This is a genomic window from Neorhizobium petrolearium (genome assembly GCF_017873175.1).
Taxonomy (GTDB): Bacteria; Pseudomonadota; Alphaproteobacteria; order Rhizobiales; family Rhizobiaceae; genus Neorhizobium; species Neorhizobium petrolearium.
In genome coordinates, this window is the sequence record NZ_JAGGJW010000013.1 from 1 (window position 1) to 57,671 (window position 57,671).

At 60.3% G+C, this 57,671-nt stretch carries 49 protein-coding genes, 1 tRNA gene and 5 pseudogenes (1 of these 55 running past the window's edge); 25 read left to right on the plus strand and 30 right to left on the minus strand.

The features are described from left to right. The first annotated feature begins 120 nt into the window (after positions 1 to 120). Together J2046_RS33945 and J2046_RS23205 are read left to right on the plus strand one after the other, a co-directional pair. The gene (locus J2046_RS33945) at positions 121 to 420 is read left to right on the plus strand and encodes a hypothetical protein (protein WP_325169782.1); all 300 of its coding nucleotides are present in this window, start codon (positions 121 to 123) and stop codon (positions 418 to 420) included. A 386-nt stretch (positions 421 to 806) separates the two neighbouring features. Further along, positions 807 to 1,937, plus strand: coding sequence for an alpha/beta hydrolase (locus J2046_RS23205; protein ID WP_210055950.1), 1,131 nt, complete (start codon positions 807 to 809; stop codon positions 1,935 to 1,937). 267 nt (positions 1,938 to 2,204) lie between these two features. On the opposite strand, the gene J2046_RS23210 is transcribed toward J2046_RS23205, so the two are convergent. The 5 genes from J2046_RS23210 to J2046_RS23230 all read right to left on the minus strand — a co-directional run bounded on the left by J2046_RS23210 (position 2,205) and on the right by J2046_RS23230 (position 6,132). Beyond that, positions 2,205 to 2,495 (minus strand): hypothetical protein, encoded by a 291-nt coding sequence (locus J2046_RS23210; protein ID WP_210055951.1) that lies wholly within the window; start codon positions 2,493 to 2,495, stop codon positions 2,205 to 2,207. A 120-nt stretch (positions 2,496 to 2,615) separates the two neighbouring features. After that, positions 2,616 to 3,452, minus strand: a complete 837-nt coding sequence (locus J2046_RS23215) for an alpha/beta fold hydrolase (RefSeq protein ID WP_233470230.1) — start codon at positions 3,450 to 3,452, stop codon at positions 2,616 to 2,618. Positions 3,453 to 4,124: 672 nt separating this feature from the next. After that, entirely contained in the window at positions 4,125 to 4,466 is a 342-nt protein-coding gene (locus J2046_RS23220; RefSeq protein ID WP_210055955.1) for a putative quinol monooxygenase, read from the minus strand. Between the two features lie 36 nt (positions 4,467 to 4,502). Next, the gene (locus J2046_RS23225) at positions 4,503 to 5,132 is read right to left on the minus strand and encodes a hydrolase (RefSeq protein WP_210055956.1); all 630 of its coding nucleotides are present in this window, start codon (positions 5,130 to 5,132) and stop codon (positions 4,503 to 4,505) included. Positions 5,133 to 5,262: 130 nt separating this feature from the next. Further along, the gene (locus tag J2046_RS23230; RefSeq protein WP_151615519.1) at positions 5,263 to 6,132 is read right to left on the minus strand and encodes a pirin family protein; all 870 of its coding nucleotides are present in this window, start codon (positions 6,130 to 6,132) and stop codon (positions 5,263 to 5,265) included. Between the two features lie 110 nt (positions 6,133 to 6,242). Here J2046_RS23230 and J2046_RS23235 point away from each other — a divergent pair, with 110 nt between their 5' ends. Beyond that, positions 6,243 to 7,193 carry a LysR substrate-binding domain-containing protein gene (locus J2046_RS23235; RefSeq protein WP_151615520.1) on the plus strand — a complete coding sequence of 317 codons (951 nt, stop codon included), beginning with the start codon at positions 6,243 to 6,245 and terminating at the stop codon, positions 7,191 to 7,193. 57 nt (positions 7,194 to 7,250) lie between these two features. Here the strand turns inward: J2046_RS23235 and J2046_RS23240 are convergent, their stop codons facing one another. After that, the gene (locus J2046_RS23240) at positions 7,251 to 7,385 is read right to left on the minus strand and encodes a hypothetical protein (protein WP_235916949.1); all 135 of its coding nucleotides are present in this window, start codon (positions 7,383 to 7,385) and stop codon (positions 7,251 to 7,253) included. 74 nt (positions 7,386 to 7,459) lie between these two features. After that, positions 7,460 to 7,600, minus strand: a complete 141-nt coding sequence (locus tag J2046_RS23245; protein WP_192799920.1) for a hypothetical protein — start codon at positions 7,598 to 7,600, stop codon at positions 7,460 to 7,462. A gap of 53 nt (positions 7,601 to 7,653) precedes the next feature. Between J2046_RS23245 and J2046_RS23250 the strand changes: the two are divergent. Continuing rightward, positions 7,654 to 7,930: pseudogene (locus tag J2046_RS23250) on the plus strand (hypothetical protein); the annotation flags it as partial. A gap of 127 nt (positions 7,931 to 8,057) precedes the next feature. Here J2046_RS23250 and J2046_RS23255 read toward each other — a convergent pair. Together J2046_RS23255 and J2046_RS23260 are read right to left on the minus strand one after the other, a co-directional pair. Further along, positions 8,058 to 9,626, minus strand: coding sequence for an MFS transporter (locus J2046_RS23255; protein WP_151615521.1), 1,569 nt, complete (start codon positions 9,624 to 9,626; stop codon positions 8,058 to 8,060). A gap of 6 nt (positions 9,627 to 9,632) precedes the next feature. Further along, positions 9,633 to 10,784, minus strand: a complete 1,152-nt coding sequence (locus J2046_RS23260; protein WP_151615522.1) for an HlyD family secretion protein — start codon at positions 10,782 to 10,784, stop codon at positions 9,633 to 9,635. 168 nt (positions 10,785 to 10,952) lie between these two features. On the opposite strand from J2046_RS23260, the gene J2046_RS23265 reads away from it, so the two are divergent. Beyond that, the gene (locus J2046_RS23265; RefSeq protein WP_151615523.1) at positions 10,953 to 11,927 is read left to right on the plus strand and encodes a LysR family transcriptional regulator; all 975 of its coding nucleotides are present in this window, start codon (positions 10,953 to 10,955) and stop codon (positions 11,925 to 11,927) included. 376 nt (positions 11,928 to 12,303) lie between these two features. After that, positions 12,304 to 12,513, plus strand: a pseudogene (locus J2046_RS23270) (integrase core domain-containing protein); the annotation flags it as partial. 170 nt (positions 12,514 to 12,683) lie between these two features. On the opposite strand, the gene J2046_RS23275 reads toward J2046_RS23270, so the two are convergent. Beyond that, a complete protein-coding gene (locus tag J2046_RS23275; protein ID WP_210055957.1) occupies positions 12,684 to 13,547 on the minus strand; it encodes a LysR family transcriptional regulator in 864 nt (287 codons plus the stop codon). Between the two features lie 102 nt (positions 13,548 to 13,649). On the opposite strand from J2046_RS23275, the gene J2046_RS23280 reads away from it, so the two are divergent. After that, complete coding sequence (locus J2046_RS23280) at positions 13,650 to 14,651, plus strand: zinc-dependent alcohol dehydrogenase family protein (RefSeq protein ID WP_210055958.1); 1,002 nt, start codon at positions 13,650 to 13,652, stop codon at positions 14,649 to 14,651. A gap of 368 nt (positions 14,652 to 15,019) precedes the next feature. On the opposite strand, the gene J2046_RS23285 is transcribed toward J2046_RS23280, so the two are convergent. Further along, positions 15,020 to 16,018: a LacI family DNA-binding transcriptional regulator gene (locus J2046_RS23285; protein ID WP_210055959.1), complete on the minus strand. Its 999-nt coding sequence runs from the start codon at positions 16,016 to 16,018 to the stop codon at positions 15,020 to 15,022. Between the two features lie 182 nt (positions 16,019 to 16,200). On the opposite strand from J2046_RS23285, the gene J2046_RS23290 reads away from it, so the two are divergent. Genes J2046_RS23290 through J2046_RS23315 form a run of 6 tightly spaced genes read left to right on the plus strand, consistent with a single transcriptional unit; the run spans position 16,201 to position 23,889 of the window. After that, complete coding sequence (locus J2046_RS23290; RefSeq protein ID WP_210055960.1) at positions 16,201 to 18,048, plus strand: glycoside hydrolase family 2 protein; 1,848 nt, start codon at positions 16,201 to 16,203, stop codon at positions 18,046 to 18,048. Positions 18,049 to 18,076: 28 nt separating this feature from the next. Next, positions 18,077 to 19,024, plus strand: a complete 948-nt coding sequence (locus J2046_RS23295; protein ID WP_210055962.1) for a carbohydrate ABC transporter permease — start codon at positions 18,077 to 18,079, stop codon at positions 19,022 to 19,024. 5 nt (positions 19,025 to 19,029) lie between these two features. Beyond that, a complete protein-coding gene (locus tag J2046_RS23300) occupies positions 19,030 to 19,890 on the plus strand; it encodes a carbohydrate ABC transporter permease (RefSeq protein WP_210055963.1) in 861 nt (286 codons plus the stop codon). 53 nt (positions 19,891 to 19,943) lie between these two features. Then, a complete protein-coding gene (locus J2046_RS23305) occupies positions 19,944 to 21,236 on the plus strand; it encodes an ABC transporter substrate-binding protein (RefSeq protein WP_210055966.1) in 1,293 nt (430 codons plus the stop codon). Between the two features lie 53 nt (positions 21,237 to 21,289). Then, positions 21,290 to 22,783 carry a sulfatase family protein gene (locus J2046_RS23310; protein ID WP_210055968.1) on the plus strand — a complete coding sequence of 498 codons (1,494 nt, stop codon included), beginning with the start codon at positions 21,290 to 21,292 and terminating at the stop codon, positions 22,781 to 22,783. After that, entirely contained in the window at positions 22,780 to 23,889 is a 1,110-nt protein-coding gene (locus J2046_RS23315; RefSeq protein ID WP_210055970.1) for an ABC transporter ATP-binding protein, read from the plus strand. The genes J2046_RS23310 and J2046_RS23315 overlap by 4 nt, the downstream gene beginning before the upstream one ends. Positions 23,890 to 24,008: 119 nt before the next feature. Here the strand turns inward: J2046_RS23315 and J2046_RS23320 are convergent, their stop codons facing one another. Both J2046_RS23320 and J2046_RS23325 read right to left on the minus strand, forming a co-directional pair. After that, the gene (locus J2046_RS23320) at positions 24,009 to 24,227 is read right to left on the minus strand and encodes a tautomerase family protein (protein ID WP_210055972.1); all 219 of its coding nucleotides are present in this window, start codon (positions 24,225 to 24,227) and stop codon (positions 24,009 to 24,011) included. Between the two features lie 25 nt (positions 24,228 to 24,252). After that, a pseudogene (locus J2046_RS23325) lies at positions 24,253 to 24,928 on the minus strand (SDR family oxidoreductase). Positions 24,929 to 25,028: 100 nt separating this feature from the next. Here J2046_RS23325 and J2046_RS23330 point away from each other — a divergent pair. Further along, the gene (locus J2046_RS23330) at positions 25,029 to 25,922 is read left to right on the plus strand and encodes a LysR family transcriptional regulator (RefSeq protein WP_210055974.1); all 894 of its coding nucleotides are present in this window, start codon (positions 25,029 to 25,031) and stop codon (positions 25,920 to 25,922) included. 12 nt (positions 25,923 to 25,934) lie between these two features. Here the strand turns inward: J2046_RS23330 and J2046_RS23335 are convergent, their stop codons facing one another. The 6 genes and pseudogenes from J2046_RS23335 to J2046_RS34365 form a co-directional block, all read right to left on the minus strand. Then, positions 25,935 to 26,390 (minus strand): MaoC family dehydratase, encoded by a 456-nt coding sequence (locus J2046_RS23335; protein ID WP_210055976.1) that lies wholly within the window; start codon positions 26,388 to 26,390, stop codon positions 25,935 to 25,937. Between the two features lie 13 nt (positions 26,391 to 26,403). Beyond that, positions 26,404 to 28,053, minus strand: coding sequence for a long-chain-fatty-acid--CoA ligase (locus J2046_RS23340; protein ID WP_210055978.1), 1,650 nt, complete (start codon positions 28,051 to 28,053; stop codon positions 26,404 to 26,406). A gap of 130 nt (positions 28,054 to 28,183) precedes the next feature. Then, the gene (locus tag J2046_RS23345; RefSeq protein WP_210055980.1) at positions 28,184 to 29,944 is read right to left on the minus strand and encodes an acyl-CoA dehydrogenase C-terminal domain-containing protein; all 1,761 of its coding nucleotides are present in this window, start codon (positions 29,942 to 29,944) and stop codon (positions 28,184 to 28,186) included. A 24-nt stretch (positions 29,945 to 29,968) separates the two neighbouring features. Continuing rightward, positions 29,969 to 32,266, minus strand: a complete 2,298-nt coding sequence (locus J2046_RS23350) for a 3-hydroxyacyl-CoA dehydrogenase/enoyl-CoA hydratase family protein (protein WP_210055982.1) — start codon at positions 32,264 to 32,266, stop codon at positions 29,969 to 29,971. Positions 32,267 to 32,268: 2 nt separating this feature from the next. Continuing rightward, positions 32,269 to 33,390, minus strand: coding sequence for a thiolase family protein (locus tag J2046_RS23355; protein ID WP_210055983.1), 1,122 nt, complete (start codon positions 33,388 to 33,390; stop codon positions 32,269 to 32,271). A 29-nt stretch (positions 33,391 to 33,419) separates the two neighbouring features. Next, positions 33,420 to 33,547 (minus strand): annotated as a pseudogene (locus J2046_RS34365) (4Fe-4S dicluster domain-containing protein); the annotation flags it as partial. A 247-nt stretch (positions 33,548 to 33,794) separates the two neighbouring features. On the opposite strand from J2046_RS34365, the gene J2046_RS23365 reads away from it, so the two are divergent. Beyond that, entirely contained in the window at positions 33,795 to 34,421 is a 627-nt protein-coding gene (locus J2046_RS23365; protein WP_233470231.1) for a TetR/AcrR family transcriptional regulator, read from the plus strand. 303 nt (positions 34,422 to 34,724) lie between these two features. Here the strand turns inward: J2046_RS23365 and J2046_RS23370 are convergent, their stop codons facing one another. The 3 genes from J2046_RS23370 to J2046_RS23380 all read right to left on the minus strand — a co-directional run bounded on the left by J2046_RS23370 (position 34,725) and on the right by J2046_RS23380 (position 37,680). Next, positions 34,725 to 35,603 (minus strand): DUF3313 domain-containing protein, encoded by an 879-nt coding sequence (locus J2046_RS23370; protein ID WP_411828546.1) that lies wholly within the window; start codon positions 35,601 to 35,603, stop codon positions 34,725 to 34,727. 68 nt (positions 35,604 to 35,671) lie between these two features. Then, a complete protein-coding gene (locus tag J2046_RS23375) occupies positions 35,672 to 37,009 on the minus strand; it encodes a sensor histidine kinase (RefSeq protein ID WP_210055984.1) in 1,338 nt (445 codons plus the stop codon). Further along, the gene (locus tag J2046_RS23380) at positions 37,009 to 37,680 is read right to left on the minus strand and encodes a response regulator transcription factor (RefSeq protein ID WP_210055985.1); all 672 of its coding nucleotides are present in this window, start codon (positions 37,678 to 37,680) and stop codon (positions 37,009 to 37,011) included. The genes J2046_RS23375 and J2046_RS23380 overlap by 1 nt, the downstream gene beginning before the upstream one ends. 541 nt (positions 37,681 to 38,221) lie before the next feature. On the opposite strand from J2046_RS23380, the gene fdnG reads away from it, so the two are divergent. From fdnG to J2046_RS23425, 9 genes and pseudogenes are all read left to right on the plus strand, one after another. Further along, entirely contained in the window at positions 38,222 to 41,311 is a 3,090-nt protein-coding gene (gene fdnG / locus J2046_RS23385) for a formate dehydrogenase-N subunit alpha (protein WP_210055986.1), read from the plus strand. Continuing rightward, positions 41,308 to 42,279 carry a formate dehydrogenase subunit beta gene (gene fdxH, locus J2046_RS23390; RefSeq protein WP_325169779.1) on the plus strand — a complete coding sequence of 324 codons (972 nt, stop codon included), beginning with the start codon at positions 41,308 to 41,310 and terminating at the stop codon, positions 42,277 to 42,279. The genes fdnG and fdxH overlap by 4 nt, the downstream gene beginning before the upstream one ends. After that, positions 42,279 to 42,965, plus strand: coding sequence for a formate dehydrogenase subunit gamma (locus J2046_RS23395; RefSeq protein WP_210055987.1), 687 nt, complete (start codon positions 42,279 to 42,281; stop codon positions 42,963 to 42,965). Before fdxH ends, J2046_RS23395 begins: the two co-directional genes overlap by 1 nt. 90 nt (positions 42,966 to 43,055) lie before the next feature. Next, on the plus strand, positions 43,056 to 43,976 hold the full coding sequence (gene fdhE, locus J2046_RS23400) for a formate dehydrogenase accessory protein FdhE (protein ID WP_210055988.1): 921 nt from the start codon (positions 43,056 to 43,058) through the stop codon (positions 43,974 to 43,976). 4 nt (positions 43,977 to 43,980) lie between these two features. Next, entirely contained in the window at positions 43,981 to 45,381 is a 1,401-nt protein-coding gene (selA, locus tag J2046_RS23405) for an L-seryl-tRNA(Sec) selenium transferase (RefSeq protein ID WP_210055989.1), read from the plus strand. Then, positions 45,368 to 46,162, plus strand: a complete 795-nt coding sequence (locus J2046_RS23410; protein ID WP_210055990.1) for a tetratricopeptide repeat protein — start codon at positions 45,368 to 45,370, stop codon at positions 46,160 to 46,162. Before selA ends, J2046_RS23410 begins: the two co-directional genes overlap by 14 nt. Beyond that, positions 46,159 to 48,033 (plus strand): annotated as a pseudogene (gene selB, locus J2046_RS23415) (selenocysteine-specific translation elongation factor); the annotation flags it as partial. The gene J2046_RS23410 and the pseudogene selB, both read left to right, overlap by 4 nt. 66 nt (positions 48,034 to 48,099) lie before the next feature. Further along, positions 48,100 to 48,195 (plus strand) — tRNA-Sec (locus tag J2046_RS23420). Positions 48,196 to 48,209: 14 nt separating this feature from the next. After that, positions 48,210 to 48,593 carry a hypothetical protein gene (locus J2046_RS23425; RefSeq protein WP_210055993.1) on the plus strand — a complete coding sequence of 128 codons (384 nt, stop codon included), beginning with the start codon at positions 48,210 to 48,212 and terminating at the stop codon, positions 48,591 to 48,593. A gap of 46 nt (positions 48,594 to 48,639) precedes the next feature. Here J2046_RS23425 and J2046_RS23430 read toward each other — a convergent pair whose 3' ends face one another. The 8 genes from J2046_RS23430 to J2046_RS23465 form a co-directional block, all read right to left on the minus strand. After that, complete coding sequence (locus J2046_RS23430) at positions 48,640 to 49,710, minus strand: transglutaminase-like domain-containing protein (RefSeq protein ID WP_210055995.1); 1,071 nt, start codon at positions 49,708 to 49,710, stop codon at positions 48,640 to 48,642. A 113-nt stretch (positions 49,711 to 49,823) separates the two neighbouring features. Then, a complete protein-coding gene (locus tag J2046_RS23435) occupies positions 49,824 to 50,168 on the minus strand; it encodes a hypothetical protein (RefSeq protein WP_210055997.1) in 345 nt (114 codons plus the stop codon). A gap of 65 nt (positions 50,169 to 50,233) precedes the next feature. After that, on the minus strand, positions 50,234 to 51,283 hold the full coding sequence (selD, locus tag J2046_RS23440) for a selenide, water dikinase SelD (protein ID WP_210055999.1): 1,050 nt from the start codon (positions 51,281 to 51,283) through the stop codon (positions 50,234 to 50,236). A gap of 286 nt (positions 51,284 to 51,569) precedes the next feature. Next, the gene (locus tag J2046_RS23445) at positions 51,570 to 52,712 is read right to left on the minus strand and encodes an OpgC family protein (RefSeq protein ID WP_210056000.1); all 1,143 of its coding nucleotides are present in this window, start codon (positions 52,710 to 52,712) and stop codon (positions 51,570 to 51,572) included. Further along, positions 52,696 to 54,333 (minus strand): thiamine pyrophosphate-binding protein, encoded by a 1,638-nt coding sequence (locus J2046_RS23450; protein ID WP_210056002.1) that lies wholly within the window; start codon positions 54,331 to 54,333, stop codon positions 52,696 to 52,698. The genes J2046_RS23445 and J2046_RS23450 overlap by 17 nt, the downstream gene beginning before the upstream one ends. Before the next feature lie 65 nt (positions 54,334 to 54,398). After that, positions 54,399 to 55,202 (minus strand): CE1 family esterase, encoded by an 804-nt coding sequence (locus tag J2046_RS23455; protein WP_210056004.1) that lies wholly within the window; start codon positions 55,200 to 55,202, stop codon positions 54,399 to 54,401. Between the two features lie 47 nt (positions 55,203 to 55,249). Continuing rightward, entirely contained in the window at positions 55,250 to 55,732 is a 483-nt protein-coding gene (locus J2046_RS23460) for a hypothetical protein (RefSeq protein ID WP_210056006.1), read from the minus strand. A 29-nt stretch (positions 55,733 to 55,761) separates the two neighbouring features. After that, positions 55,762 to 57,090 carry a tetratricopeptide repeat protein gene (locus tag J2046_RS23465; protein WP_210056008.1) on the minus strand — a complete coding sequence of 443 codons (1,329 nt, stop codon included), beginning with the start codon at positions 57,088 to 57,090 and terminating at the stop codon, positions 55,762 to 55,764. A 251-nt stretch (positions 57,091 to 57,341) separates the two neighbouring features. Here J2046_RS23465 and J2046_RS23470 point away from each other — a divergent pair, with 251 nt between their 5' ends. After that, positions 57,342 to 57,671, plus strand: the 5' portion of a protein-coding gene (locus J2046_RS23470; protein WP_210056010.1) for a hypothetical protein. The gene runs 168 nt beyond the window's last position; only the first 330 of its 498 coding nucleotides appear in the window; the start codon lies at positions 57,342 to 57,344; its stop codon lies beyond the right edge, outside the window.

Genomic DNA, 57,671 nt, shown 5'->3' on the forward strand with positions numbered 1-57,671 from the left:
CCGCTCATCAGCCTGCCAGCCGCAAGCTGACACTCATCCGGCCATCCGGGATGAGCCGTGGTCGTCTAAGCTACACCACGTCATGGGACACGATCTGATCTTACCCCGGCTGAACGCCAAATCGCTGTCGTCAACAGCCGTGCGGACAGGATGTTGGCTGCTGCCGTTTCGGCGGCTTTGGAAAAGGCGATCGAACAGGCTGCCCATGACCTGCGAGCAATCGGCCAGGAGGACGCCACGCCGGTTCTGCAATATTTTGCAAGCGTCGTTCATCAGCAAATGTATTGTTTGATGTGTGGTGCGGATCCGGACACTTTTCAAGGAGGCGATCCGGATATCGCCTACCACGTTATCCGCAACAGCCAGAATATTGCTAAACACTATTGGTCGGCAGACATCGAGCCTTATCCAGCCAAGTGAAAATAGTATTATTGTGCGCCGGCATTCGCGATCTCAACGAGGCTTTGCAAATCGTCGACCCTCTCCCTCGCGTTCCTCATTGCAGGACACAGTTTCGCGCGCGGCGAGACTACAGTGACGCCCGATCGAACGTTAGAAGAGGGCTATATGCATGGGGTTGCTGCACTTCGCACGAACTACCGATGACCTCAGTAGAAAGATTGAAAATGGCGTTCCGCGATGATCTGAAGTCACTTCTTCGGCGAAGTCGGCGAGATCTTTCAATTATTACCTGGGGCTGCGTGACCGGAAATCAGTCTACGATCGGGGTGTTAGAAGCAAGCTGTTCCGCGCGATGGGGAGCGGAGGGGATGGCGATCAGGCGGCGACAGCAATCCGGGCGATACATGGCAGCCATACTGATCACGGCGCTGGCACTTGCATTGTGCGCCTGCGCCGCGCGGCCCGGCTCATCCGTCCTCACTCCGGTGGCTGCCGTCGAGGGCGCGAAGCAGGTTACCATCTTCGTGGCGAGTACGCGGGCAACCGATCCGAGTACACCAACCTTCCTGACCGACCGGTTTACGGCCACAACTGCCTATGTTCGCTTTGTCGTCTCCATTCCCCCGACCCACCGACCGACCGAGATCGAATGGCCGACGGATGTGCCGGACCCGACCCGGCACTTCGCGATCATTTCGTCCGAGCGCCTCGATGAAAGGCGGTTCTTTGCGGAAGTCGGGGGCACTGCCGCCCGCGGAGAAGGGCTCGGCCGCGACGTCGCCATCTTTGTCCACGGCTTCAACAGCAACTTTCCGGAATCGCTGTTCCGCACGGCTCAACTCACCGCCGACGTCCAGGTCGCGCAGTCAGCAGTGCTGTTCTCATGGCCTTCGAAAGCAGCGATCACCGGGTATCTCGCAGACAAAGACGCGGTGACACTCTCGCGCGATGCGCTTGCCCGGGTGGTCGAGCGGGTCGCTGGCGACCGCCATGTCCGGGGGATGAAACTTTACGCTCACAGCATGGGGGCTTGGCTAACTATGGAGTCTGTCCGGCAAATCCGGATTGCCAAAGACGAGCGCACCCTCGGCAAGCTCATCGACCTCACGCTCGCTGCGCCAGATATAGACGCGGAAGTCTTTCTTCAACAACTCCGGGTCGTAGGCCGCCTGCGCTCTCCCGTCACCGTTCTGGTCTCCAGGAAGGATCAGGCGCTGTCGGTATCCAGATTTATCGCCGGAGGGCAATTCCGTGCCGGCGCAGCCAACATCGATGATCCCCAAGTTCTCGTCGAAGCGCGGAATTCAAACCTCCGCGTGATCGACATAACCAATCTGGCCACACAGGCGGGAGCCGGCCACGATGGTTTCGCGGCCTTCGCCTCCATCTATGGCCGCCTCCCGCAGAGCTCAGACGGAAGGGTTGCTTCCGACATCGGTCCGGGTGTCTACGAGCTTGATGTCGCTAACAAGTTCGAAACGCTCGACGCCCGACTGGTCCAACGGGTCGCAGATACAAAGACCATCGAGCGCTAGCACTTCGCAGTTACGCGACTGTACGAAATAGTCCGCTATGGTTGCTGGTAGGAAGTGATTTTAGAAGGGCATACAACGGTGATAATGATCGGTACTTAAGAAGAAACCCTAGCCCACACTCACGCTATGGCACATAGTTAACACTGCGGTGCGTTGTCCCATTAAATTGACAGGTTCCAAGCAGGTCTGGACCGCTTCTGGGCATCAGCTGTCACTGGTCGGTTTGCTTGCGTCCGGACAACGAGCCAGAGCGCCCATTGAGGCAGATCAAAACCGGCTGTCGCGGGATCCGATCCCGGACTTCGCGGTATTCTCTGGGGCGCATCCGGCAGCGAGCGCGAAGGCCGCGAAGGTCGCCACCGACGGCATGGCGCCAAAGCTGCCCAGAAGCAGGCCGAACAGCGGGGCGCCGGCCGTCTGGCCGATGGCAATCGTCAGGAAAGCGATCATTAAACCTGTAGTGGGGCGGTCGGCCAAGGTGCGCACTCCCCAGACAAGATAGACGCTGGTGAGCATCACGTAGGCCGCTCCGAACACCGCCCCGCCGAGGAGTACCATTGCAGGCGTCCCAACCCCGCAACCAAAGCTCAGGATGCCGGACCATCGTGTGACAGGTGAACTATGCGATGGTCCGACTTGGTCGGCATACTGGCTTGGGTATTCCGTCCCAAAGCCTTGTTATCCGCTGACAAACGCCAGAATATCCTCATTCAACACATCGGCGTTGACCGTTAACATGCCGTGCGAGAAGCCGGGATAGGTCTTCAATGAGCCATTCGGCAGCAATTTGACTGCCTTCAAAGCCGCAGCGGCGATTGGGACGACTTGATCGTCCTCGCCGTGCAGCACCAGCGTCGGCACGGTGATTGCTTTCAAATCCTCGGTCTGGTCCGTTTCCGAGAAGGCCTTGATACCGTCATAGTGTGCCTTGGCACTCCCCATCATGCCTTGCCGCCACCAGTTCTGGATCACGCCTTCATGGACCGTCGCGCCTTCGCGGTTGAAGCCATAGAAAGGACCTGACGGAACGTCGCGGAAAAACTGTGCACGGTTGCTGGCCAGTGCCGACCGAAAGCCGTCGAAGACCTCCATCGGTGTGCCCTCGGGGTTGTCGTCGGTTTTCAGCATCAGCGGCGGAATGGCGGCAACGAGGACGGCCTTGGCCACCCGGCCCGCAGGCTCGCCATGTCGCGCGACGTACCGCGCCACTTCGCCGCCACCAGTCGAATGGCCGATGTGAACCGCGTTCTTCAGGTCCAGCGCTTTGGCTACGGCAAAGGCGTCGGCTGCGTAATGGTCGATGTCGTGCCCTTCGGCAACCTGTTCCGATCGTCCATGCCCGCGCCGGTCATGCGCGACGACGCGATAGCCCTTCGACAGGAAGAACAGCATCTGCGCATCCCAGTCGTCGGAACTGAGCGGCCAGCCATGGTGAAAAACGATGGGCTGGGCGTCCTTGGGGCCCCAGTCCTTGTAGAAAATCTGAACGTCGTCGTCGGTCGTGACAAAGCCCATGGTGAGTTCTCCTTCTGGGGTGTTGATTGTGACAGGTTCCGTGGCACGCGCGGTGCCTGGCAGTAATGTGAAGCTCGCAGCAAGTGCCGCGGCCGAGATCAGAGCATCGCGGCGGCTGAGCGGCAGGCCGGGGGTGTAGAATGGAGGCATAGAGACGTTCCGTGAGTTAATCAAAATGTGGCGGTAGGGTCATGCGCGGTGGTCTCTTAAGAGAGTTCTTCCGAGCATTTCCCACGACAGTCTGGACACGGCCCAGAAAGCGGAGTTGCTGGAAAGAGGGTCTGAGTGTGTCCTTGGCCGCTGCTCTAGTTCGGATAGGTTATGCGGGCAGGCGCGCGCTCAAATAGACGTTGCCCGAGGTATTGATGTCATCTGAATAAGCGGCGCGATAGTATGCTTTGACGCAATACTGTGTCGCTAAACGGGGAACACCGAACGGATTGGGCGCGTGCATCTTCAGATCGCAAGATCTTAAATCGGCCCCCTGATGATGTTCTTCAGCCAGTCTATCCTCTAAGAGCTTCTGATTGAATCACTTGAAGAAAATTTACCTTTATGGAGGGGGGAGATGAAGTTGGAAATCAAACCAGACTGGCCGCGACACAGGTGGCCTTGCTGAAGAGCCTTCGTTTGTCCCAGTTTGTTCAGCCTGATTACGCTGCGATAAAACTGTCAGACAACGCGTTTGAGCATATGTGCAAACTCTGTTTTTTCGACATTGCTGCGCCCGTTGGCATGAAAATCCGCAATATGCGGACCATGCTCGTGGTGTCGATTACGGGTTTCCACGGATGCCCATTCCTCAACGAACACAAAGCGTCCCAGTTCGTTCTGATCCTCGAACAGATCGTAACGGATATTACCTTCCTCGTTTCGAGAAGGTTCGACGAGGACCGACAGGTCACGACGCAGTTCGTCTTCCTTGCCTGCCTTGGCCTTCAGCCCGACGACGATGAATAGCTCGCTCATTTGCTTTCTCCTTGCAAAATGCGGCGACAGCAGCCGAGCCGCCATCGCCATGGATCTTGGTTGTTGCTTGTCGGCTAAAGGTTATTTGGCGGCTTTTTCGACGTTGAAACCATCGTAATTGTCGAACACGCCCATGAAGCCCGGAACCGTCGCCTCGCGTGCCCAGTCGCGCTGGAGTTCGCAATACATCTGAACGCGGCTGATCAGCTTTCCCCCAGCCTGTTCGATGCGGCGTAGTGCTGCCTCATGGGCGGCAAGAGAAGTGCCGCCGACGGCATCGATCGGCACATAGACTTCATAACCTTCCTGAATGGCATCGAGCGCGGGGAAGGTTAGGCATGCCTCGGTCCACAACGCGGTCATGATGAGTTTGCGGCGGCCAATGGCCTTGACGGCCTGTTTGAACGCCACATCCTCCCAGCTGTTGATAGAGGTACGGTCATAGGTCGGCAGATGGCCGAGCACGTCCTGAAGTTCGGCGATCGGCGGCTTGTTGCGGCCGGTTGCAACATTGACGGTCGAATGGATGATCGGCAGATCGTAGTTGACCGCCGCCTTGGCGACGCTTGTGATGTTGAAGACCAGTTCGTCGCGCGGCATCGAGCGGATCGACGATACCTGTATCGGCTGGTAGTCGATGACGATGAGGGCAGAGTTTTGCGGCGTGAGAAGCTGGTCGGTATGGGGATTGCGGATTTGTTCGCTTGCCATTGGCAGGTTTCTTTCATCGATTGGAATTTTGCGCTGGCGCGGGCCGAAGCCCTCGATCAAGTGGACGAGCGAGCGCGGACCCTTCCACAGGAAAGAGGAGCCGGATGCGGTATGCTTCCGGCTCTCCCGATCATGCTGCGGCGATGCCGAAGCGTCCGCTGTCAACGTCTTCGATTGCCTGTCTGATTTCAGCCTCGTTGTTCATAACAAACGGCCCGTAGCCCACGATGGGTTCATCGATCGGCTCTCCCGTCAGGACCAACAACTGCGCTTCACCATCGCTATGAATGCGAGCCTCGCGGCCTGCCGGATCGAGCAGTACCATCTCCGCTTCACCTGCCTCATGGTTGTTATCGATGGCGACCCGACCGCTTAGCACCACGATCATCGCGGTATGTCTCTCGGGCAGATCGAGCGTCAGTACTGCGTCGGTCTTGAGGGTCAAGTCCCACAGGTTGATGGGGGTGAAGGTTTTTGCCGGCCCTTTTATTGCGCGATACTGACCGGCTATGATCCGTGCCTTCCCGGCGTTTCCGGGCAAAGAGACCTGGGGAATGTCCGCCTTCAGGATGCTCTGATAGCCGCCCGATGTCATCTTGTCCTTGGCGGGCAGGTTCAGCCAGAGCTGAACCATGCGCAATGTCCCTCCCGCCTTTGCGAAGGCGGCCGAATGGTATTCCTCATGAATGATGCCGCCAGCCGCCGTCATCCACTGGACGTCACCCGGCCCGATTATACCGCCATTGCCTGCCGAATCGTGATGTTCGACCTCGCCGTCATAGACGATGGTGACGGTCTCGAAGCCGCGGTGCGGATGCTTGCCGACGCCACGCCGCTGCGTAGTTGGTTGAAAGTCATATGGCCCGGCGTAATCGAGCAGGAGGAACGGGCTGATGTGGGCGCCGAGGGTATTATAGGAGAAAAGCGAGCGAACGGGAAAACCGTCGCCGACCCAATGTTGCCGATCATTCCCGTAGCGGCCAATGACTTTCTTACCCATATTTTTTCCTCCATCAACGCTGCAGTTGAGCTTGATGAAGGCAGGACTAGCATCGCAACGATGATGAAAAAAGATTGCAAACAGCGACGCAGCGTCCTACAAAAAGGACGATGCAGGACCTTAACGATTTTTATTATTTTGTGGCCGTTGTCGACCATGGTGGCTTCTCGCCAGCCGGGCGTGCGCTTGGCATTCAGAAGTCAAGACTGAGCCGTCGTATTCTTCATCTGGAAGAACGTCTGGGCGTGCGCCTTCTCAACCGTTCCTCTCGCCGATTTTCGGTGACGGAGATCGGTCGCGAGTTCTACGAGCGTTGCGTGGCAATGCTTGTCGAGGCTGAGGCTGCCGAACAGGTTATCGCCAGGGTGAGGACGGAGCCGCGCGGTGTTGTACGCATGAGCTGTCCGACGGCATTGCTGTCGTTTCAGTTCGGTGAGCTGATTTCGCGTTTCATGATGCAGAATCCGGGCATCGAAATTCATCTGGAAAGTACGAACCGCCGCGTTGACGTCATTTCGGAAGGGATCGATCTGGCCATTCGGGTACGGTTCCCGCCGCTTGATTCGACTGATCTTGTCATGCGCTGGCTCGATGAAAGCAGCCAGTGCCTGGTTTCCGCGCCCGGCCTGATTTCAGGTTCCGTAAAAACGCCTGCCGATCTGAGGGGACTGCCGAGCCTTGATTGGAAGCGGCCTCACAGGGATTATGCCTGGGAGCTGCATCACGCCGACGGGCAAGTCGCGACCGTTCCGCATTCGCCCCGCCTGATTACCGATGACATGAAGGTGCTTCGCGATGCGGCAATTGCCGGCGCGGGTGCGGTACAATTGCCGACCATTTTTATTTGGGATGATATCAGAGCGGGTCGGCTCATTCATGTTCTTCCCGACTGGCGACCTGTGGCAGGCATTGTACACGCGGTTTTTCCCACCCGCCGCGGGCTGCTGCCATCGGTGCGGGCGCTGGTCGATTTTCTTGCCCATGAATGTGCGATCCAGCGCTCGCAGGTAAATAAGATCGTGCCGCCCATCGATCTTTCGAATACCTTGCCAGAAAGCTGATATTTCACTCAGCGCTCAGCCTACGGCCTGATCTTGACGGGCATCATAGCTATATTGTCAGTCCTGAATTACATTGATGTTTTCAAGCGTCCGGTTGAGCAGGATCAAGAACGACTCCTGCAGTGAGTGCCCAAGCGGTGACAGCACATATTCGACGCCGAGCACGCGTCCATCCAGAACCCTGCGCGTCACTATACCGTTGCGTTCGAGCTTGCGTAGCGTCTGGTGAGCACGCGCTGGGTGACGCCATCAGTCATCATCAAGACCTATGAGATCGTCGAGACGATCGGCACCAGCGGATCTCGCGCCCTCCTCGCGATGGATAGCCGTTCTCCACGAAAGCTGTTGCCGAGCGCGCCACCGCGACGTGCAACGAGCCAGGCGCGGTCGAGGGTGGTGAAGAGCATCGGAGAAAACCGTGGAACTGGTCGGCGATCACCACAATCGATGCAAAGGCCGCCTGACGGCGACAGTCACATACGTCCGTACGATTAAATTTGTTGCCGAAATTCTCGAAGAGGACCCGGAGCTTCTTCATGCAATCGTCGCCAACGATGATTATCTGAGCTAAGGCAGCATCATCTCCGTGTACACCGGAGACGACGAATCTGTGACCGCACTGACAGACGACGGCATGGACGAATTGGAGCAGATGCTCAAAGACGCCTGCCGCTCGCCCCAGGAATGGAACGACTGTCCTCGACAGCATTGTCGACGACGAACTGCTCGTCGCTCGCAATCTCCGCGGTAGCAATGGGGTGGTTATCTTCTTCTTCTCGGATGATCGAGTCAATATCACGCATGTCCGCAGAGCGAGGGTCGATCTCCATAATGATTCCCATTACGATATCTCCCAAAACGGCATCAGAAGAACGTGCCTGGCACCTTTGTCGGGCGCATCAGCATCCCCGCTATGGCAGCAAGGAGCGTTATCAGCGCGAGAGCTGATAGTGCGTCGGCATAGGCGAGGACATAGGCTTCACGCTGTACAAGCTTTGCGAGCTGCCCCATTGCCGCGGTGGGTCCCTTGCCATCAAGCGTCGAACCCATGGACGAGGCGAGTGTGTCCAGCCATGTTTGCACAACGTGATCGCCTTGCTGTACCTGCGTTCCAAGCAGGTTCGAGCGCACCTGCTCGTCGACGCGCACGAAGGTCGTGATTGCCGCTGTTGCGATTGTGGTTCCAACAGTTCGAACGATATGAACCCACATCGCAATCCAGGGGATTTGCGGGAAGGTGATGTCTTCCGTGATGATCAGCATGACCGGAACAGCCAGAAACGGGCTTGCGATGCTTTGGATAAGCATGGACGACATAAACTGATCGCCGTTCCAGACATGTGTTGGAACGGCAGCCAGCGACACGCCTACCGAGAACAGCATCGCACCGAATACGATAAGATTACGCGGCGCGAACCGATAACAAAGCCATGCTACCAAAGGGGCGAGCACAAGTTGCGGCAACCCGGTCAGAAGAAAGTAGTTGCCGATCTCCAGGGACCTGTAGCCCTGGATGCGTATGAGGAACTGGGGGATTATGGAGGCTGTCGCCATTGTGGCAAAGCGCGTCGTGAAGAGTACCGACAGGGCCAGCCCGGCATTTCTCTGAAGGACAATCCGTAGATCCAGCATCGGAACCGGGTGTCGTATGGTGTTCACGACGAACGCAAGCAGCAAGACCGCCGCCGCGCCGCTCAAGCCGGTGATCAGACCGGAATTGTACCAGTCGAGGCGATTGCCTTGATCCAGCGCGGCGACGAGGGACGCCAGCCCGAGGGACAAGGTAAGAAGCCCGAACAGGTCCGGCCGGCGAAACCGGTGCAGTTTTGCCGTATCCCATTGCTTGGCGAAATAAGCGCCAAAGACCGCCAGAGAGCCGGGTATCACGTTGGCCCAGAACAGATACTCCCATGAGAGATGGTCGATGATCCATGCTTCGGCGAAGATCGCCAAATTGGGTGTGAAGCCGGAAATCAGCGCGTAGATGGAAAGGACATAGAGGCGTCGCTGCTGGGAGATGTTGCGCATGACGACCGCGAAGGTCATCGGTATCAGCATTCCAGCGGCAAGACCACGCAATGCCTGCAGGGCCAACAATATGGGCAGTGAGGGGCTGAACGGAGCAAGGAATGAGAAAACCGAAAACAGAGCAGCGCCGACCATCACGCCGATAGCCGGCGAGAGGTGAGTCCGTAACCAGACTGTCGCGGCAATCGCCGCCACTTCAGCTGTGATGTACGCGGTTGTCAGCCACGACGCCTCGTCGAAGCCAAGCCCGAAAGCACCGCGAAGGTCTGCCAGGCCGATATCGGTCAGCCTCGAATTCAGAATGGACGTGAATGTACCAAGCATGACAGCCGATACAGCAATCAAAGGCGGTAACCTGGCTCCAGGCAGAAACGCCGAAGGTCTCGGAATGGCGGGAAGTGTCATCGTCTGTCACTCCTGTTCTCTACCGGCAAATTCGTCGCTATGAATCGTCGGCACCACCGACATGCCAGGGCGTAGGAACTTGCCAACTTCGCCTGTGTCATCGAGTTCTATGCGGACAGGCACACGCTGTGTGACTTTTGTGAAGTTACCGGTGGCGTTATCCGGCGTAAGCAGGGCAAACTCGGATCCGCTGGCTGGGGAGATCTTTGCAACATGCCCCCGCAGCAATTTGCCGGGCAACATATCGACGGTCATTGTTACGCGCTGGCCCACGCTGACCTTTCCAAGTTGCGTTTCCTTGAAATTGGCGATCACGTAGAGGTGTGGGAGTGGAACCACGGATATGATCTTCGTTCCAACGTTTACATATTGTCCTTGGCGCACATTGCTGGCGCTTGCGACGCCGTCGAAAGGTGCTCTGATCGATGTCCGTTCCAGGGTGATCCTTGCAAGTTCGACGGCGGCACGCTGTGCGTCCAATGTGGCCTGAGCTTCCGAAAGTTGCGCGCTAAGCACAGCGACTTTCTGCTTCTCGACGTCCACTGCCGTCTGCCGTTCCTCGACCTGAGCGCTATAGCGCTTCATTTCGGCAGTTGCCGCTTCGCGTTTTTGCGCTGTCGACCAGCCAATTCGCGAAGCCTCCTGTTGCCGAAGATACTCACTTTCGGCCCTTTCCATGTCCGCCTTGACAGCCTTCACGCTCGCTTCGGCCTGCGCTATGACGCTGGCTTGCAGATTGATCTGGCTTTCAAGAATAGCAACGGACGCTGCGGCCGCCTTTCGTGTGGCGTAGGCACGGCCGAACTGGGCACGATAGTCTCGATCATCGATCTGCGCGAGAAGTTCTCCGGCTTTCACATGCTGGAAGTCGGCGACCAGCACCTTTCTCACGCGGCCGGAAACTTCTGTCCCCACAGACGCGGTATCGGCTTTGAGATAGGCGTCGTCTGTAGACTGGTCGGTCATGCCCGCGACCCAATGTCCCCAGCCCATCGGCACGACGACTGCCATTCCGATCGCGGCGACGATGACGGTGCTCCGTGCGAGCGCCTGAAAGGTTCTGCGCCGCTTTTTTTTGGAAGCAGCAGTGAGCGCCTCATCCGCGTTCCCTTTAATCTGTTCTGCCCCTCCGTGGAGGTTTGTGACAGCCATGTTCATTTCCCTGTCTCCCGTCGAGTGTCGTAACTGACGAAGAGATAGGCTTTCAGTGCTAATGAATGAAATGAATATAATGCACTTGTTAAATGCATTATATTCATTCTTCTCTGTTTCTCATACTGACGAGAAATAGAGCTTGAGTCGGTTTTGAGATAGGCAGGACGCGCTATGGATCTCAATCTTATCAGGGTGCTCGACGCTTTGGCGGAGGAGGGGAACGTTACAAAGGCAGGCGCACGGCTTGGGCTTAGCCAGTCTGCGGTAAGCCATGCGCTCAACAAGATGAGATTGCTTTTCGATGATCAGCTCTTCCTGCGAGGCCCGGACGGTATGCATCCGACTCCGAGAGCGATGGAGCTGTCGCGAGCCTTCGGCTCTGCACTTCGTCAGATAGACGCGGCGGTGGGCCAGCCAGCATTTGATCCCGCCACAGCAGATTTCGAGATCGTGATTGCGACGTCCGACTATGTGACGAGCACTATCATACCGTCACTGTTGCAGGCTGTCGCAAAAAGCGCTCCAGGTGTCCGGCTTTGGATCCGGCCGATGAACGATGTGAACATCGTCGAAGAATTGGACCGCGGTGCGGTCCACCTGGCGGCCGGGGCATTTGGAACGGTGCCAGCCCGTTTCGTGAAGACGGATCTCTTCAGCGATCCCAATGTCTGGATGTTTCGGGCGGACCACCCTGCGGCCGACGACGCAATGTCCCTCGAGACGCTCGGCAAGTATCCGCATATAGACATCCTCATTTCGCGTCGCGATTCCGCCGTGGCAAGTGCCGTCATCGACCAGAGTGGGCTTGAGCGAGCGTATGTCACGAGCAACCCTCAGTACCTTGACGGCCTTCTGAGGGACAAAGGCCTTGAGAGGCGTGTGGGTGCCACCCTCTCTCACATACTGGCGGTGCCGCCCCTGCTTGCGACGACCGACATGGTTGCTTATGTCCCTTTGCGTTTTGCGCGTTTTGCTGAAAAAACTTTCAGGTTGACTTGGCGAGAGGCTCCATACGTTGCCCCACCTATGACAATCTCTACCCTTACCCACCGTGCCTTGGGTCGCCACCCCTCGATCACCTGGTTTGAGAAGCTCCTTCAAGTGGGTGCACATCACGAAAGTGGCGTTCTCCCGTATCTTCCTTGATCGATTGTCGAGTTGCAATGCCGGAAGGGAAGTCGCATATTTCCAGCCGCCCACCGCGACACGAGAGGCTCGGCTTTGTGATGATGGCGACCTTAGGCGCATTCTAATAAATTTTTATGCTTGCGCCACAAACAGTCCGTCATGGGGGGTGGACGGCAATCGCTGGGTTGCCCCAGTTGTCGTTGATAGATTAGAGAAAAACTCCTGCGTCAAACCTGCAACCATCATTGCTTGCTTTGTGCGCAAGTAATGATGAAAGCTGGCCCCCGCAACCAGTTCCTACATCAATCAATAACCGCCTCTGTCTGAGTGGGGGCGGTTTTGCCGTTTCCGGGACTGTTCTCACCAATACAGCCACCGTTCCGAGCACGACTGCCAATTGCTGGATCGTCCCCGCTTCACACCCGTCGCCAGTCTGCAGTCGAACGGCATCTCCGAAGCCTTCGTCAAAACGATCAAACGGGGCTATATCCGCATCTCAACACGTCCGGACGCTGAAGCCGCGCTCCGGCAGATCGATGGATGGATTGAGGATCACATCGAAATCCATCCTCATTTCGCGCTCAAGATGGCTTTCCCTCGGCAGTTCATCCGAGACAAAATCAGCCTACCCGACTATCCGATGAAATGGGGGAGCACTCCAGCCAGTCTCTCATCCATTCTGGAGGAAATTCTCAGTGGCAGGTCACCGGTCCGGACAAATGATCTGATTCCCAGAGATTTGCTTGCAGATTTCAGTCTGTGCCGTTAGCAGGGCTATCCTCTGGTGATCCGCTTGAGGATGAGATCGAGCAAGGCGCGCAGGCGCGGCAATCTCTTGAGATCCCGATGATAACCGATCCAGGTGTCGCGGGATGGGGGTTGTTCACCCAAATCGATCAGTCGGAGGCCTGCGGTCGCGTCCCCTAGCGGACGGGGCAGCACCGCCAGCCCCGCACCAAGGGCGCAAAGCCGTGCCTGGATCTCCCGACTGTTGCTTCGGCAGACGATCGTCGCGTTCGGAAGAGCCCGCGTCACCCATGCGACATCCGGCATACCGCCGAAAGCGGTGTCCATCAGGATCAGCGGGCATCCCGCGCCGTCGCCTCTTCGCGCATTCGGGTGATCTGACCTGGCATAGAGACCGTAGGGGATTGTAACCAGCTTGCGCGCAATCACCTCCGGTTCGTCGAAGGGCGCGATACGCATAACGATATCCGCTTCGCGGCGGGCAAGACTGTAGAGACGGGGATCGGTCAGTAGTTCGACGGTGACTTTCCGATGGAGTTGAGCGAACTCCGCAAGCACGGGGCTGAGCATGGTCGCACCGAACCAGTCGGAGCATGAGACGCGCAACAAGCCTTCGAGCCCGCCGACACTGCCAACCAGCTTGCGCTGCATGGAAAGCGCCTCTTCTTCCATGCGGACTGCATGCGCAAATATCGCCTCACCTTCGTCGGTCAGGACGAAACCATCTCTGGTGCGCTGGAACAGCGCCAACCCGACCGCTTCTTCGAGCGCGCGGAGCCGCCGGCCCATGGTCGGCTGCGTTTGTTTCAGGCGACGGGCCGCCGCTCCGAGCGTGCCCTCTCGAGCGATTGCGAGGAAGATGGGCAGATCGCTCCATTCAAGAGTGCGCATCGCGTTACCCATACATTTTCGCATGCTTTTCGTGCGAAACTTATGATGGTCATGCAACTGAGTCGAGCCCATATCTGGGCAATCAACAAGGAAACATATCCCATGACCAATCCTGCACAGGGAATGAAGGCCGCGATCGTTGAGACAAACGGTGGCCCCTTCCGCCTTGCCGAAGTCGCACGCCCGGCCATCAATGCCGGCGAGGTTCTCGTCCGTATTCATGCCAGCGGCGTCAATCCACTGGACGCCAAGATCAGAGCGGGCACCGCAGCCCACACCCGCCATCCGTTGCCGGCCGTCCTGGGCCTCGACCTGGCCGGCGTGGTGGAGGCGGTGGCCGCCGATGTTACGGCTTTCCGCCCCGGAGATGAGGTTTATGGCATGACCGGCGGTGTCGGCGGCATTCAGGGCACGCTGGCCGAGTATGCCTCCGTCGACGCCAGCCTGCTGGCGATCAAGCCGGCCAACCTGACCATGCGCGAGGCGGCCGCTTTGCCGCTCGTCACGATCACGGCCTGGGAAGGCCTCGTCGATCGCGCCAAGGTCCGGTCGGGACAGACGCTCCTCGTGCAGGGCGGCGCCGGTGGCGTCGGCCATGTCGTGGTCCAGATCGGACTCGCGCTCGGCGCGACGGTATTCGCGACCGACCGCGCGGCCAAGGCCGATTTTATCCGCTCGATGGGTGCAACGCCCATAGACTATACCAGCGAGTCGATCGATGACTATGTCGGTCGCCATACCGGCGGCGCAGGTTTCGATCTGGTCTACGATACTGGCGGTGGCGCCGTTCTGGATGCGTCGTTCCAGGCGGTCAGGCGCTTCGGTCATGTGGTGAGCTGCCTTGGCTGGGGCACGCATGCCCTGGCACCGCTTTCATTCAAGGCCGGAACCTATTCCGGCGTCTTCACCCTTGCGCCGCTTCTCGATGGCATTGGCCGCGCCCATCATGGCGAGATCCTCAAGGCCGCTGCGGCACTGGTCGAGGCCGGCAAGCTCGTTCCGCGCCTTGATCCGCGGGTCTTCTCGTTCGACACTGTGACCGAGGCCCACGCCGCAATCAGTGATCGGACGGCTGCGGGCAAGATCGTTGTTTCCATCGCGTAGACCTGATCCGCGCCAGGGTGTGCGCCACGGTTGGAAGGAGTAGCCACATGAGGAGTGCATTGAGGCGTGACCCATTTCATTTCGGATTGCGGCTGATTAGAATGATGCTGCTGGCGACGTGAACTTTTCCGCGGCCATGCCCGTTGTTAATGAGCTTAAGCTCCGGAAGAATGTGCTGCTGGGTCGCGGGCTGTCCCCGGCTACACTTGTGCGATCATGCGCGATGCCGCGTTCGACGACTGCTCTTTCGCGGTTTGGAGCCGGCTTTTAGAGCGAGATGATTTTAGGTGGGATGGCCGGTTTCCGTATCGTTATATGCGGCCGCCGGCGTCGACATAATCCCTACTGCCTGCCGAAGATTTGTTGCTCTAAAGCGGTATCCGGGTGCTCATGCGCGCGACGAGCCGGCCCTGGATGGTCACCGTCTTGTCGGCCAGGTCAGCGCTACCTGCCAGTTCGGCCAAGGCTCGCTCCCCCATTTCCGCAAAGGGCAGTGTCACGCTGGAGATTCCCAGGTCCCGCGAGAACTCGCGGTCGTCATAGCCGATAATAGCGAGGTCTTCCGGCACCTTCCCTCCCATATCGCGGGCGGCTGCCATGGCGCCGCGTGCAACGATGTCGTTGTGGCAAAAAATGCCGTCCGGCGGCTCTGAAAGCGCCAAAAGGTCGCGTGCCGCGGCATAGCCGCTGGCATGGCCCCAATCGCTGGCCCGCTCGAATCGGGGACCGAGATTCAGGCCGGCCCGGTTGAGCGAACGATGATAACCGGCCAAGCGCTCAATGCTGGCGATCTGCCAGGGGTCGCCGGTGATCGTGGCGATGCGCCTGCAGCCGATCTCGATCAGGTGATCGGTCGCAAGCATGCCGCCATGGCGTTCAGCCGGCAGGATGGCAAAACCACTGCTGTCTTCACGGCGGCAATTGACCAGGACGTGGCGAAAATTGCCGAGCGAGGCCGGCGGCGAAACGATGGCCGTGAACGTGTTGGCATAGATAACGCCCTCGACCCCGAAACGGGCAAAGTTTTCCAGCGCCGCAATTTCACGGTCGGCGACGCTGTCGGTCACTTGAAGAACAATCTGCAGCCCTTGCGCATCGGCCCAGTTCTGCAGGCCATAGATCAAGTCGATTGGATAAGCTGCAGAGATTTCGTTGATCAACACGCCAAAGAGGCGTTTTCGCTCGGGATCAAGGTTTTCAATCAGCGGACCCGGCGAATAACCCAGTTCGCGTGCGATCTGCAGCACACGCTGACGCGTCGCCTCCGCGATCCGTACGCCCGGAATGCCGTTCAGGACAAGTGACACGGTCGTGCGCGAAACATTCGCAGCCCGTGCCACATCAACCATTTTGACTCGTTTTTTCATTCCAACCCCTGTTTTGCATAACCTCCTTGACAACAGGATTTTCGTCAAGCAGGCTGCTAAACAAATTTAGCAACCGCTTCTGAGGGCGGTTTCATATCTTCTCGCTGGGCGAACGGACGACGCAGACAAGTATTTGCGCGGAGGGTTTCGTTTGTCCTTCGGGAACCGGAGGAGGATGTATCGTGACGATTCAGTCGCCTGTCATGGCCGAATTCGCGCCCAACCCGCAATTTCATCGGGAGGGTTTGGCCGATCTTTGCGGCCAGTGGGGCTTTGCTTTTGACGACGCCGATCGCGGCATGCTGGAAGGCTGGTGGAAACGAGCCGATGTCTTCGACAAGGCCATCACAGTCCCTTATCCGCCGGAATCGAAACTCTCCGGGGTCGGTGCTTCCGGCTTTCATCCGGTGATCTGGTACCATCGCACTTTCCAAACCCGAAAGTTGGAACGCGATGAGCGCCTGTTTCTCCATTTCGGAGCTGTCGATTATGCTGCAAGCGTCTGGGTCAATGGCCAATGCGTGGCGACCCACCGCGGTGGCCATGTGCCGTTTTCCGCCGACATCACCGGTGTATTGAATGGTGAAGGCGAGCAGACGGTCGTCGTCCGGGCGGAAGATCAGCCGCGGGACGTCCGGGTCCCGCGCGGCAAGCAGGACTGGCTCGAAGACCCCCACGCCATCTGGTATCACCGCACCAGCGGGATTTGGCAGCCTGTCTGGCTGAGCATAGTGCCGGCCCTGCATTTCACCGATATCCATTTCGTCCCCGACCTCACCAATGCCCGGGTCCGTTGCGAGGTCCGGCTCAATGCCGCGCCGATCGAACCGACCCGGCTGACGTTGAAATTCGGCGTGAGGGGAAAGTCTCTCGCCGAACAGAGCGTCATGCTGGCCGATAGCGAACTGTGCTTTGATATCTCGATTCCGCAGATCGAGCACGGGACCTATCGCGATCACCTTCTCTGGACGCCGGAGAAGCCGAACCTCATTGACGCGGAGATCATCCTCGAAGGAAAGATGCCGGACCGGGTGAAGAGTTATCTCGGCCTGCGCAGCGTGAGCGTCGGCAATCACCTCTTTCTACTCAATGAGCGTCCCTATTACCTACGCCTCGTACTCGGGCAGAATTACTGGCCGGAATCGCATCTCGCCGCACCCGGTGCAGACGCCTTGTGCAAGGAGGTGGAGCTCATCAAGTCCATGGGCTTCAATGGCGTACGCGTTCATCAGAAGATCGAAGATCCGCGTTTCCTCTATTGGTGCGACGTGCTGGGCCTGCTTGTCTGGGAGGAGATGCCGAGCGCTTATGCTTTTTCCAGTTCCATGATGGAGCGCTTGTCCCAGGAATGGATGGAGGCGATCCGCCGCGACAAGAGCCACCCATGCATCGTCGCCTGGGTTCCGCTGAATGAAAGCTGGGGCGTCTCTCATATCGCCACGCGCGAGGATCAGGCACATTTTGCATCCGCGCTCTATCATATGACCAAGGCGCTCGATCCGAGCCGCCCCGCGATCTCCAATGACGGTTGGGAACTGGTCGAAAGCGATATCTGGTCGGTCCATGACTATGCCCCCGATGGCGAAGGGCTGAGCAGCCGTTTCCACAATCGGGAGGACATGGAGGCTATGCTGAAGGGGATGGGACCAGCGCGCCGTCGTCTTGTTCTCGGCGGACGGGAACTCGGCGACAGACCGGTCATGCTGACCGAGTTCGGCGGGTTGAGCTATACCCCGAAGCAAGGGGACAACTGGCATGGTTATTCCACCGTGAGCGATCCCCAGGAGTTCGAGGCTCGCCTGCGCGACCTGTTCCTGGCAATTGCCGCAAGCCCCAACCTGGCCGGCTACTGCTACACGCAGGTAACGGATACGGAGCAGGAGGCGAACGGACTGCTGACCGCCGCCCGCGTTCCGAAACTTCCCCTGGAAACCATCCGTGACATCACCACAATGCCTGCCGCCATCATGCCGCAGGAGAAGGTCGATAACGCCCGTCGCCTGGCGCGCAAGGCCGCCGGTCACGAATAACCGAATAGATGTTGCGGGAGGCGACAGGATGGAGACGGTACAGACATCCCGATTGTTTTTCAGGCGCAAGCCAGTATCGGTCGATGCACTTGCGCCGTCTCACCGTGGAGAGGCTCGCACCGCCTTCGTCTTTCTTCTGCCATGGCTGTTGGGGCTGATCTTTCTGACCACGCTTCCGATGGCTGGCTCCTTCGTCCTGAGCTTCAGCCACTACGACCTTCTTTCTCCGCCACAGTGGATCGGGCTGGAGAATTACGAGCGTCTCCTCGCACACGATCCCCGCTATCTGAAATCCCTAGAGGTGACGACGACCTATGTGCTCGTATCGGTGCCACTCTCCATCGCAATGGCGCTGGTGATCGCGGTCGCATTGTCGCAACAGACACCCACCGCCAATCTCTTTCGCGGCATCTTCTATTTGCCCTCGCTGCTCGGCGGCAGCGTCGCAGTCGGCGTGCTGTGGCGCCAGATCTTCGGCGGCAACGGGCTCGTCAACATGATGCTCGGCGGCCTTGGTTTCCAGACCACCAGTTGGATCGGTGATCCGCGCTACGCGCTCTGGATACTCATTATTCTTCACATCTGGCAGTTTGGTGCGCCCATGGTGATCTTTCTCGCCGGCGTGCGACAGATCCCAAAGGAAATCGTCGATGCCTCGATCATGGACGGTGCAAGCCCCGTGCAGCGGTTTTTCCGTATCACGTTGCCGCTTCTGAGCCCGCTGATCCTTTTCAATCTCGTCATGCAGACGATCAACGCCTTCCAGGCCTTCGTACCGGCATTCGTGATCAGCGACGGTACCGGCGGACCGATCGACTCGACGCTTTTCTACACGCTCTACCTGTACGTCGAAGGCTTCCGGAACTTCCGTATGGGGTACGCGATGGCGATGGCCTGGGTACTGCTCGCGATCATCGCCGTCTTCACCGCGATCTCTTTCTACGCCTCACGCTTCTGGGTCCATTACGAGAGCTGACAGAGATGAGCACGATCACGGATATCAACACCGCTTTTCCGATCCGCCGTCTCATCCGCGTCGGCCTGCTTGCCGCCGTTGCACTGTTGATGAGTTATCCGCTGCTCTGGCTGGTATCGAGCTCTTTCAAACCGGAAAGCATCATCTTCAGCGATGCGGGCTTCGATCTCAACCACTTCACCCTCCAGAATTATATCGAAGGCTGGAACAAGCTCGGAATGCCGTTCGGCGTCTTCATGCTGAATTCGGCGTTTATCTGCCTGCTTGCAATCGTCGGGAACCTCTTTTCCTGTTCGCTCGCTGCCTATGCCTTCGCCAGGCTGCAGTTTCCCTTTTCCAGGACGGCCTTCGCGATCATGTTGGTGACCCTGATGCTGCCGATGCATGTCACCATCCTGCCGCAATATATCGCGTTCCAGAGCGTCGGCGCCGTCAACACGGTTCTGCCTCTGGTTCTGCCGAAGTTCTTCGCTGTCGACGCCTTCTTCATCTTTCTGCTTGTCCAGTTCATTCGCGGCATTCCACGCGATCTGGACCAGGCGGCCGAAATGGACGGCTGCAACAAGTACCAGATCTTCTGGTACATCATCTTTCCCGTCTGCCGTCCGGCTCTGGTTCTCGTTGCCATCTTCTCGTTCCTCTGGACCTGGAACGACTTCTTTTCGCAGCTCATCTACTTGAGCTCGGCCGAGAACTACACGGCGCCGCTGGCTCTCAACCTGTTCATCGATGCGACGAGCGGCGAATCCGCCTGGGGCATGCTCTTTGCGATGTCGCTGATAACCCTGCTGCCGCTGTTCGTGCTGTTCATGCTGTTCCAGCGGCAGCTCGCTGAGGGCATCGCGACGACTGGCCTCAAGGGCTAGGTCCGGCGGAACGCGTGATTATGAGGAGGAATGAAATAATGAGGAGGAGTGAAATGAGTTCAAGGAAATCCGGCCTTTCCCTCGACCGGCGGCAATTGCTGAAAGTCAGCGTCGGCGGCGCGGTCGCCCTTTGGCTTGGGCTCGGCGAGCAGGCTCTTGCCGCGAATGGCAGGATGAAGGTATCCTGGTATGGAGGGCAGGATACCCACGAGCGCATGCAGAAAGCGCTCAAGCTGTTTACCGAGAAAAATCCCGACATCCCGACTACGGTCGAATTCGCGCCTTTCAACGAGTTCTGGGACCGCTTGCCGGTGCAATATGCCGGCGGCGGGGCGCCGGACATGCATCGGCACTCGATGACCTATCTCTACAGCTACATCAAGCGCGGGCTGCTTGCCGATCTTGCTCCCTACATCGGCTCGACCATCGACATCTCCCAGCTCTATCCTGGTGTTGTCGATATCGGGACGATGAACGGCAAGACCAATGCAATCGGCAACAATCAGATCGCGTTCGCGCTTTTCTACAACAAGGAAAAGCTGGACAAGGCCGGTGTTGCCGGCACGCTCGACAATCTGACGTGGGATGGCTTCCGCGAAATTTCCATCGCGCTCGGGAAGGCCGGCGGCGATCAACACTATGGTACCAATGACAGCGGCGGTGTGCTGGCATTTCTCGAATTGTTCGTAACCCAGCGCGGCAAGTCGCTGTATGCCGAAAACGCACTTGGCTTCGAACAGCAGGATCTCGTCGACTGGCTTGCCTTCTGGCAGTCCATGCGCGATGAGCAGGGTGCTCCGCCGCCTGCCGTTACCTCGGAAAGCGCCGGCTTTCAGAATGCGCCCATGGTGCGCGACATGGCGGCTATGCAGACCGGCTGGTGCCAGCAACTCGTCTTCTTCCAGGCGCTGATGAAGCAGGAACTCGGCATTCACGCCTGCCCAAGCCCGGCGGAAGGCCCCGACAATGGCCATCTCATCCGCGCGCTCGACTTCTGGGCCGTGCCGGCGCGTTCGAAGAACGTCGACAAGGCAGCAAAGCTCATCGATTTCCTGCTGAACGACGAGGAAGCAATCGAAATCCTGGGGCTGACGCTCGGCGGTCCGGCCTCGGACAAGGCTTCCGATATTCTGTCGAAGTCCGTCGACAAGACGAGCGTCATGGTTCTCGAATATCTGAAGGACCTGCGGGCTCATGCGTCGAAGAAGACGCCGGGATGGATCGCCGGCCATGGGGAATTGGAATCACTCCTGAAACGCCTCAACGAGTCGATCGGCTTTGCCCAGGCGACACCCAAGGACGCTGCAGATGAGTTCTTCTCGCAGGCGGTTTCTATCCTCAGATGACGTGATGACGGCGGGCGGTGCGTCCGCCGTCGCCCAATCAATGGAGCATGTCCGTGAGTAGCAAACCCAATATCGTGCTGATCATGACCGATCAGCAACGGGCCGACTTCTTCGCCTCCGAAGGTTTTCCCGTCGATACCATGCCGCGTGTCGAGGCGCTCGGCCGGTCGGGCATGCGCTTCCGCCGCGCCTACACACCGATGCCGACCTGCACACCCGCTCGCACCAGCCTGATGACCGGGCGTTTTCCCAAGGCGACGCGTGTCAAGCAGAACTGGTCGTCGCAAGAGAATGTAAGCTATGCTGTCGATCTGCCGCAGATTCTCCGCGCGGCCGGCTATACGGTCAACCTGGCCGGCAAGAACCACAGTTATCTCGCTCCTGAGGATTTCGATTTCCATGGCGGTCCCTATAGCCACACGGACGGGCCCACGAACGGTGCAATGCCGCTTGCGAAGGAGTTCGACAAATGGCTCTTCGATCTCGACCATCATGTCTCGGCTGAGCCGACGCCGTTCCCGCTGGCAACCCAGCTTTGCTCCCGCATTGTCGACGACGCCATACGTTGCGTCGACGACAATAGGGAAAAGCCCTTTTTCCTTTGGCTTTCCTTGCCGGAACCCCATAATCCGTATCAGGCGCCGGAACCCTACTTTTCCATGTTCCCGCCCGAGCAGATGCCCGGCCGTTCCGGTTCGCGCGAAACCGCCATTGCACGCGGAGGTCAGTGGCGATGGCTCGCCGATCTCTTCGAGGAAAAGCGCCCCGGTTATGATGCCGAATGGCGGCGTTATCGTGCGGTCTATGCCGGGATGATCCGTATGCTGGACGATCAGATAGCCCGTTTTCTCGATCATCTCGATGCGAAGGGTCTCGCCGACGATACTGTCCTGATCTTCGTCTCCGATCATGGCGACTATGCCGGCGACTACGGTCTGCAACGGAAGGGTGCGGGCCTGCCGGAATGCCTGATCCGCGTGCCGATGTTGTTCAGTGGGCCTGGTATCGTCGCGCAGGAGAACGGAACCGACTTCGTCTCGCTTGTCGACATCTTTCCGACCATCTGCGAGATGATCGGTTCGCCGATCCCCGCCGGCGTCCAGGGCCGCAGCCTCTGGCCGATGCTGACGGGGGCCGAATATCCGAAGCGCGAATTCGACAGCATCTATTCCGAGCTGGGAATAGGCGACCTGCCTTATGGGCCGGGCGAACGGCCGGAGCTCCATTTTCCCTATGAGGGCCGAATGCTCGATGAACTGAATGCCGTGACACAGAGCGGAAACCTGAAGATGGTCCGCAAGGGCGATTTCAAGCTGACTTTCGATGTGATGGGCCGGGCCGAGCTATTCGATCTCAGCCGGGACCCTGGCGAACTCCACGATCTTTACGGCGATCCGAGCCATGCCGCTAGGAAGGCGGAGATGCTCGAGGCCCTCCTCGTCTGGGCGATACGCACGGAGGACAGCCTCCCGCGCGCCAAATACATCCCCAAGGTCGCCAGGCACGGCTGGTACTGGCTGGGCGAGAATGCAGGAGCAGGACAATGACCGCAATCAGCCTCAAGGATATCCGCAAGTCGTACGGCTCGCTGGAGGTGATCAGCAGTATCGACCTCGATATCGAACGGGGAGAGTTCGTCGTCTTCGTTGGACCGTCGGGTTGCGGAAAGTCGACGCTGTTGCGGATGATCGCGGGCCTCGAAGGTATCAACTCGGGCGACCTTATGATCGGAGACGTGCGCGCCAACGACGTACCTCCTTCCCAGCGCGGCATCGCCATGGTCTTCCAGTCTTATGCGCTCTATCCGCATATGGATGTCCACGACAATCTCGCGTTCAGTCTGAAGATCGCTCATGTCGACAAGGCGGAGATCGACCGTCGCGTCCGGCTCGCCGCCGAGATGCTGCAGCTTGAACCCTATCTCAAGCGCCGCCCGCGCCAGCTCTCCGGTGGCCAGCGCCAGCGGGTCGCCATTGGCCGCGCCATCGTGCGCGAGGCCGAGGTCTTTCTGTTCGACGAGCCCCTGTCCAATCTCGATGCTGCGCTGAGGGTCGCCACCCGTATCGAGATCGCCAGGTTGAAAGAACGACTCCCGGACACGACGATGATCTATGTCACCCACGACCAGATCGAGGCGATGACGCTGGCCGACCGGATCGTCGTCCTGAACGGCGGCCGCATCGAACAGGTCGGCCGGCCCGTCGAGCTCTACGACAGCCCCCGGAACGTGTTCGTGGCCGGCTTCATCGGCTCGCCGGCAATGAACTTCCTGCCGGTCGATCTGGTGTTCGAGGGCGATGTGGCGCGCATCGAGCGTAGTGGCAAGCCCCTTGCGCTCGTTCGCTTCGCAGCCGGTGGCCGGACAGGCTGCGAGCGAGGGACCCTCGGCATTCGGCCTGAGCATATGCGGATCGGCACGGCCGAGCAGGCACTGATTTCCGGGCCGGTCGATCTGGTCGAACACCTGGGAGAGGTGACGATTGCCTATCTGCGGCTGTCCGACGATATTTCCGTAACCGTCAAGTTCGAGCGTACACGGGATTTGAAGAAAGGGGAGGTCCTGCACCTGACCGCCGATCCGGCCGATCTTCACGCCTTCGATCAATCGGGCTTGGCGCTAGCTCGTCCAGGCGGCGTTGAGGCAAGTGCTTAGACAGGAGCCGGAGAGACGCCGCACAGGCGGAAAGCAGGCATGGCAAAGTTTCGATATTCCAACTGTCGTCAACCCGCCGTGAAATAGAGGATCGTTTCGCCACACCGGCATCCGGCCGCTTAGCTGTTTTCCTTGCTGCGATAAATGTCCGGCAAGATGAAAATTTCGTCGGCGCGGCCGTATCCACCGTCCTTGACTTCCTCGATCAGGACCATCGTATGCGGTCGCGCTGCCTCGCTGAAATATTCGATGAGCATGTCCGTTGCGCGGTGTACGATCTCTTCCTTCTGTGCGCGGCTAAGGGCGCCTTCCGGCGTCTTGATGTTCACGAATGGCATGGAGTTTCTCCTTGTTCCTGAGGTATTAGATCATGCCACCATTGGCGCGGATCACCTGACCGTTTATCCAGCCGCTTTGCGGGCTGGCGAGGAAGGCGACGACCGAGGCGATGTCATCCGGTTGGCCGAGACGGCCGAGCGGAATTGTCCGGGTGATGTTCTGCACCAATTCGTCGGACTTGCCCGTCATGAACATATCGGTTTCCACCGGGCCTGGTGCGACCGTGTTGACGGTGATCTTGCGCCGGCCGAGCTCCTTGGAGGCGACATGGGTCATGGCTTCGACGCCGGCCTTGCTGGCGGCGTAGGCGCCGTAGGACGGCCCATAAACGCCAACGACGCTGGAGGAAAAGTTGATGATGCGGCCGCCGTCGCGGAGCCGGCGGCCCGCTTCGCGAATGCCGCGGAACGTGCCGGTCAGGTTGATGGCAATATGCTGCTCGAAGGTTGCGTCATCCATGTCGGCAAGCGGCGTCGAACAGAGCGGCGGCAGCGGTCGGACTACCGATATCCGCCTGTACGGCAACCGCCTTGCCGCCGCTCCTTTCGATCTCGGCGACGGTCGCGTCGGCAGCCTCGCGGCCCGTCGCGTAGTTCACCACGACGGCGATGCCGTCTCTTGCGAGCCGGAGTGCAATGGCTCTGCCGATACCCTTCGATGCGCCGGTGACGATCGCGACGCGTTGTCCGTTGGTAGTCATGGCAATTCTCCTTCGTTGATGAGCAAGAGATATTGCTGACACCAATCGAGAACAATTATGAGCGAATTGACATGAGAATTCGTCTGTGGTGAACAAAGCCATGGATCGTCTCGACCGCATGCAGCTCTTCACCCGAATTGTGGAACGACGTAGCTTTTCCGCTGCCGCTTCCGATCTCGGCCTTGCCCGTTCAACCGTGACCGAGTCGATCAAGCAACTGGAGGATGATATCGGCGTGCGGCTTCTCGAGCGGACGACCCGCCACGTTACGACGACGCTGGACGGCCGCGCCTTTTACGAGCGGTGTCTGGCGATCCTTGCCGAAGTCGACGAGGCAGAGAACATTTTTCGAGATGCTCAGCCGCGCGGTCTGCTTAGGGTCGATGCGCACGGATTTCTCACCCGCACGTTCCTGCTGCCGCGGCTCCACGAATTCCTCGACCGTTATCCGCTGCTCGAACTGCAGATTGGCCAGGGCGACCGATTGGTGGATCTTGTGCGCGAAGGAGTCGATTGCGTCATCCGCGCCGGCGAGGTGGCCGACAGCGGGCTGATCATGCGGCGGCTGGGCACGATCAGCGAAATCACCTGCGCCAGTCCTGCCTATATCGAAAGGCACGGCAGGCCGCAGTCGCTCGATGCGCTGACCGGGCATGCAGCGGTCGGTTTCATTTCGTCCCGCACCGGGCAGATCATGCCATTGGAATTCATGGTTGGAGGCGAGGTGCGTTATGTCACCCTGCCGGCCCGGTTGACGGTCAACAATTCCGACACGCTGATCGATCTCGCGCGACGGGGCTATGGCCTCATCCAGGCACCGCGCTACCGCCTGCAGCCGGATATCGATGAGGGCGCCTTGGTCGAGGTTCTCGCCAGCTTTCCGCCACCGCCGACACTGCTTTCGGCGCTCTATCCGCAGAACCGTCAGCTTTCGCCGCGGGTACGCGTCTTTATCGACTGGATTGTCAAGGTGTTCGCCGAAGCAGGGCTTTAAGCTCAGCCAGGTTCATTTCCGCCACGCTACGATTCTCGGCGTGAAGACTTGTACGATCTCGCCCTTCTGGTTGATCGTCTCGCTGCGGAAGGTGACGAGCCCGCGCTCGGGCCGCGAGCGCGAAGGCGCGATACTCACCACCTCGCTTTCGACATGGATACGGTCGCCGGGCCATGTGGCGCGCGGCCAGGAGATTTCCCCGCCCGCGCCGATCAGCCCGCCGGCAAGCGGCAGGCTCTGCACCAAGAGCCGCATCGTGATCGCGGCCGTATGCCAGCCGCTGGCCGCAAGCTTGCCGAACAGGCTGTCGCGCGCCAGTTCCTCATCGAGATGGAAGAACTGCGGATCGTAGCGTCCGGCGAATTCCCGGATTTCATCAAGTTCCATCACATGGGAAGGGCTGGTGAAACGCTGTCCGAGTTCGAGGTCGTCGAGATAGAGTTTCATCGTCTGCGCATCGTCGGTCATTTCGCTTTTCTCCTCAGCCGGCCAGCGTCCCGTCCGGTGAGCGCCTGGCGTATTCATCGAGAACGATCTGGCGGATTGCGGTCTTGAGCAGCTTGCCGGTTGCCGTATGCGGCAGTTCCTCGACCACGATCACGTCGTCGGGAATGCTCCACTTGGAGATCTTGCCGGTATAGACGTCGAGCATGTCGTGGCGGGTGAAGGTCTGGCCGGGCTTTACCACCACCACGAGGACCGGACGCTCGCCCCAGCGGGCGTCGGGGGCGGCGACCACGGCCGCTTCCTTGATCGCCGGATGAGCCTGCGCGATGTTTTCGAGCTCGATCGAGCTGATCCATTCGCCGCCGGATTTCACCACGTCCTTGGTGCGGTCGACGATCTGCACGAAGCCGTCCTCGTCCATGGTGATGACGTCGCCCGTGTCGAACCAGCCTTCGACGGCATGTGCGGGACTCTTTTCCGTATTGTAGTAGCCTGCCGCGACCCAGGGGCCGCGCACCAGCATGGCGCCGAAGGCCTTGCCATCGCGCGCCACCGGCTTGCCGTCGCTGCCGTCGATGCGGAATTCCATGCCGAACAGCGGGCGGCCCTGCTTGGCTTCGAGCATGAGCCTCTGCTCCGCTGAAAGCGACTGGTGCTTCGGAAGAAGCGTTGCCGCAAGCCCGATCGGGCTTGTTTCCGTCATGCCCCAGGCATGACGAACCGTAACCCCCATGTTGTGAAAGCGGCTGATCATGATCGGCGGCGAGGCGGATCCACCGATGGCGACGCGCTTCAGCGTAGAGAAACTTTGGCCATGGGCGTCCATCCAGTCGAGCAGACCGAGCCAGACCGTCGGCACGCCCGCGGTGAAGGTGATGCCCTCGCTTTCGAACAGTGAGTGCAGGCTAGCACCGTCGAGGTTCGGGCCGGGCATGACCAGCTTTGCGCCGACCATCGGGGCGGCAAAGGGCAGGCCCCAGGCATTGACATGGAACATCGGCACGACAGGCACCACGGCATCCGTGGCCGAGAGATTCAAGACATCGGGAAAGCTGATCGCCATGGCGTGCAGCACGCTGGAGCGGTGACTGTAGAGCACGCCCTTCGGATCGCCGGTGGTGCCTGAGGTGTAGCACAGGCCGGATGCGGTGTTCTCGTCGAACACCGGCCATTCAAATTCGTCGGGTTCGTCCGCAATTAGCGTCTCGTAGCAGACGAGGTTTGGCAGCACCTCCGACTTCGGCATATGCGCCTCGTCGGTCAGGATGACGACGGCCTTCAATGGTGTCAACCGGTCGGCCAGTGCTTCGAGGATCGGCAGGAAGGTGAGCTCGGAGAAGAGCACGCTGTCGCCGGCATGTTCGATGATGTAGCCGATCTGCTCGCGGAAGAGGCGCGGATTGATCGTGTGGCACACGAAGCCCGAACCGGAAACGCCGTAGTAAAGCTCCATGTGGCGGTAGCCGTTCCAGGCGAGCGTGCCCACCCGGTCTCCATGCTCAAGGCCGAGCTTCTTGAGCGCGTTGGCGAGCTTCTGGCTGCGCTTCGAAAGATCCGCATAGGTGTAGCGGTGGATCGGCCCCTCGACAGTCTTCGAAACCACTTCCGTACCGCCGTGATAGGTCGCTGCATGACGCAGGATCGACGACACGAGCAGCGGTGCATTCATCATCATGCCAAGCATGGTCTTCTCCTCCCGAGACAGAGTAATTCCAGCAAAAGTGTGAAGCGGTTTTGCGTCCGGAATTACGTAAAAACAAAAAGATAGAGCATTGAAGGCGACTCCGTTTTCGCCGGAAATGCTCTAATTTCAATCAGAACAGGTCGGCGTCGAGCGCCATGATGTCGGCGGCGCCGGCGCGGATGGTCGCGTCGAGCGCCACGGTCTGCGGCAGCAGCCGGGCCGCGAAGAAGCGGGCAAGCGCAAGCTTGCGCTGCTTCAGCGGCGTCGTTGCATCGGCCGCTGCCTTGTCGGCCATGCGCACCCAGAGCCAGCCGAAGCTCACCAGCGCGAAGAAGCGCAGGTAGTCGGTGGCGCTCGCTCCGGCCTCCACCGGATCGGCGCCCTTGGCCAGCAAGTCTTCCGTCAATTTCTCGAGCCGGGCAAGGGCCTCGATGACCGAGGCCTTCACGGCCTCGAGTTCGGAGCCCTTCGTTGCCGAAAGCTCGCTGCGCACCAGCGCGAAGAAGCCGCGCGCCACAGTGCCGTTTTCCATCGGCAGCTTGCGGCCGACGAGGTCCATGGCCTGGACGCCGTTGGTGCCCTCATAGATCTGGGCGATGCGGGCATCGCGCACATACTGCTCCATGCCCCATTCGCGGATATAGCCGTGGCCGCCGAACACCTGCTGCGACATGACGGCGATCTCGAAGCCGAAATCGGTGAAGGCGGCCTTCACCACCGGCGTCAGGAGCGCGACGAAGCCATCGGCCTTGCGGCGGGTGTCCGGATCGGGATGGCGGGCGGCGATGTCCATCTGCAGCGCGGTCCAGACGGCGAGCGCGCGGCCGGACTCGGTCAGCGATCGGCCGGTCAGGAGCATCTTGCGCACGTCGGCATGTTCGATGATCGGCACGGGACCGCGCGCACCATCGGCGGAGCGGCCCTGCAGGCGCTCGCGGGCGTAAGTGACGGCCTTCTGGTTGGCGGCTTCGCCGATGCCGAGACCCTGAATGCCGACGAACAGGCGTTCGGCATTCATCATCGTGAACATGGCGTTCAGGCCGCGGCCGGGTTCGCCCACCAGCCAGCCGATGGCGCCGTCATAGTTCATCACGCAGGTCGGCTGGGCGTGGATGCCCATCTTGTGCTCCAGCGAGCCGACCGACATGCGGTTGCGTTCGCCGAGCGAGCCGTCATCGTTGACGAGGAATTTCGGCGACAGGAACAGGCTGATGCCCTTCACGCCCTTCGGCGCGTCGGGCAGGCGGGCGAGCACCAGATGCACGATGTTGCCGCCGAAATCCTGATCGCCGGAGGAGATGAAGATCTTCGTCCCCTTGATGGCGTAGGAACCGTCGCCCACCGGCTCGGCGCGGGTGGTGAGCAGTCCGAGATCAGTGCCGGCGGAGGATTCGGTGAGCGCCATCGCGCCCGTCCATTCGCCGGAAATCATCTTCGGCAGATACGTCTGCTTCAACTCGTCGCTCGCATGATCGGCGATCGCCTCGACCGCGCCGCGGGTCAACCCCGGGAACAGGCCGAAGGAGAGGTTGGCGGAAGACAGCATCTCGTCCAGCAGGATCTGCAGCACGCGCGGCAGGCCCTGTCCGCCGAATTCCGGATCGCCTGATAGCCCGCCCCAGCCGGCCTCGACGAAGGCCTTGTAGGCATCGGCCACGCCCTTCGGCGTTGTCACCAGTCCGTTTTCCAGCTTGCAGCCTTCCTCGTCGCCGGGGCGGTTGAGCGGTTCGAGGATTTCGGCGCAGAACTTGCCACCTTCTTCGAGAACGCTTGTTGCGAGTTCCGCATTGACCTCTTCAAAGCCGGGAAGGGCGGCCATCTGCGCGTCGAAGTCGAAGACCTCGCCGAGCAGGAAGGAGATGTCGTCGACGGGAGGGATATAGGCTGCCATGGGAGTTTCCTTGCCTTTTCTTGTTCAGTTGCGCAGCGGCTTGCCGGTCGCCAGCATGTGCCTGACGCGGTCCACGGTTGCGGGTGTCGCGAGCAGGTCGACGAAGGCCTCGCGCTCCAGCGCAATCACATCGTCTTCCGTGAGCGGTTTCAGCGGATCGGCGGAAGGGCCGCCGGTCAGAACATTGGCAAGCGCACGCCCGACTACCCCGTCATGCGCGGTGGTCCGGCCGGCGAGCGCTTCGCCTTCGATGACGTTGTGGATCGCGGAAGCGCCGGACGGTCCGGACATGGCGATCACGGGCGGTTCCGGCGCGACATAGCCTTCGGCGAGCGAAAGCGCCCTTGCCTTGGCGTCGGCGATCAGCCGGCTGCGGTTCATGGTGATGCCGTCGGTGGCCCTGAGGTAACCGAGGTTGCGGGCATCGAAGGCGCTCGCCGAAACCTTGGCGGGCGCGATCAGGCTGAAGGCGGCAATCGCAGGCGCGACTGGCCCGCGCAGGGCGGTGGTGGAGGCCGAGAAGCGCAGCATCATTTCCTTGCAGCCGCCCCAGCCCGGCACGACGCCGATGCGGGTTTCGACGAGGCCGATGGAAAGCTCCGCATGGGCCTGGATGGCATCGCAGTGGAGCAGGATCTCGCAGCCGCCGCCGAGCGCCAGCCCGGCTGCCGCGCCGACCACCGGGAAGGGGGCGTATTTCACCGCCTTGAAGGTGCGGTGGCCATGGTCGATGAAGGCGCTGAGCGCCTCGCGACCGCCCTTTTCCACCGTATCAAGGAAGACGCGCAGGTCGGCGCCCGCGCTGAACACGGCAGCATCGCTGCCTATCACCAGCGCCCCGAAATCCTTTGCCGTCCGTTCGACCGCCTTGTTGATGGCGTCGAGCAAGGCGGGATTGTAGGTATTCATCTTGGTGCGGAATTCGAGGCAGGCGACGCCATCGCCAAGATCCCAGAGGCTCGCCGCACCCCAGTCCTCGACCGGCTTGCCGGCGAGCTTGAGGTCGGAAATGAGCAGCACGCCGTCACCCTTGGCAATGGGCTCGACCTTGCCGTCAGGCAGGAGGTTGGCGCGCTTGCCATCGACGACCGAATAGAAGCCGCCCTTTTCGGCCGCAAGCGAGAGGTAGGCGGGGACAGTAACGCCACGCGCTTCGAGCCGCACCTTCAGCCAGCCGGCGCCGAGCCGATCGATCAGCTCGAACGGACCCTGCTTCCAGCCGTAGCCGGTGCGCATGGCCTCATCCACGGCATCCGGTGTGTCGGCGATTTCCGGCACCAGCGATGCGGCATAGGCGATCGCCTTTTCCATGACGACGGAGGCATAGCGGCCACCGAGGCCTGCATGCTCCATCAGTGCGCGCGGATCGCCGCCCGAGGCGTCGAGGCTTTCGGAGGAAACCGCCTTCTGCGGCCGGTAGTCGCCGGTCTTGAGATCGGTCACGTCGCGCGACTTGCGGTCGGGCGAGAGGCGCACGAAACCCGCGCCGCTTTTGCGGCCGAGACGGTTTTCCGCGATCATGCGGGCAATCAGCGCCGGTTCGGCGTCATAGTCCTTCACTGCGTCGCCTTCAGGCGTTGCGTTCTGCAGGCTGCGCAGGATGGTCGGCATCAGGTCGATGCCGACGAGATCCAGCAGGCCGAAGATGCCGGTCGACGGAATGCCGAAAGGCTTGCCGATGATGGCATCGGCTTCCTCGACGTCGAGGCCGAGTTCGATGGCTTCGTTCTGCGCCACGACCATCCAGTAATTGCCGATGCGGTTGCCGATGAAGCCGGGCGCGTCCTTGCAGACGACGACGCTCTTGCCGAGGCCGCGATCCGCGAAGTCACGGATCGTCGCGGTTACTTGCGGATTGGTCGCCTTGCCCGAGACGAGTTCCAGCAGCCTCATGATGCGCGGAGGATTGAAGAAATGGGTGATGAGGAAGTCGGCGGCGAAACCTTCCGGCAGACCATCGATCAGCGAATGCAGCGGAATGGTCGAGGTGTTGGAGGAGACGATGGAACCCTTCTTCCTGACACCGTCGACGGCACGGTAAAGCGTCTGCTTGATCTCCAGCTTCTCCGCGACGGCCTCGACGATCCAGTCGGCGTCGGCGATCAGCGCGAGGTCGTCCTTTGTGGAGCCGGTGGTGATGCGCGTTGCGAATGCCGGGTCCATGAAGCCGTTGGCCTTGAGCTGGCGGGCGACGCCGCCATCGGCGAACTTCCTCTCCATGTCGAGCAGCACCACGTCGAGCCCCGCATTGGCGAGATGGGCGGCGATGCCTGAACCCATGACGCCCGCGCCGATGACGGCGGCTTTCCTGATCTCGGCCATTGTTATGCGGCCTCCAGAACCATGGCGATGCCCTGACCGCCGCCGATGCACTGGGTGGCGAGGCCTTGGCGTCCGCCGTCGCGCTTCAAAAGCAGAGAGGCCTTGCCGACGAGCCGGGCGCCGGTGGCGCCCAGCGGATGGCCGAGCGCGATCGCGCCGCCGTCGCGGTTCAGGCGGGCGGGATCGATATCGAGGTCGCGGCAGCAGGAGAGAACCTGCACGGCGAAGGCTTCGTTCATCTCGATCACGTCGAGATCACCTGCGGAAATGCCGGCGCGCTTCAGCGCCTTGCGGCTGGCCTCGACCGGGCCGATGCCCATGATCTCGGGCGCGCAGCCGGAGATGGCATATCCCGAGATGCGGGCAAGGGGCTTAAGGTTATGGCGCTTCACGAAGTCTTCCGAGCAGACCAGCGTCGCGGATGCGCCGTCGGTGAGCGGCGAGGAGTTGCCGGCCGTGACCGAGCCGCCAGCCTTGAAGGCGGTCTTGAGGCCCGCGAGCTTTTCGGCGTCGGTTTCGCGCGGGCAGCCATCGGCGGTGACATCGCCGATCGGGGTGATCTCGGCGGCGAGCCTTCCGTCGGCGCGGGCGGCGAGTGCCTTCTTCTGGCTCTCCAGCGAATAGGCGTCCTGTTCCTCGCGCGAGATGGCGTAGCGGTCGGCGAGGTTTTCGGCGGTGAAGCCCATGTTGAGGAAGGCGATGCGCTGGGCGTCGCTCCAAGCCGGGTTCGGCATGGGGTTGAAGCCCATCATCGGCACGCGGCTCATGCTTTCCACGCCGCCCGCGACGAAGGCGTCACCCGCGCCCATGGCAATCGCGCCGGCAGCCATCTGGATCGCCTGCATGGACGAGCCGCACCAGCGGTTGACGGTGGAGCCGCCGACCGACTGCGGCAGGCCGGCGATCAGTCCCGCGCAGCGGGCGATGTTGAGGCCCTGTTCGCCTTCCGCGAAGGCGCAGCCGAGGTTCACATCCTCGATTTCGGCCGGGTCGATACCGGAGCGGCCGACGAGCGCCTTGATGACGGCGGCTGCGAGATCATCCGGGCGTACGCCGGCAAGCGCGCCGCGATAGGCGGGCGCAAAGGGGCTGCGCAGGTAATCGACGATGTAGATTGCGGTCATGGTCTTTTCTTTCCTGTCCGGAACGGGCGTCACATGTTGGGATAGTTCGGGCCACCGCCGCCTTCGGGCGGGACCCAGGTGATATTCTGCGACGGATCCCGTGATGTCGCAGGTCTTGAAGCACGCAGTTTTGTTCGTTGATCGCTGAATGGGGATCAGTCCTCGCCTACTCGTCGACGTCGGCCGGATACCGGGGCCGAGCCGGTTCGGGTGCTGCTCAAGTTTTCCTCCTCCATCTGACAGTGATATCTGTATCAAACGATTGTTACAATTCGCAAGTGCGAAAATCGGCGTGACTGCGGCGGAGCCCTGTGGAGAGCTTTTCGCACGACATTTGGGAAAAGCGCGTGTCTGCGTTAAGAGCGTGACGAGAGCAATGCCTGCAATAAGATGACGAGAGAGCAATGACCGACGAGAGCAGCCGGGAAGCAGCAGCGGCGCCGCGAAGCCGGTTGGCCGATGCTTTGAAGGAAAGCGATCTGAGCCAGCGGCATCGCGACATCCTGGAAGCCGCTGCGGCCCTCTTTGCCGAGCGCGGCTATGCCGCGACCTCGGTTCGCGATATCGGCGAGCGGGTGGGGCTGCTCGGCGGCTCGCTCTATCACTACATCAAGTCAAAGGAAGCGTTGTTCGTCCGCATCCACGATATTGCGCTGCAAGTGGCCGGGGATCGCATTCTTGCCGCCGTTTCAAAGCTCTCCGATCCCTGGGAGCGGCTGGAAGCGGCTTGCGTTACGATGCTGGAGATTCAGCTCGATCCGAATTCGCTCACCATGCCGCTGATGAACGACTTCGCCTCCGCGCCGCCGGAGATCCGTGAGCGGCTGGTAGAAAAGCGCGATGCCTTCGAGTTGATTTTCCGCGATCTGATAGCAGACCTGCCGCTCGATTCATCACTCGATCGCGGTATCTATCGCCTCTTGCTACTCACGCTGCTCAATAATGTCAGCGGCTGGTACAGGCGAGGCCGGATGACACCGGAGCAGATCGGCCGCCAGATCGTCCGAATCTTCCACCATGATGGTGACTAAAGGAAAGCTGTCCGAAGCGAGGCTGGAGAATTCCGTCCGCACGCCTCTTCCATTGCGGTGCCGGTGATCGTGTCCGGAACAACGGTCGCTTGCGTTTCGATGATCTGGATCCGGTCTGCCATGACTCTTAAAGAGGCTGTGGTGCGGTATATCGGCCCGTTGTCCGAGATTGCGAAACGGATCGCCAAAAGCGCCGTTGCCGGTTAGGCGGATCGAGGAGACGGGTTGCGAGTTCAGCGGCGATGGCACTTGGCCAATTGTGATTTGATACGCCTCCGCACCGCCGCCTGCGTGTATGATCGGTCAATGTGTCACGATCGGTTTGGGCTTCTTCTCGGTCCATTGCGGCGGCGCGCCATATTTGGAGGCCACGGCTCCGATCAGGCCAGGTGCCCGGCCGAAGGCATCGCAGGCGGCATATTTAGGCTTGCCACCAAACCAGGATTGCATGCGCTGCCTGGACGGGAGCGAGATATCCAATCCCTTCGGTTCCTTGCCGGCGATCAGCACTCGCGAGAAGTCGCTCGCAAACTTCGTCGCCAGACCATAGGCGTCGCCGACTTCGGAAACGCGCGGGTTGTTCTGAATCGAGTTCGCCCCGCGCGCCCACAACATCGCGGCGCTCTGGACGCCATTGCTATCCACCGCTTCAGCTTCGACGGCCAATCCTCCGAGGCCGAAAGGCAGGCGTGGCACGCTGACGGGCAGGATGAAGCCTGTCCCGACACTGACGACAGTCGCAGCGCCCGCCATCGCCTTGTTGGTTGGAACAATGTCAGCGACGACCGAGCGGACCGTCAGATCGGCTGGTTCACCGGCTGAGACCATTTGATATTTATCGCTCAGCGATACACAAAGCGCCCGGTCGAGAGCGTTCGACACCAATGCGCGATCGGTCTCCGATTTGATCCGCACCGCGGCGTCGAAGGAGAAGGTTGTCGGCACGATCCGAACCGTCTTCACCCGGGCGAGCTGTTGCCCATCGACATAGAGCCGCTTCTTGGCAATCGTCCCCTTGGGAGGGCCGAGATTGCTGTAGGAGGTCAGCGTTCCGGTCTCCTTTATGGGCACCGAAGTGCATCCGCTGATCACCATGGCCACGAGCAGTGCCAGACACGCGAATAAAGACGATCTCGGCGGGTTGTGGAAAAATCGGCGAAATGGATGGGGGTTGCTGTGCACGCTCTCTGGCCTCCGTCGGTGATACTGGGAGGACAGTGCGAGCGAAGAATTGCCGCAGCATTACGAACTCAAAGCTGCATTGCGACCTGCGTTCCCGCAGAGCTGCTTTTCATGCTGACCCGGCCCCCGTGATTGGCAACGACCTGCTTCACCAGGCTCAGACCAAGGCCCGCGCCTGTGCTCTTGGGGGTGACGCGATAGAACGGTTCGAAAACGAGTTCCTGATGTTCAGCCGGTATGCCAGGCCCTTCATCGGCCACATCGATCCGCCCGTCGGCCGAGACCGAAACCGTGATCATTCCGGCATTGCCTCCGTGGTCGATCGCGTTGCGAACGAGATTGCTGACCGCTCTCGACAATGCGGAAGAATTGCCTCTGCGTGTGAGGCTTTCCACCTCACTCTGAAAGGAAATCTGGTACCCGGCCGTGATTGCCAAGGGCGCAAGGTCCGCCACGACTGTTCGAGCATTGTCGACAAGATCGACCACTTCGTGCAAATCCGTCGCTTGATCGTTACGCTCGAAATCGAGGAGCTGCTCAGCAGTCTCAGCTAGGCGCGCCACGTCTTGCAACAACCGCCTGCGTTCCTGGCCTTCGGACATTCCATCGATCCGCGTCTGCATGATGGCGATCGGCGTCCTGAGCTCATGTGCCGCATCGATCAGGAAGCGTTGGCGTTTCCTGAATTCACTCTCAAGCCGTTCAAGCGCATCGTTGAATGCGATCACCAGCGGAGTGACCTCCTTTGGGATGCCATCCACCGGAAGGCGTGTTCCCGGCCGACGCGGCTCGATCTGCGATGCCTTTCGAGCGACGTCGCTCACACGCGCAAGGGCGCGGCCCACAATTCGAGGAACGGCAAGAAAGATCGCAGGCAGGGCAAGCGCGAGCAACGAAATGTAGATCGGGTAGGCCCTGCTCAGAAGGGCGAGGACGGGCCAGCCCTTGTCCGCGACGCCGCCAAACAGAATTCTAACTTCACCCACTGCCGCTTCGGCGGTTTCGACAGTTGCGATCTCGTTTGTCATTGCGGACCCCCGTATGTCCGCGTCATCGAACAGATGAACCAGGCGGGCGAGTTCGGCATAGGCAGGGGGGATGGCGCCATAGGATACGAAAGCGCCATCCGTGGTGGCCGCGACATACCATAGCTGGCCGTTCTGCTCCTTCAGCGCCTTGAGCTCCAGCGTTTCCCGCAGCTCCAGATGTCCCTGTCCATCGCGTGCCGCAGCCCCGGCTATCACCGAGCCAATCGTTTCCTCCATGGCGATGTTCGGCGACATGATGGTGGTGGCCCAGATGCAAAGACCGATGATCACTGCGGCGATCACGGCGATGATGACGAGATTGAGCTGCCAACTCAGCTTCCACCATAAGGATGGGTTAGGCCTGTTTGCAGCGCGCATTATTCTTCCTTCAGCAGATAGCCGACGCCTCGGATGTTGTGGATCGTCACACCGGCACCGGCATCCAGCAGTCGCTTCCGCAATCGGGAAATATGCGCATCGAGCGCATTGGATTGGATCTCTTCCTCATAATTGTAGACTGCAGCCTCAAGCGTCGGCCGAAGGACCGTTTTGTCCTTCCGCTTGGCGAGCGTCACCAGAACCAGGAGCTCGCGCCTTGGAAGATCGAGCGGCATCGAGTCTATCGTGACATTCAGATGCAGGGAATCAATCATCATCCGACCGGCGGCGATGCCGGGCTCTGCGAGACTGGACGGCCTTCGAAGGACCGCACGCAAACGCGCCAAAAGCTCTTCGACAAGGAAGGGCTTGCCGAGATAGTCGTCGGCGCCGGTCTCCAATCCCTCGACGCGTTCCAATGGTTCATTCCTTGCCGTCAGCACGATGATCGGTGTGTCGGTTCCCGACCGCCTTAATTTAGGAATGAGCGTCAGCCCTTCGCCATCGGGCAGGCGGCGGTCCAGCAGGATTGCGTCATAGGGATGCTGGCGCGTCAATTCGATGGCATCAGCGAGATGCATTGTATGGTCGGTGACAATACCGTGCTTGTTCAGCGCCGCCGACAGCGCATTTGCCAGCTCCTTCTCGTCCTCCAGCAGCAGAATTCTCATCGCCCTTGGCCCTCTCGTCCTGTCCTTGTCCGCTGCGAAGGTTGCAGCAGCATTACGGAGCTTGAAAGGCAGTCAGGTAATGCCGCTGCAATTGTCGAAGCTTACCAGACAAGGCATCCGCCCACCGGACGTCGGCGTCGGTGGCTCGCAATAGCGAATTTCTATGGTCTGGAAAAACAGTGATCTATCTCGAACCTATTCTGCGCTTCGTGGTCAGGTATTTCCTGTCAGCCATTATATTGGGCGCGCTTTTGGGAGGGCCGCTCGCCATCCTGCTCATGAAATGGAGTTCGATCAAAGCGCTCGGATGATCCCGTTTTCATCCCTCCGCGATCTTGTCCGTGCCCGTTGCTATTTCGAAAGCCGGGCCACGATGCAACTCAGCCTTTACGACGGGTCCGGCCACTTCGGCGATCAACGTCTCCCGGGATAGAATCGCGTGAAGACTGATCAAATTTTATAAGCTATAATCGTGACTTGACTTCATAATACCTGAACATACAGTTTCAACTGGTCATATCTCGAATGGAGGAGGCTACCCATGAATGTCGACCTCTCGCGGCGCAGCTTTCTGAAGCTGGCTGGAGCAGGTGTAGCGGCAACGTCCCTCGGTGCGATGGGTTTTGGCGAGGCTGAAGCCGCCGAAGCCGCGCATGTCCGGCCTTTCAAGCTGACGACGACCACCGAAACGCGCAACACCTGTCCGTACTGTTCCGTCGCTTGCGGCGTCATCATTTATTCGAAGGGCGACCTTCGCAAGGGTGAGGCTGCCGACATTGTCCATATCGAAGGCGATGCCGATCATCCGACCAACCGCGGTACGCTCTGTCCCAAGGGGGCGGCGCTCAAGGATTTCGTGAAGTCCCCGACCCGCCTCAAATACCCGATGCACCGCAAGCCGGGTTCGGACAAGTTCGAGCGCATCTCCTGGGATGAGGCGTTCGATCGCATTGCGCGCCTGATGAAGGATGACCGCGACGCCAATTTCGTAGCGACGAATGCCGCGGGTGTTCCGGTCAATCGCTGGACGACCGTCGGCATGCTGGCTGCGTCGGCGACCACCAATGAAACGGCCTGGGCGACCTTCAAGTTCGCCAAGGGGCTGGGAATAGTCGGTTTCGACAATCAGGCACGCGTCTGACACGGCCCTACGGTGGCGAGTCTCGCCCCAACTTTTGGCCGTGGAGCAATGACCAACTCCTGGACCGACATCAAGAATACCGACCTCGTCGTCGTCATGGGCGGCAATGCGGCCGAAGCGCATCCTTGCGGCTTCAAATGGGTGACCGAGGCCAAGGCCAATCGCGGCGCCAAACTGATCGTGGTCGATCCGCGCTATACCCGTACGGCGTCGGTTTCGGACTACTATGCCCCCATCCGCCAGGGAACCGATATCGCCTTCCTGAACGGAGTGATGAAATACTGCATCGACAACGACAAGGTGCAGTGGGAATACATGAAGGCGTTCACCAACGCCTCCTACATCGTCAAGGACGGCTTCGGCTACAAGGATGGCCTCTTCACGGGCTATGATCCGGAAAAGCGCGACTATGACAAGTCGACCTGGGATTATGTGCTCGGCGATGACGGCTTCGTCACGACCGACCCGACGCTTCAGAACCCGCGTTGCGTCTGGAATCTGCTGAAAGAGCACCTGGCCCCCTACACACCGGAAATGGTCGAACGGATCTGCGGCACGCCGAAGGATAAATTCCTGAAGGTCGCTGAGATGATCTCGGAATGCTCATCTCCGACGAAGACCATGACGTCGATGTATGCACTCGGCTGGACGCAGCACTCCTATGGCTCGCAGAATATCCGAGCCATGGCCATGCTGCAGCTCATTCTCGGCAATATCGGGGTGCGTGGCGGCGGCATGAATGCGCTTCGTGGCCACTCCAACATCCAGGGTTTGACCGACCTCGGCCTGATGTCGCATCTACTCACCGGCTATCTGACGATGCCGACTGAAAAGGACGTGGATTTCACGACCTATATGTCGACCCGTCAGTTCAAGCCGTTGCGCCCCGGCCAGACAAGCTATTGGCAGAACTACAGGAAGTTCATGGTCTCCTTCCAGAAGGCCATGTGGGGCGATGCTGCGCGCGCCGATAACGACTGGGCCTTCAACTACATCCCCAAGCTCGACGTGCCGTCCTATGATGTGCTCCGCATGTTCGAACTGATGTATCAAGGCAAGGTCAACGGCTACATCTGCCAAGGTTTCAACCCGCTTCTTGCCTTCCCCAACCGGGACAAGAACACCGAGGCGCTGTCAAAGCTCAAATGGCTCATCACCATGGACCCGCTTGAAACCGAGACGGCGCGGTTCTGGGAAAACCACGGCGACTTTAATCCCGTCGATACGGTCTCGATCCAGACCGAGGTCTTCCAGCTGCCCACGACCTGCTTTGCCGAAGAAGACGGTTCGCTCACCAATTCGGGCCGGTGGCTGCAATGGCACTGGGCGGGCGGAACTCCCCCCGGTGAAGCACAGCACGACACCTACATCATCGCCCAGATATTCCTGAGGATGCGGGAGTTGTATCGCAAGGAAGGGGGTGCCTTCCCCGATCCGATCCTGAACATGTCTTGGGATTATGCTGATCCGAACGAGCCGACTGCGGAGGAACTGGCGAAGGAAATCAACGGTCGTGCGCTGACCGACCTCATGGACCCGACCGATCCGACGAAGGTCCAGGTTGCCGCAGGCAAGCAGGTGTTGAACTTCTCGCAATTGCGCGACGACGGATCGACGATGTGCGGCTGCTGGATCTATTCCGGCAACTTCAACGAGCAGGGCAACAACATGGCCCGGCGCGACAACCACGATCCGGACGACACAGGCGCCTATCTCGGCTGGTCCTTTGCCTGGCCTCTCAATCGCCGCACGCTCTACAATCGCGCTTCAGCCGATCTGCAGGGCAGGCCGTGGGATCCGAGCCGCAAGCTGCTCGAATGGGACGGTTCGAAATGGACGGGCTACGATATCCCCGACATCGCGCCGACGGCCAAGCCGGAGGATGTCGGTCCCTTCATCATGAACCAGGAGGGAACCGCGCGTCTGTTCACGCGCGGAATGATGCGCGATGGTCCGTTCCCGGCGCATATGGAGCCTTTCGAGTCTCCGGTCGCCAACGTCTTCAATCCGGAGATGCGGGGCAATCCCGTCAGCCGTGTGTTTGAGACGGACGTGGCGCAGATGGGGCTTTCGGACGAGTTTCCTTATGCGGCGACCTCCTACCGGCTCACAGAGCACTTCCATTACTGGACCAAGCACAACCGCGTGAACTCGGCACTGCAGCCGGAATTCTTCGTCGAAATCTCCGAGGAACTTGCCAAGGAGAAGAACATCGGGAATGGCGGTTGGGTCCGGGTCTGGTCGAAACGCGGTTCGGTCAAGGCAAAGGCGGTGGTGACGAAGCGCATCCGGCCGCTCATGTGCGACGGCAAGCCGGTTCACGTGGTGGGTATCCCGCTTCATTGGGGTTTCACCGGTTCAGCGAAGAAGGGCTTCGGTCCGAATTCGCTGGCGCCCTTCGTCGGTGACGCCAACATCGAAACGCCGGAATACAAGGCGTTCCTCGTCAATATCGAGCCATCGACGGCACCGCAGGAGGCTACAGTATGATGGACAGTCCTCGCACCGCCGTCAGCAATCCTCCGGTCCAGCCGATGGAAAGCAACCTCACCGAGCGGGACCTCATCCGCCGCTCGGCCACCAGCGAGCTGCCGACGCCTGAGCGGCAGCTCACACCAGTCGCCAAGCTGATCGATGTCTCCAAGTGCATCGGCTGCAAGGCCTGCCAGTCCGCCTGCGTGGAGTGGAACGATACGCATCCGGAAATCGGTGCAAACGTGGGGTATTATACGAACCCCCACGATCTCACCGAGGACATGTTCACGCTCATGCGCTTCACGGAATGGGTCAATCCCGAGACCGACAATCTCGAATGGCTCATCCGCAAAGACGGCTGCATGCATTGCGCGGATCCCGGTTGTCTCAAGGCCTGTCCGGCTCCGGGTGCGATCGTGCAGTATTCAAATGGCATCGTGGATTTCGTCCACGAGAACTGCATAGGCTGCGGCTATTGCATCAAGGGCTGTCCCTTCAACATTCCGCGTATCTCCAAGGTGGATCACCGTGCCTACAAATGCACCCTCTGTTCCGACCGCGTCGCGGTAGGCCAGGGGCCAGCCTGCGCCAAGGCATGTCCGACACAGGCGATCGTGTTCGGCACAAAGGAGGATATGAAGAAGCACGCGGACGACCGCATCGCCGACCTCAAATCCCGTGGTTACGCGAATGCCGGGCTCTACGATCCGCCAGGGGTTGGCGGCACGCACGTGATGTATGTCCTGCATCACAATGACAAGCCGCATATCTATGCCGACCTGCCAGACGACCCCAAGATTTCCGGCGTGGTGCAGGCCTGGAAAGGCGTGACCAAATATACCGGCCTTGCGGCAATGGGGCTCGTGGCCGCCGGCGCGATCCTTCACGGTGTCTTCGGCCGGGCCAATCGCGTACAGCCAGAAGACGAGGAAAATGCCGAAAAGCTCGTCGATAGCGCCGCGGGCCATAGGGAGGATGCCTGATGAGCGAACCGTGGGATGTTGAATCCGATGATGCCATTCATCGCGGACCACCAGTCACCGTCGATCGTTATGGGCGGGGCAAGCGCGTCAATCACTGGATCACGGCCTGCAGCCTGATCCTGCTTCTGCTCTCTGGAATGGCTCTGTTTCACCCGTCGCTGTTCTTCCTCACCGGGCTTTTCGGCGGGGGGCAGAACACCCGTATGCTGCATCCCTGGATCGGTGTGGTGCTCTTCGTCAGCTTCTACATCTTCTTCTTCCAGCTTTGGAAGGCCAACCTCTTCACCAAGGCGGACATGGGGTGGTTCACGGGTATCCGTGACGTGATCGGCGGACACGAGGAGCGTCTTCCCGAGATGGGCAAATACAATGCCGGCCAGAAAGTGATCTTCTGGGCGATGGCCTTGCTCATCATCGCCTTGATCGCCACCGGCATCCTCATATGGGATCAATACTTCTATGATTACACGTCGATCGAGACGAAGCGCTTCGCGGTTCTGATCCATGCCGTGTCGGCCGTGCTCATCATCTGCGTGTTCATTGTTCATGTCTATGCGGCGATTTGGACCCGCGGAACCATTCGTGCGATGACGCGCGGTTCGGTCACTGGCGGATGGGCCTGGCGCCACCACCGCAAGTGGCTCAGGGAACTGGCTGGACGCGGGCGAATTGATCCTGCAGAATAGTCATGGAAGCGCATTCCGAAAAGCGTGACGCGGTTTTCGGCAATATGCGTGACAGAACAAGAGCTGTGGCCGGTCGGCCCGCGAGGTGAAATGTCCGTATCCCCAGTACAGCCCGATCCTTCGATGATCGGTGGTGTTTCCAAGGCTCCGTTTGCCTTGATGCCCAACCCGGTGCGCCTCTTCAGGGAGCGCGCCAATCGTTTCGAGGTTCTCGCCGAAGGCAGTCGACTCGCTCCCTATCTCAAATTCCTGGCAGGAATCGCACAGATCCAGAGCGAGCTGGCATCCACCCTGTCTCCGCTTGAGCCGATCCCCGCCGATCAGGTAGAGCGAGCGCGTGCGAATGCCATGCCACCGATCGATCGTTTGGCGATGGCCTCGTCACCGGATTGCCGGCAGGTGCTTCAGCAATTTTTGGAACGGATGGAAGGATTGGAGAAGCCTCCTGTCGCCGCAGAAGCGCTTGCGCAGGTTCGCGCTGCCGACGATGAGACATTGAGCTGGATGATCGGTAATGTCGTGGCCGACAACCTGCCGGTCGAAAGCCTGGCTCATCATCTTTACATTGCTGCGGCGATCCAGATCCACGCGGCGCGCCTCGCCGCCGGCCTTGATGGAAGCAGGCTCGTGCCGATCCGCATCGGCGTCTGTCCCACCTGCGGCGGCAAACCTGTCGCTTCCATGGTCATCGGTTTCCATGGAGCGGAAGGTGCACGCTATGCCTGCTGTTCCTCATGCACCACGATGTGGAACGAAGTTCGCATCAAATGTCTTGCCTGCGGCTCCACCAAAGGCATTGGCTACCGCGCCGTCGAAACCGGCGATGAAGAGGCGACCATCAAGGCGGAGGTCTGCGACAGTTGCAACAGCTGGATAAAGATTCTCTACCAGAACAAGAATCCTTCGCTCGAAGTCGTCGCTGACGATGTCGCAAGCCTCGGACTCGACCTGTTGATGAAGGACACCGAATACAAGCGTGCAGGTTTCGATCCATTCCTGATGGGCTACTGATCCGATGTCGGGACCTGCCGATCTGCGAGCCTTGCCCTCCGTCGATCAGATGCTGAAAGCGCCGGCCGCTTCGCCGCTTGTCGAGCGGCATGGCCGGACCGTGGTGACGGACGAGCTGCGCACGGTACTCGGCGAAATCCGCATTGCCGTGCGCGGTGGCGGTGTATTGCCCGATGAGGAAGGCATCCTCGCCTCTTTGGTGAGCCGCCTCGACTATCGAGACCGCTCCAACCTTCGCCCGCTCTTCAACCTGACCGGTACCGTGCTGCACACCAATCTCGGTCGGGCGCTACTTGCCGAGGAGGCGATTGCGGCCGCGATCGACGCCATGCGGGAAGCAGCAGCATTGGAATTCGACCTCGACACCGGCCGGCGCGGCGAGCGCGACAGTCATCTGCGTGAACTGCTTTGCGAACTGACGGGTGCGGAAGATGCGACTGTCGTCAACAACAATGCCGCGGCTGTTCTCATCGCGCTCAATGCCATCGGCGCTGGGCGTCAGGCGATCGTCTCGCGCGGCGAACTGATCGAGATCGGTGGCGCCTTCCGCATGCCGGATATCATGGAGCGCGCCGGCGTAGATCTCGTCGAGGTCGGCACGACCAACCGCACCCATGCGAAGGATTATATCAAGGCGATCAGTCCCGAAACGGCCCTGATCCTCAAGGTGCATACGTCGAACTACCGAATCGAAGGGTTCACCAAGGAAGTTCCGGGTGCCGAGCTTGCGGCAATCGCCCATGAGGCGGGAGTGCCGCTCCTCAACGATCTGGGTTCGGGCACATTGGTCGACCTGTCCCGCTACGGTCTCGGCAAGGAGCCGACGGTGCGCGAGGCGGTTGCCGAGGGTGCCGATCTGGTCACGTTCTCGGGCGACAAGCTGCTCGGTGGTCCGCAGGCGGGTTTCATCGTGGGCCGTAGGGACCTTATCGCCGAGATCAACCGCAACCCGCTGAAGCGGGTGCTACGTGTCGACAAGATCCGTATCGCAGCCATGGTGGCGACCTTGAAGCTTTACCGAGATCCGGATCGACTGGCCTCTCGCCTGCCGACGCTTCGCATGCTGTCGCGGCGGGAACCGGAGGTGCGGTCGCAGGCGGAGCAGCTGGCTCCGCAAGTGGAAGCGCTTCTGGCACGCAACGGTTACGCGGTGGAGGTCTGCCGTTGTGCGAGCCAGATCGGTTCGGGCGCGCTTCCGGTGGATACGATCCCGAGCGCAGGACTCAGGATCACGGCGTCCAGCGGAAGTGCGCTTGAGGCGCTGGCCACCTTGTTCCGGTCTCTCTCCCGCCCGATCCTGGGGCGGCTGCAGGACGGCGCGCTGATCCTCGACCTGCGCTGCTTGTCCGATGACGCTGCGCTTCTGGAAAGCCTGTCCGAGGGCACTGGCCATGCGGTGGTTTGATCGTATTCGAGGCCGCAAGTCCGGGGCGGCGCCTGAGGCCGATCCGATGGCCGAGGCGCTGGCAGCAGCCAAATCAGGAGACTATGAAACGGCGTTGCGGATCTGGGAGCCTTTGGCGCGTGCCGGCGTGGCGCGTGCGCAGAACAATATCGGCGCCTGTTTCGCCGAAGGGCTCGGTGTGCCCAGGGATCGTGAACTGGCGCTCAAATGGCTGGAATTAGCCGCCGATGCCGGCGATCCGGTCGGAGAGCGCAACTACGCCGCCTTCCACATGCAAGGGCTCAGCGGCACCGACGCCGATTATGGCATCGCAGCCGAATACTACCGGCGCGCGGCCGAAAGAGGTGATGCGCCGGCCCAGGACATGCTGAGCTGGATGCTGCTGGAAGGCGAGGTCATGACCGCCGATCCGGCCGAAGCGCGGCGCTGGGCGGAAAGTGCCGCGAAAGCCGGCATCGCGTCTTCGATGACGCGGCTCGGTATGTTGTATCATAATGCGCTCGGCGTCCAGCGCGATCCCGAAAAGGCCGTCCATTGGTGGCGGAAGGGGGCGGAAAGGGGGGATGCCGATGCGCAGGCGATGCTGGGGGCGGCTTGCCACATGGGAGCCGGGACCACGCGCAATGGGGTCGAAGCCCTGGCCTGGCTGATCCGGGCGACGAACGCGGGCAGCGCGCTGGCAAAGCCCTTCATCGGGCCGGCTCGCGACAGGCTTTCGCCAACGGAAATCCAGGAAGCGGAACGCCGTGCCGCAGAGCCGTTTTCGAAGGAGGCGTCATGATCGTCGGCACGGCGGGGCATATCGACCATGGCAAGACAACGCTCGTCAAGGCATTGACCGGCGTCGATACCGATCGCCTCAAGGAAGAGAAGGCACGGGGTATCACCATCGATCTCGGCTTCGCGTATGCCCGTTTCGGAGAGGAAGCCGTTACCGGCTTCGTCGATGTACCCGGCCATGAACGTTTCATCCATACCATGCTCGCCGGTGCCGGTGGTATCGACTATGCCTTGCTGGTCGTTGCGGCGGACGACGGCATCAAGCCGCAGACGCTCGAACATCTGGCAATCCTCGATTTGCTCGGCATCTCTCGCGGGCTCGTCGCGATCACCAAGGCAGACCTTGCCGATCCTGCCCGCCTTGAGGGCCTGACGGCGGAAATACGGGGAATGCTCTCGTCGACGAGCCTCAGGGAGGCCGAGATACTTCCCGTTTCCGCAACGACCGGACAGGGGATTGAGCTGTTGAAGGAACGGCTGGCGGTGGCCGAAGGGGCGACGATCGCATCGAGTGTCGATGGTCGCTTCCGGCTCGCTGTTGATCGCTGTTTCACGCTTCCGGGGACCGGTACAGTGGTCACCGGGACCGTGTTTTCGGGTTCCGTCGGCATCGGCGATCAGGTTGTGGTGTCACCATCGGGCCTTACTGCGCGCATACGATCTCTTCATGCCCAGAACCAGCAGGCCCAGCGCGGCTTTGCCGGACAGCGTTGCGCTCTCAATCTGGCGGGAGAAGAGATTTCCAGGGATGCCATCACCCGCGGCGACATGACCGTCGATCCCTATCTGCATGCGCCGGCCGATCGCATCGATGCGGAGCTTTCGGTGCTTGAAAGCGAGCCGAAGCCGATCGGCGAATGGTTTTCCGCCCGTTTCCATCACGGCAGCGCCGAGGCCGGCGTCCGCATCGTGCCGCTCGAAAATCCGGTGCCGCCGGGCGGGAGTGGTAGGGTCCAACTCGTCCTTGACCGTCCGATCGCTGCGGCTATCGGCGACCGCTTCATCCTGCGGGATGTTTCGGCGCAGCGCACGATCGGCGGCGGGCGGCTTGTCGATCTCAGGGCCCCCTTGCGCAAGCGGCGGTCTCCCGAGCGACTGGAGTTCCTGAAAGCGGCCTCCCTGCCTCGTGCCGGTGGTGCGCTTGCGGCTTTGCTCGACGTTCCGCCTTTTCTGGTCGAACTCGATGTCTTTGCCCGCGACAGGGCCTTGTCGGAAGAGGAATTGCAGGCCGCGATCAGGTTCGCGGCGGCCGAGGTCATCGAAAGTGCTTCGGCACGTTATGCGCTCTCGGCAAACAAACGTGCTGGCTTTTCCGATGACATTCAGCGGGTGCTGACCGCTTTCCATGCGGAGAATCCCGATCTGCAGGGGATTGGCCGCGAGCGCCTGCGGCTGCAGGTGACGCCACGGCTTCCGGCGCCAGCCTTTCTGGTGACGCTCCGGGCCGAGCAGGCGCTGGGACGCCTGGTGCTGGAAGGCGCGTTCGTGCGGCTGCCCGGGCATGAAGTCCGGCTGAGTGAAAAGGAAGAGGAACTCTATGCGCAGATCCTCCCGCATCTCGAGGGGGAGGAAAGGTTCCGTCCGCCTCGCGTGCGCGATTTCTCCGAAATGCTTGGCGTCGACGAACGGGAGGTCCGTCGCGTCCTGAAGCTCTGTGTGCGGCTTGGCCGCGTCGACGAGATCCGGCATGACCACTTCTTCACCCGTCAGACGACGGCAGAAATGGTCGAGATCATCAAGGATGTCGCGGCCAATGCGGAGCGGGGGGAATTTTCCGCAGGTCTCTTCCGCGACCGCGTCAACAACGGTAGAAAGGTCGCGATCGAAATCCTCGAGTTTTTCGATCGTCAAGGGGTGACGCTTCGGCGCGGTGATATCCGTCGCGTCAATCCGCACAGGCTCGACCTCTATGGCGGGCCTGCTCCTGAGGCAGTTGAAGGAAGAGATTCGTCCCCGGTGGGGCGTCCGGACTTCAAATCCGGGTGGGGCAGCGAGGCTGTCTTGGGTGGGTTCGACTCCCATTCTCTTCCGCCATCAGGAGGCCGTTCGTGATCCTCAAGTCCCAGGAAACCGACTTCGACGATTGGGTGGTCGCGACTTACGGAGAGGTGGGATCTTTCACCATGCTCTTCGTACTGGTACGGGTCGGAGAGACCAGCGTCGATCTGCTGCGTTCGGCCTATCTTCACGTCGTCGGAGACGAGCTGCGCTGGCCGGACATGATGCAGTTTTTCAGCAGCGCCGGCGTCGAATGGTCTGGCGTCGTCTTCTATCGGGCTGGCCGAGAAGGTCTCGTGGAGGACCGGGAGGCCAAAGCGAGGCTTTCCTCGCTGGTCCGCAAGCTCAACGAGGACCGATCCCTGATCCGTGATGGAGAGTTCTTCAACGCCGATGGGTTGAGGCTGACGATCGAGGAAATCCAGCCGCACTGAGCCGGTCGCTGGTGGTTCACCTTGCGCGCGATCGCCAATCCGATATTCAGGCTGTCACCTCTTTCGAGGTGATGGAATAGGCGAAGGTCTTCGGGCTGAGGCAATCCAGTTCGCCACGCGAGGTGATCGCGGCAGGGTACATCAGGAAGCCCTGCTGCAGGTCTCCTCCGGGCAGAACGAAATCCCGGGCCGTGTTGTATCCCACCCAGTTCATTTCCCAGTTGCCATAGGCCTTTTCGCGGAAAGCCCGGACGGAGGGATTGTCGAGCGGCAGGTTTTCCTCGAGCACGACCTTGCGGACGTCCGCCGGATCGACCGCGACCCAGCCATGGGCGTCGAGATAGACTTCGGCGCGACAGTGTTGCGCTTTGGTAACGTCGCCGGAACGGCCGAGGCTCTTGAAATCTGCCGAATCGGCAACTCGGATGCCGAACACGTCGCGGGCGGGCAGGCCGGCGGCACGTGCCAGCGCTACGAACAGGCTGGAAATGTCGGCGCACTTGCCGCCGAAATAGCCGCTTTCCAGCATGTCCTTGACATTGCCGACACCGCAGCCATCGATGTTGGCATCGCGAAAGGTATTGTCGATCACCCAGTCATAGATCGCCCGGGCGCGATCCTCTGGGCGGTCGCGCCCCTCGACGATGCGCATCGCGGTCGTCTTGACGATGCCGTCCACCGGCATGCTGGGCGTGCCGCGCAACTCGTGTTCGAGTTCCTCCGCCGTTGCGGAAACCCGGTCCGTAGTAGCGCGATTGCGGGTGGCGACGCGCTGAATCACGTCGATCGTACGCTGCGGCTCGCCGCTCCAAGTGACATGAAGGATGTCAGCATTGGAGGCAGGATCCTTCTCGATGCGGATGTCGCTGCTATTCGATTCCCAACGCGGCATCTCCGCCTTCTGGTAATCACCGGCGGACTGGATGACCGGCAGCCAGAGTTGCGCCGGGCCTTCAGTCCGCTGGAGGTCGATCTTGGTGGAAACGTCGAAAGTGCGCCAACCGGCATCGGTCCGAGTGGTTTCCTCGGCACGGGCCTCCGCCGCTCCTCGTGTGATCCAGGCGGTCGCCAGGGTAGCAGTCGCGGCGTTTGTCAGAAATCGGCGGCGGTTCAGCATGATCCAAACTCCCGTTTGATCGCGGCACGATCACTCGCTCCCCGAGAAGCATTACAGCCATGTTCGCTGTTTGCAAACAGAATTGACAATCATCACGGCAATCGTGACCAAATTCAGCAATCTGCCGGTGCCGGGGTTTCGGGAGCCATGGCAAGATCGAGGCCGCGCGCCGTCGGCGGCTGCCAGGTCGTCGAACCGCGGATCGCTCCTTGAGGATTCGTGCCGATATACGCACCGCCCGTGCCGCCGGTCCAGCCAGTCGATCCGCTGTTGCCGGGCGCGGTGCCGTCGGCGCTCCCGCGGTCGGGTGCCGTTGCCGGCTCCGCCTTGCCGGCAGCCGTGGTGCAATTGACCTTTTCATTTGCGGTCTGCGCCGATGCCGGCTCTGACATGGAACTCAGCAGGCAGAAGGCGACTGTAGCAAGCGTGGGAAAGGGGACGATTGTCGGGTTTCGCATGGCGATCTCCTTTTCATCGTTCACCAACGACGTTCGGGTCCGCTTGTTCCAAGCAGCGATCGCGATCAGGGAACGACCTTGATCCCGGCCGCACCCGCTTCCGCGGTTCCGATAATGCTCGCAAGCGGATAACCGTCGAGGCGGATCTTGTCGACCAGTGCCTCAGCCTTTTCTGGCGCGCATGCGACCAGAAGACCGCCTGAGGTCTGCGGGTCGGCAAGCAACAGGCGTTGCCAGTCGGGCAGGCCCTCGGGAAGTCCGATATCGGCGCCGTAACTCGTCCAGTTGCGGCCGGAGGCACCTGTGATGAAACCCTGTTCTGCGAGCGCCTTCGCCTGCGACAGGAAAGGAATTGAGGAAAGCTTCAGGACCAAGGACAGGTTGGAAGCACGCGCCATTTCAAGCCCGTGGCCAAGGATGCCGAAACCGGTCACGTCCGTGATCGCGTGGACGTCCGGGTCGGTGGCGAGGTCCGCGCCGATGCGGTTGAGGAGTGTTGTGGAACCGATCATCTCCTCATAGCAGCCGGGCGGCAGGGCGTTCTTCTTGATTGCCGCCGAATAGATGCCGATGCCGATACCCTTGGTCAGGATCAAGGCGTCTCCAGGTTTCACTCCACCATTGCGGCGAACCTGATCCGGGCGGCAGATGCCAATGACTGCAAGCCCGTAAATCGGTTCAATGGAATCGATGGAATGACCACCCGCGACAGGGATACCCGCCTCGGCGCAGACCGAAGCGCCCCCCTCCAGGACCTTCGCAATGATCTCCGGAGCAAGCTTGTTGATCGGCATGCCAAGGATCGCCAATGCCAGAATCGGTTTACCACCCATTGCGTAAACGTCGGAAATGGCGTTGGTCGCTGCGATCCGACCAAAATCGCGCGGGTCATCGACCATCGGCATGAAGAAATCGGTCGTGGCAATCACACAGGTGTTATCGTCAACCTGCCACACGGCCGCGTCATCAGCCATCTCGTTCCCGACGAGGAGCTGAGCAAAAGGTTGGACGGCCGGTTGGGCAGAAAGCAAGCTTTGCAGGACCGAAGGTGCGAGCTTGCAGCCGCAACCTCCACCGTGGGCGAGTTCTGTCAGACGGATCGCAGGCGTGTCCATGGAACCTCCGGTGGATTGCTTGAGGACCTCGGCAACATTCAGCATTTCGAAGACATGAATGCAAGTATGCGAAAAGTGCGCCTGTGTTCTTTCGCACCATAGGAGAGAAGACCGTGGCATCCTTGGCAACGGGTTATGCCAGTTCCGGGCCATCGGCTGTCGCCTCCGCCGGGCTTACCGTCGGCGCTGAAGGGCTCAAACCGACGTCATGATTGCCGACACTACCAGAGTCGTACGGCGCGCGATGTTTCGTCAGACTTCGGGATGGGGAAGGGGACACGCGCTTTTAAGACTTCCAGGGGGAATTCTTGAACCACCGAACAAGATAGGCGGTTGCGATCAGAAGGCTGAAGCCGCACAGGTTCGCGGCGGCTTCTGTGAAGACCGTGCGGCCTGTCTGATCAAGAGCAATCCCTATTATTTGTGCGATGACCATGCCGGTGACGAAAACGGCAAGTGACTGCTGGCCGACGACGACGAGAATACGCACGGCCGGACCGTGCAGCCGCGATCCTCCTTCACCGACGATGTGAACTGCGATGTAACAGAGCGCCAGGAAGTGTACGAACCGCAGAATGCCGAAGCGGGTTTTGTCGGTGAGAGGGGTGATGAAGTCCGCAACGCCGCGGAAGAAGGGATGCATCTCCAAAAAATGTACCCAGGCGAAAGGCATGGTGATGAGGACGACCGCCGCGGCCAGAAACATGAGGCGCCGATCATAACCGGGCGCGGGCAATGTGCCGCGCATCAGAAAAAAGCCGGTGAAGAAGATAAGTTGCCAGCCAAACGGATCGAAGAACCAGGGACGGTTGGACCACGGTTCGGCAGAAAGGCTGGCGTAGCCAAATTGCGATGCCAGCCAAAGCCCGATCATCAGCACGAATGGAAGGATTTTACTGATACGACTTGCCAGCAGCATTACCGGCAGGAGCGCCAGAACGACCATATACATTGGCAGGATGTCGAAGTAGTTCGGCACGTAGCGCAGGGTCAGCAGCGCCGCCAGAAGGGAACCCGGATCGCGGATGAAGGGCAGCAGATTCAGGCTGTCCAGATAGGAAACGCCATCCGGGCGCGTTCCCGCTATTGCCATCAATGCGACAACGGCGATGAAAACCGAAATATGCGCCCAATAGATCTGCCACAGGCGTCGCGCGACCCTTGCCACGAGAGCTATGGTCCCAGCCCGATCAAAGGTGGTGCCGAAAGCGATCGCGGAGGCCATTCCAGACTGGAAGACGAACATCTCGGTTGCATCGGAAAAGCCGAAGCGGGCAGGAATCCACAATGCCCAGCCATCGTAGGGGATATGGGCTATCAGGATGATCAGCATGCCGACGCCGCGGAAGAAATCCAGCCGCAGGTCGCGCTGACGCTTGACCGGAGGCGCTGCCGTACCGGCAGAGGCGATCTTAGAAGGCGTCCTCATATGCGCTTGCGGCGAACCGGCAGCAAATGAGGGTGAAGCCTGCGCGGGTTCTTGCCGCCGTAAGCTCGTTACGGAAGTCATTGATCGTCTCCACATTGATACCGTAGCCGCCGAAGCCTTTTGTTACTGCGGCAAAATCCGTAAGCCCCAGAGCTACGCCCGCGGGAGCCAAACCTGCTGCGGCCTGTTTCAAGGCGATGAGCGCAAGGCTCTGATCCTGGAAAAGCACGATGGTGATCGGTTGGCCGAGGTCGCGCAGGGTAGCGAGTTCTCCTATTCCCATCTCCAGCCCGCCGTCGCCCATGACGGCAAACACGCTACGATCCGGAGCTGCGACCTTCGCTCCGATCGCGAGTGGCAGTGCAGCCGCCATGGTGCAGAAACCCGCGGATTGGAGCAGCGTCAACGGCCGACGCGCCACCCATTGCTGGGAGAGCAGGATGCGATGGGCGCCGCTGTCGACGGTGACGATGGTGTCATCCTGGATTTCGGATTGCAGCGTTTCAATGATCGCATGAGGACCCCAGTCGTCCCTTCCTGCAAAGAGGCTACGAAGCTTTGCCTTGGCGAAAGCCGGTTCGTCCCGTACCCATGTCCTCCGCCGCGTCGCAGAATGCGCCAGCATGCCAACGAACCGCGCGATATCCGCGACCACGCGTGTGCCGGCATGGTGCATGGCGTGATCGGGTGCCGTTCCGGTAATCTCCACGAGCTTGGTCGCATCCTTGACGAAATCCAGCCAGCCGAGGCGCATCTCGATCGGATCATAGCCAATGGCAAGCACGAGGTCGGCGCTCGCCACAAGCGGTAACAGAATGGCATCGGCCCGTGGCGAGAGCCCCGCGCCACCAAGCGAAAGGTGGTGATTTTCCGGTATCAGTCCCTTTGCCTTGTAGGTCGTGATCACCGGTGCACCGGTTGCCTCCGCCAAGGCAAGCACGGCTGTGTTAGCACCCCTGCGGGCAGCTTCAAAGCCGGCGACGATCAAGGGGCGTTCGGCGCGTTTGAAGCGGTCTGAAAGCGCCATGATGGAGGGATCAGTTGTCGTCACCATCGGCCGCAGCACCTGAGGGGGGGCGGCCGAGAACGGTTCCTGCACCGTCATTTCCGCGACGGCCGGAGAAAGATCCAGGTGAACCGGCCCCATGGGGTCGGCCATTGCGAGCGCAATGGCGCGGGCGACCGTCGAGGCGGCGCTTTCCGGCTCGACCTCGAAGGATGCCTTCACCAGAGGCTGCAGCAATTGGGCGTGATTGATGACCTGATGTGTGTAGCGAGCCCGCGTGGCACGATCGACGATGCCGGAGATCACGATCAACGGGACACGCTCCTGGGCGGCGTCGGCAATGCCGTTGACCGCATTGGCAAGACCCGGGCCGACCGTCGTCACCAGCATCTGCAGTTTCCCGGAAATCACGCTCGCCCCGGAGGCCATGATCGCAGCCGCCGTTTCGTGGCGAGCAAGATGGAACGCGATGCCGGCTTTCTGCAACCCGTCGATCAGCGTCACAACTTCTCCGCCCGGCATGCCGAAAGCGTGCCTGACGCCATGATTATGCAAGGCGCGGGCGATCGTGTCCGCCACCCTCGTGCTACCACCTTTCGCCTGATTATCGAACATCTCTATCTCACGCTTAATGGATTGGCCTCGCCCCGAAACTGTTTGCCCTTTCCGGAGCAGGTTGCTTATTTCGGGTAGCCGAGGGCGGTCAGCCCGGCATCCAGAAGATCAGGCCGGGCCTCATGCCCGCCGTCATGAATGCAAAGAATGCTCTCGCCGCGCAGACAGCCAGGGACGGCATCGCAGACGATACCGTCGATCATGCTCTTGTGAGCGGCAGGCAGATCGCACCGGGCCCTCTCGCGGTAAATTGCAACACTCTTGAGTGCGTCACCTTGATGGAAAGTCCCCGCGATCGCCCGACCCGCCAACGGAAAAGTTCTATCCGCCGTTCCGTGGAAGTGGATCATCGGCGGGAGATTGCTGGTACAGTCCGCTGCCTGGGGCAGAGGGTCCCAGAACACGCCGGAAAACGTCACCATGGCGGCCACCCGGCCTCCCTGCTCGCAGGCCGTATACCACGCCATGGAAGCTCCGACGGAGAAGCCGCCGACGATCACTTTTTTCGGCGTAAAGCCGTGCCTGTTCTGGAGGTCGTTCAAGACATTTCCGATGAAGCGCTTTTCGTCGCGGTCGCGCCTTGGTGCGCCTGGATACGACCAGCCGCCGGCAAGCCCGTCGACCGCGACATAGGCGAGATGATGGGCAAGTGTCGTATCCACGAGAGAACGCTGTCGCATCTGCAATTCTGCAGAACTCTTGAAGCCGTGGAAGTAAACGTAGGCGCCCCTTACGTCGCCATCTTGGGGCAGTTCGATGCGGTAGTTGCCGCCGTCCACCGTGCATGCGACGTCTCCGCCGCAATACGAGCCAGCAAGCCCCGGATCCGCACCGAGACAGAGGGCTGCCGCGAGGAAGCGCCGGAACATCGATCCCCCCCTCGATATCGATGCGCAAAGGTCGAGCAATCGTCCCGTCACCTTCCAAACGCCCGGATGGTATAGGCGACGGTGACGCCGAAGATGATATGCCCGGCGAGCGAAGCCCAGGTCAGCGGAATGAAACCAAGAAAAGCTGGCAGTCCGGCGATGAGATGGGCCATCACGAAGAGCGCAAACACCCATAGCCCGACGCCGAAGCCGATGCCGGTCAGGAGCAAGGGCAGCCGCGGGAGAACGATTCGTTGCAGGGGCCGGGCGATGAAAAGATAGCCGATCGGATAAAACACGATGCCGACTATGGCATGGATCGCCTCGGCCAGAAGTAGATTGTTGAAGCCGAAGACCGTTTGCACAAGTGCTGCGGGCTCCAGGGGGCCGCCGACGAGCAAAGGCGTAATCAGGCGCGCCCATACTTCCCAGGCAATGTCCGCAGCAAGGCCGGACACGACAATAGCTTTTCCAAGGCCGGGTTCGATTGCCGGGAATATGCTGGGTTTCTGCATTTCCATCATGGTCATTTCAGTCATCCTCGTATGTTGTGTTGAGGTCAGGCCGACAGCCTCATTCCGGCGGATTGCTCGATCGAGCGGATCAGGCGGTCCTCCGCTTTCAGATGCCTGCGCATATGACGGATTCGGGAGATGCCTGCGTTGTCGCCACGGCTGCCGACCGCCTTTGCAAGCGCGAGGACGAAGAAATCGCGTTGTGCGTTGCTGCCGCCGATCTTTGGCAGATTGACAATCACCCGATCGAGCATCTGCCTGTCGGCCGGGGCGCCGAGTCCCGCGAGCATGCGTGCCATCGGCACGCCGATTTCGGCTGCAACCCGTGCCTGGTCGCCGGTACCCGTGGCTTTCTCCTCTATCTCCGTGACGAGTTCGGCCGCGCCAACCCTATCTCCGATCGCGACCAGTGCCGCGAGATTGTGAAGAGCTGCGAAGATGAGGGTCGTGTCCCACCGCCTTGCCCGGGCGATGCCGGCGAGGTCATGCCAGCGCGATCCCACATGAACACCCATCTGGTTCAATCGCCACAGGAGTGAGACAGCATTTGCCATATCCCTGAAATCATCCGTCTGCTGGGGACGCACTTCATCGTCGTAGAGCTGAAGGACACGCTCATGGTCGCCGCGTTCGAGGTGAAGCAAAGCGAGATGCCAAGCCATGTGGAAGGAGAAATTGTTGCAGCGCGACCAGGCGCTTCGACTGCTTTCGAGCCAATCGACGCCCTCCTGTGTTTGTCCGCGCATCTCGAAGACGTGCGAAACCGCATGCAGGCCCCAGGAATCATCCGGCTGCAAGGCGACCGCCTTCCGCCCCGCTTTCATGGCCTCCTCATAGCGACCGGTTTCTTCCAGCGAAAAGGCATAACAGCCGAATACGAAGCCGGCCGAAAGGCTTGCTGAATCAAGGCTATCTACCGCTCGTGAACTCGCCGTCAGCATTCCGGCGGCATCACCGAGCATGAAGCGAAGGGCGTGTGAGAGCTTGAAAGGAAGGAAAGTCGCCGGGCGGTCGGCAAAGCCGCGATCAAGCATATCTACGGCGCCGGAAAACGATCCCTGGTTGGCTGTAGCCAAAGCTTTCACGAGGATCTGCTCGTCTGCCGTTCCGCCGTTCTTCCTTGTCAGTGCGGCTCGGGCTTCGGCGAGCGCTGTTTCGGCGCTGGCGGCCAGTTCCGAGCGAGCAAGGATGAGGTTTGCAAAACCGGTAAGCGCGTGTGCGGCAACATGATCGGGATCGGCGGCAAGCGTTGCCTGCAGCGATGCACCCGTGCTCGGACGGTGCGTTGCAAGACCATAGACAGCTTGCTCGAAAGCTCGCCGGGCTTCGGCGCTGTCGCTGCTGGTGATCAGATCATAGGCATCGCGATTCATGTCAGACTCCTTGGGGAAGCCGGCGAACGGGGAAGATTTCCGGAAGCAACGGCTGTCGGATTGGCACCGATAACGGCCTCTACGGGTTCGCCACCGAGTTCGTTACATCAGGCGATGACTTTTCTGCCGGGGCGATCGCGACCGAGTCCTCCAACGAAAATTTGAACGCGGATGTAACGAAGCGGTTATCCTGGGCGAACTAGGCTCAACAGACTGCCCGGCCACATGCATCAACAACAGGAGCCGATCGGATGGATGTCAGGAAGAGTGATGAGCACTTTCCGTTTCGCCGAGTTGACGACACGCAACATCGTTCCGATGGGCACGACGTGGTATGGGATGAGATGATCACGCCGGAACTGTCGATCCTGCTGCCCGCCGGAACGACCTTGGAGGCACGGCTGCGCGATCCTGCCGGCACCGGTGACAATCATTCCACGAGAAAACTTGTCCTTCTTGGAGCGGATGGCGGAAAGGCTTTACTCCTCAATCCTGCCCATGCCCTCGATCCCGTGGAGGATTTCCAAGGGGCTGCTGTTTTGCAGTGTCATCGCGGAAGCCGCATCATTCAGCTATGGGGG

Bases quoted from the DNA above. Each gene is read 5' to 3' on its own strand.
- J2046_RS23205 (WP_210055950.1), top strand. From the start codon at position 807: ATGGCAGCCATACTGATCACGGCGCTGGCACTTGCATTGTGCGCCTGC.
- J2046_RS23210 (WP_210055951.1), bottom strand. From the start codon at position 2,495: ATGGTACTCCTCGGCGGGGCGGTGTTCGGAGCGGCCTACGTGATGCTC.
- J2046_RS23215 (WP_233470230.1), bottom strand. From the start codon at position 3,452: ATGGGCTTTGTCACGACCGACGACGACGTTCAGATTTTCTACAAGGAC.
- J2046_RS23220 (WP_210055955.1), bottom strand. From the start codon at position 4,466: ATGGCGGCTCGGCTGCTGTCGCCGCATTTTGCAAGGAGAAAGCAAATG.
- J2046_RS23225 (WP_210055956.1), bottom strand. From the start codon at position 5,132: ATGGCAAGCGAACAAATCCGCAATCCCCATACCGACCAGCTTCTCACG.
- J2046_RS23230 (WP_151615519.1), bottom strand. From the start codon at position 6,132: ATGGGTAAGAAAGTCATTGGCCGCTACGGGAATGATCGGCAACATTGG.
- J2046_RS23235 (WP_151615520.1), top strand. From the start codon at position 6,243: ATGCAGGACCTTAACGATTTTTATTATTTTGTGGCCGTTGTCGACCAT.
- J2046_RS23245 (WP_192799920.1), bottom strand. From the start codon at position 7,600: ATGCTCTTCACCACCCTCGACCGCGCCTGGCTCGTTGCACGTCGCGGT.
- J2046_RS23255 (WP_151615521.1), bottom strand. From the start codon at position 9,626: ATGACACTTCCCGCCATTCCGAGACCTTCGGCGTTTCTGCCTGGAGCC.
- J2046_RS23260 (WP_151615522.1), bottom strand. From the start codon at position 10,784: ATGAACATGGCTGTCACAAACCTCCACGGAGGGGCAGAACAGATTAAA.
- J2046_RS23265 (WP_151615523.1), top strand. From the start codon at position 10,953: ATGGATCTCAATCTTATCAGGGTGCTCGACGCTTTGGCGGAGGAGGGG.
- J2046_RS23275 (WP_210055957.1), bottom strand. From the start codon at position 13,547: ATGCGCACTCTTGAATGGAGCGATCTGCCCATCTTCCTCGCAATCGCT.
- J2046_RS23280 (WP_210055958.1), top strand. From the start codon at position 13,650: ATGACCAATCCTGCACAGGGAATGAAGGCCGCGATCGTTGAGACAAAC.
- J2046_RS23285 (WP_210055959.1), bottom strand. From the start codon at position 16,018: ATGAAAAAACGAGTCAAAATGGTTGATGTGGCACGGGCTGCGAATGTT.
- J2046_RS23295 (WP_210055962.1), top strand. From the start codon at position 18,077: ATGGAGACGGTACAGACATCCCGATTGTTTTTCAGGCGCAAGCCAGTA.
- J2046_RS23300 (WP_210055963.1), top strand. From the start codon at position 19,030: ATGAGCACGATCACGGATATCAACACCGCTTTTCCGATCCGCCGTCTC.
- J2046_RS23305 (WP_210055966.1), top strand. From the start codon at position 19,944: ATGAGTTCAAGGAAATCCGGCCTTTCCCTCGACCGGCGGCAATTGCTG.
- J2046_RS23315 (WP_210055970.1), top strand. From the start codon at position 22,780: ATGACCGCAATCAGCCTCAAGGATATCCGCAAGTCGTACGGCTCGCTG.
- J2046_RS23320 (WP_210055972.1), bottom strand. From the start codon at position 24,227: ATGCCATTCGTGAACATCAAGACGCCGGAAGGCGCCCTTAGCCGCGCA.
- J2046_RS23330 (WP_210055974.1), top strand. From the start codon at position 25,029: ATGGATCGTCTCGACCGCATGCAGCTCTTCACCCGAATTGTGGAACGA.
- J2046_RS23335 (WP_210055976.1), bottom strand. From the start codon at position 26,390: ATGACCGACGATGCGCAGACGATGAAACTCTATCTCGACGACCTCGAA.
- J2046_RS23340 (WP_210055978.1), bottom strand. From the start codon at position 28,053: ATGCTTGGCATGATGATGAATGCACCGCTGCTCGTGTCGTCGATCCTG.
- J2046_RS23345 (WP_210055980.1), bottom strand. From the start codon at position 29,944: ATGGCAGCCTATATCCCTCCCGTCGACGACATCTCCTTCCTGCTCGGC.
- J2046_RS23350 (WP_210055982.1), bottom strand. From the start codon at position 32,266: ATGGCCGAGATCAGGAAAGCCGCCGTCATCGGCGCGGGCGTCATGGGT.
- J2046_RS23355 (WP_210055983.1), bottom strand. From the start codon at position 33,390: ATGACCGCAATCTACATCGTCGATTACCTGCGCAGCCCCTTTGCGCCC.
- J2046_RS23365 (WP_233470231.1), top strand. From the start codon at position 33,795: ATGACCGACGAGAGCAGCCGGGAAGCAGCAGCGGCGCCGCGAAGCCGG.
- J2046_RS23375 (WP_210055984.1), bottom strand. From the start codon at position 37,009: ATGCGCGCTGCAAACAGGCCTAACCCATCCTTATGGTGGAAGCTGAGT.
- J2046_RS23380 (WP_210055985.1), bottom strand. From the start codon at position 37,680: ATGAGAATTCTGCTGCTGGAGGACGAGAAGGAGCTGGCAAATGCGCTG.
- fdxH (WP_325169779.1), top strand. From the start codon at position 41,308: ATGATGGACAGTCCTCGCACCGCCGTCAGCAATCCTCCGGTCCAGCCG.
- J2046_RS23395 (WP_210055987.1), top strand. From the start codon at position 42,279: ATGAGCGAACCGTGGGATGTTGAATCCGATGATGCCATTCATCGCGGA.
- fdhE (WP_210055988.1), top strand. From the start codon at position 43,056: ATGTCCGTATCCCCAGTACAGCCCGATCCTTCGATGATCGGTGGTGTT.
- selA (WP_210055989.1), top strand. From the start codon at position 43,981: ATGTCGGGACCTGCCGATCTGCGAGCCTTGCCCTCCGTCGATCAGATG.
- J2046_RS23410 (WP_210055990.1), top strand. From the start codon at position 45,368: ATGCGGTGGTTTGATCGTATTCGAGGCCGCAAGTCCGGGGCGGCGCCT.
- J2046_RS23430 (WP_210055995.1), bottom strand. From the start codon at position 49,710: ATGCTGAACCGCCGCCGATTTCTGACAAACGCCGCGACTGCTACCCTG.
- J2046_RS23435 (WP_210055997.1), bottom strand. From the start codon at position 50,168: ATGCGAAACCCGACAATCGTCCCCTTTCCCACGCTTGCTACAGTCGCC.
- selD (WP_210055999.1), bottom strand. From the start codon at position 51,283: ATGGACACGCCTGCGATCCGTCTGACAGAACTCGCCCACGGTGGAGGT.
- J2046_RS23445 (WP_210056000.1), bottom strand. From the start codon at position 52,712: ATGAGGACGCCTTCTAAGATCGCCTCTGCCGGTACGGCAGCGCCTCCG.
- J2046_RS23450 (WP_210056002.1), bottom strand. From the start codon at position 54,333: ATGTTCGATAATCAGGCGAAAGGTGGTAGCACGAGGGTGGCGGACACG.
- J2046_RS23455 (WP_210056004.1), bottom strand. From the start codon at position 55,202: ATGTTCCGGCGCTTCCTCGCGGCAGCCCTCTGTCTCGGTGCGGATCCG.
- J2046_RS23460 (WP_210056006.1), bottom strand. From the start codon at position 55,732: ATGACCATGATGGAAATGCAGAAACCCAGCATATTCCCGGCAATCGAA.
- J2046_RS23465 (WP_210056008.1), bottom strand. From the start codon at position 57,090: ATGAATCGCGATGCCTATGATCTGATCACCAGCAGCGACAGCGCCGAA.